The following is a 57,671-nucleotide window of genomic DNA, read 5'->3' on the forward strand; positions in this document are numbered from 1 at the left end:
GAGCAGCGACGGGCCGGACATCGATGACTCGGGGCCGGTCAGCGCTTCGTCGACATCCGAGAGCGGCAGCAACGCCGTGTCCTCGCCCATCCGAGCCACCAACGGGGCCAGGACCGCCCGGATCTCCTCATCGGTGGAGAAGGTGAACCCGGGTGCCCAACCGGGATAGACCAGGCTGTCCATGCCGGTCAGCGCGTCGGACAGTTCCCGTTGCGCGGCCAACACCTCGATCACCGCCGTACCGATACCGGCGCCCGACTCTGTGGCCGCCCCCAACGCCTCGTAGGCATCGCTCAGCCGGGTCGCGGCCCGCTCCAGCGCCGCGCGCAGCTGCTCGGCCAGGTCGGCGGGGAGCTCAATCTCCGAAGGTGGCGTGGGCAACGAGTCCGGGTCGGTGTTGGCCAATTGTTCGCGCGCGGCCTGCCAACCACCAAAACGGTCGTGAATCATTCCAGCCGACGGGATCCGGCGCGGCAGCAGAGACATGCGCCAGGCGTCGTACTCCCGGGGGGTGCCGGCCCCAGAACGTGCCATTTCGGCGAGCATTTCCAGCTCGGTGTAGCCGCGAGGTGTCGGCGGCAGGCCGGCCGCCCGCAGCGCCTCGTTCCAGCTCAGTCCCAGCGACCGGTAGAACCGGTAGGACACCGATCCCAGGTCACGCCACTGGTCTTCGGTCGGGGAGGTCCCCTGCCCGGCGGCCACCCGGCGCACGTCAGCCCGGAAGTCCGCCCAGGCGAAGGTCTGTCCGGCGCGACCGCTGGGGCGACGGTTACCGGGCTCCGCTCGCCCGGATGCACTGATCGGAATCTCTGAAGGCGGCGTTGGCAACGACGCACGGTCGGTGCTGGCCAAACGTTCCCGCGCGGCCTGCCAACCACCGAACCGGTCGTGAATCATCCCGGCCGACGGGATCCGGCGCGGCAGCAGAGACATGCGCCAGGCGTCGTACTCCGCAGTGGTGTCGGCCCCCGAGCGCGCCATCTCGGCGAGCATCTCCAGCTCGGTATAGCCGCGAGGTGTCGGCGGCAGGCCCGCCTCCCGCAGCGCCTCGTTCCAGCTCAGCCCCAGCGACCTGAAGAGGCGATACGACTCCGTCCCCAGCCGCTCCCATTCGGCCCTAGTCGGGGAGGCCCCCAGCTCGAAGGCCACCGCACGCAGATCGGCGAATATGCGCTGGCGGGCGAGAGGAACAACGGCGGCGTTGCCCAGGGCGTGCCCGGCAAGCGGGGCGGCGGGCGGCAACGCGAAGGTCACGAGGGCGACCAAGGCGAGGGCCGCGCCGCCGATGAATGCGCCACGGGCGAACCCGTGCGCTGGTCCGGGCCGGCCGAGGTTGCGCAGCCAGTTGCGGAGCCAGATCCCGACTCGCAGCCATACCGGCGGCGCGCGGGCCTGCGCCGGGGACCATCGCGTGTCGGGTCGCGCGACCGCGCGCGCTCGGCGGTCCTCCGGCCCGGCTGGTGGGTGATCGTCGCCGTTCGGCCCGTCCACCGCCGGGTCCGGGCCGCCACGGGCGTTGCCGGCCGGAGTGGCCGAGGCGCCGCCACCGCGGTTCGGACCGGAGCCGCCCGGTTCCAGGGGCAGGTTGGCCCGCAGGTACGAGTAGACCTCGCCGATCGGGACGGCGGCGCCGACAACGATGTTGTAGCCCACCAGCGAGACCCGCTGGCCGACGACGGAGAGAACGGGCCCGCCCGAGCTACCGGTGTCGACCCACGGATCATTCGTGGCGATGGTGGTGGTCGGCAGTGGTGTGATCGCACCGCCGTTTCTCGGGTCGTAGCTGGCACGCCGGGAAGACGTCCTGATATTGGCCTCGCCACCGCTGACCACCGGAATCCGCGAGTCGGGCAGCCCCCACATGGTCGGGATGTCCCGAGTCTGGTAGCCGACGTTGATGACTCGTTGGCCCGGGGAGAGCTGGGCGAACGGCACCGGCTCCAGGTTCAGTGGCGCCGCCTGCGTGGCGTCGATGACGATGACCGCGAGGTCGAATTCGCGCTCCGGATGCCGCAGCCAGATCGTCGCCTGGAAACGCTGCCCGCCGATCCGGACGACGATGTTGCCGGCGTTCTTGACCACGTGGTCGGCGGTCAGCAGGTAGACGAAGGTGTCGTCGATCGCCACGACCGTAGCGGCACCCCCGCCGGGGCCTTGGTCATCGACGGTCTCGACCCGAGCGACGCTGTCGAGCGCCGAAGCGGGCAGGATCTGCTCACCCTGCTCCGGCGCTTGCAGCGCGAAACCTCGATGCCCACCGGGGATCAACCGGAAGCCGTGCGGGTTGGTCGAGCGCCGAGCGGTGCGCTGGCGAAGCGGCGCGACCTGCTGGGCGTGCTCCTCGGTCCACTCCGGGTGGGCCATCCACACGAGCCCGTTGCCGAACAGCTCGCGTCGCTCGTCTTCGTCGTACGCGCCGGCGCGCAGCGCGGACAGCGTTCGCGTGTCGGCATGGAACCGGCGGTTGGCCGGCTGGATGGCCGGGCGCGACTGCTTGCCGGTAGCCGCGCGCATCAGGTCGTCGAAGCTGTCGTATGCGTCAAGACCTTCGACACCGGCTCGCCGGAAATCCTCCAGCGGGAGGCCGGCCAACTCCGCGAGCTCGGTGACCGTCAGCGTCTCGACCGGCGCCAAGCGATCGATGATCTCGTACTCGTGCGGACGCAGCGGGCCGGACGCCCCGGCCATCGGGAGCAGCGCCATCGTGTCGACGCCCGTCGTGTGACCGGTGGCGATCAACAGCAACGCGATCGCGCCGCCGACACCCGCGAACACCCGCCAGTTGGCCGGGAGCGGGCGGGCCATGTCGATCAGACCGTGCCGGGACGAGGCGTTCAGCGCGATCAGGCCGCCCACGAGGAAACCGCCGAGGTGAGCCTGCCACGAGATGCCCGGCAACATGCTGGCCGCGGCGTTCATCCCCACCCACACCAACGTGCCCCGGCTCACCGACCCGGTCTGCCGCCATTCGGCGGCCACCACGTAGCCGATGAGCGCGGCGATCGCGCCGGAGGCACCCACCGCCGCCGGCGCGTGCAGCGCCACCGCGGCCATGCCTCCGCCCAGCATCCCGACCACATACAGCCCGGTGAACCGGGCCTTGCCCAGCGCGGGCTCCAGGACCCGGCCGACCATCCACAGGGTGGCCATGTTCGCCGCCACGTGCCACAACGTGACGTGCAGGAACCCGCCGGTGATCATCTGCCACCAGTGGTCGGGGCTGAATCCTTGGGTGTGCAGGATCAGTGGCTCGGCCAGCGGGGACAGCCCCAGCGCGGTGGCGAGGAAGATCACGACGTTGGCGACGATCAGGCCCCAGGTGACCCATGGCCGTGCGGCGTTGTTCCGGGCGTCGCCCAGCCGGTCGGCGCGCTCGCGCAGCTCGGCGAGCTTGTTGTCCATGCTCCGCAGTGAGCTCTCGGTCTCGGTCCGGGTCTCCGAGGGCAGGGTTGCGAGGACACCGCGCAGCGCCGCCAGATCGGCCGCCGCTCTGGTGAGCGCCCCCCGTGCCGCCGCGAGCTCGTGACGGTCACCGGCCCGGCCGGCCCGGTTGAGGGCGAGCTCGGCCTGCTCGAGCAGCTCGAGTATCCGCGGCAGGAACTGGTCGGCGTGGGCGCCGGTGCGTGCCGGATGGTCGGCCGGGAGGCGGGCGGCGCGGGTCCTCGCCATCCGGAGCGACATGTTGTCGAGCTGTCCGTTGATGGCCAGCAGCGGGTGCGCGGGGTTCGCATCGGTGAAGTGGTGGCCCGCGGCCCTGTCCACCTGGTCCTTCCAACCGCTGAACAGGTCGTGGATCCCACGGTCCCAGGCGGCGAGCCGCTCCAGCTCCTTCATCTCGTCGTAGGTGGCCTGGTCCATCACGACGAAGCCGAGCCAACCTTCGGCCGGTGGGTTCGCCCAGGCGAGGATCCCGACACCGTCGATGCCCAGGTGATCTCGAGCCCACGCCTCGAGGCCCTCGACGATCAGGAAGGTGGCGGCGCCCCGGTTCTCACCGGGCCGACCCACCGCAAACTGGTCCTCCTCGTCCGGCGAGATCCGGACACGCAACCCACCCGCGTCCGGATCGGCAAGCGCGGCCGCCAGGGCCTCACGCAGCGTGCGCAGCTGGTCGAGCTGTTCCGGGGTCACGCTGTAGCCGCTCAGTGCGGCGCGACGGCCCAATCCCGGCGGGATCGAGGAGCTACCGAAACCTCGGCCCAGCGCGACAGCGGCCGGGATCCGGGCGGAGGTTGAGGTGAGCACGGCGCGCGCGGTCAGCGCGAGCACCACCACGGTCGCCGTGAGCACGGCCGCCACCGGCCCGAACACAAGCACCACCAGGACGCCGGCTATCGCCGAGGCCGGCAGGTTCAGCCACGCGGTGCCCAGCACGTCCCGAAGCCCCGGCGGTGCCAGCTCCGGCAGGTCGTGCCGAGGCCGTAGCGCCATGGCGAGCAACCCGCCGATGAACAGGCCAGCGGCCAGGACGGGCGCACCCACCGACAGCCCGGCCATCGGCAGCCCGCCGGCGACCGCGATGATCACCGTGCCGGCGAACATCACCACGGCGAGCCGGGTGCGAAGCACCGGCCCGGCGGGCGTGTTGGTGACGGTCCAGAACGCGGTCGTCACCACGGCGACGCCGATGACGAGGGCAACCGCACCGGGAACGCCGAGCAGGTGCAGTGCTGCCGTGATCACGGCGGCGAGAGCGACCGCGACCATCGGCGGACCTCGGGCGCCGTGGAGTGCCCTCGGCACCCCGTAGATCCAGAAGACGCTGCCGGCCACGATGATGACGGGCACGGCCAACGGCGCCCCGGCGACGCCGACCAGCAGGGCGCCGGCGCCCGAGGTGAGCGAGAGCGCCGCGACCCACGCCATGCCCGGGGGCAGCGTGCGGTAGGGCCCGCGCTCGGTGTCCGGTTGCGCTTCCTCGGCGCCCGGCGTGGCCTCGTCGGGGTTCTTCTCCTCGGACGGCTCCTTCTCTTCGGACGGCTCAGGGTCCGCGGCGGGCTTGAAGAACTTGCCGGGGTCCATGCCCTCCGGCCAGGTCAGCTTGTCCGACTCGGTGTCTGCCTGATCCCGCAGCCCTTGTGCCTCGGCGCGCAGGCGTGCGGCCTTCGCCCGGAGTGAGCGCGCCCGCTTCGAGTCGGGGTTGGCGGGAACGTGTATCAGGCGGACGGAAGGTGAGACAGGGTCGGCGGTGAAGCGCCCTGGCAGCTGCAGCCAGCCGCCTTGCTCCGCCGTGTCGGCCTGCTTGTCCGCCTCGTCGGCCTGCCTGTCCAGTTCGCCGGCCCGCTGGTGCAGGTTGATCAGCAGGATCAGCGCGTTTTCGAGCGGCACGGTGACCCGTGCGTCGGCGGGGAGCATTCCGACGAGGGCCGTCAGGGCGTCGAGCGTGACCTCGAGGTGGCGGCGCTCCGGCCCGGCCGGCAGGTCGTTGCGGGCGAGCCGGGCGAGCAGCCCGATTGCCTGGCCGGCGGTTGTCGCGGCCTGGTCGCCGACCAGCCACGGCTGGCCATCTGGGCCCCGAACGTCGGCCCCGGCCGCCAGCGGGGCGAGGGCGTCGGCGGCGCCCCGGTAGTCGCCCCGGTCGGCCATGGCGCGGGCCTCACCGATCCGCTCGGTGGAGAGCCCGGCGTCCGTCGCGGTCATGGTCGGGTTGGTGCCGCTGGACGGCGAGCTCCCGGGCGTCGCTGGCCTACCCGAGTCGCCCGACGCGCCGGCCGTGCTGCCCTCGCGGGTCTTCCAAGGCTTGTGGCCCCTGTCGAACAGGTCGTTGTGGTAGCCCAGAGCCCTGTCCTTCGCACCCATCTCGTCGTGCAGCGCCTGGGCGGCGCGCTCGAGGGCAGCGGCCGCTTCCGGATCGTTCGGGTTGCGCCGGGCCTCGAACAGCGCCTCGTAGTAGTCCTCGCGGGCTTTGTGCGCCTTCTTGGTGGCCTCGTCGTAGGCGTCCAGCGCATCCTTCTCCCGCCGGGTCTGGCGGTCGACCGGCTTGCTGCCGGCGGCCTGCTTGCGCCAGGTGTTCACCGGGCTGCCCGAGTGGGCGGCGACCGCGATCGACTCGGCGAACCGGATGCTGATGTTGATCAGGCGATGCTGCCTGCGGTTTGCTTTTCGAGCGTTCTTCTCGGCCTTCTCGAACAGCTCCTCTGCCCGCTTCTTCTGCTCGCCGGTGAGCTCGCCCGTCTTGCCCTTGCCTTCCTCCAGCAGCTTGTCCAGTTCCTTCTTCGGCGCGTGCTTGCGGAGCCACTCGTCCGTAACCGACAGCATCTGGTCGGCGGTGCCGCGTTCCTTGGCGTTGCGCGGTCCCCGGCCGAACAGCTGCGAGTCCTGGCTGCTGGTTTCGCCCTTGGCGCTCTGGCCGATGTGCGTGCCGCCGGCGTCGTTGACCCGACGCTGGGCGTCAGCGTGTTCGGCGTCGGTTTGGCCCAAGAAGTCCTTGTCGCCACCCCAGACGAAGTCGGTTGCCCGGCCACCGGCCGCGGTGACGATGGTGATCTCACCGGGCAGCTTGGCCCTGGCGACGGTGTCATCCTCGGTGTCTCGCCACTTCGGCAGCGCGTTGACCAGACGGATTCGGAAGCTGTCGCCGTCACCGGGCTCGACGTCGGCTTTCACCCCGTCCTTGGCGAGCGCTTCGGCGATCTTGCGGGCCAGTCGCTCCGCGTGCGGGATGCTGATCACCCCGATGACGGTGGACTGGCCCTTCTTCATGCGCTCCAAGGTGTCGGCCACGCGTGCGTCGTCGGCGCCACCCTTGCCCCCGAAGGTCCAGAAGATCCTGCGGGGCACGTCCACCTTCGGCATGTTCTTGACCCCGATCGGCACCACCCGCAGCCGGTAGAACTGCCAGAACAAAGCCTTGTCGGCTTCGGCGGTGCCGGTGAGCCCGAGGCGCACCCCGGTGTAGCCCTTGAGGAACTTCGCGCGGGTGATCGAGCTGATGATGCGCTGTGGTTCGTGGATCGGCAGGTCGTAGAGCGCCTCCATGATGCGGTGGGTGTCACCGTTGAACCGCAGGTGCGGGTTCGACCGGCCGGTGCCCTCGGACAGCAGCACGATCGCGTCATCCTTGATGAACTTGCGGTTCTCGGCGTAGCGCCTGCCCTTGTCGAGCACGTCCAGCACCCGGGCGCGCTGCTTGTCGGTCAACCCGCTCAACGCCCGCCGCCCGGAGCTGGTCAGGAACGGCCTTCCGGAGTCGGTGAAGTCGTAGTCGCCCCGCTCGAGCTTGTTGGCCCAGTTGACCGCTTCCTTGATGGCGTGGTTGCTGCGCGACTTGCGAACGTTGGCGATGCGTTCGGCGATCACGCTCGGGTGCAAGGCTTGCCAGTTCAGTACGTCGTCGGCCTCGTCGACCACGTAGTGGCGCCGCTCGCGGATGATCTTCTGGCCCTCCGGGAGCTTCTTGTCCCGCTGGTAGGTGTGCTCGAAGATCGACGGTTCACCGGCCGTGATGTGCTTGTCGAACTCGGCCTTCAGCTCGGCGTCGGTCATACCTTGCTTGGCGTGCCCGATCTGCATGCCGAGCAGCTCCAGCGTGGACTCGAAGTCCTTGACGAAGCCCTCGGCCTTCTTCGCGGTGTGGAACACCGAGTGCACACCGCGGTCTTCCAGCGCCAGCCAGTAGTCGACGGCGCCGGTGATCAAGGTCTTGCCGGCGCCCATGCGCAGCTCCAGCACCAGGCCGCGGACCTTGCGGACGATCCCGGGGCGTTCCTCGCGGAGCGCCAACTTCGCGATGGCGAGTGCCTCTGTCTGGTGTTCGTGGTACCCGTTGTCGTACTTGCCGGGGTTCGCGCGCTGTGCGGCCTTGAGGAACTGGCTGACGGCCTCGCTCTGGGCCTCACGCAACGGCTTCTGGCCGGAGCTCACCTGCGCCAGCAGCCGCTCGGAGCCCTCCAGCGGCTGGGCGCCGGCGTCTGTCTCGCTCGGGGAGCCCTTGGCGGCCTTGTCGCCTTCGGCGGGCCGGTTACCGACCCACTTGGGCAGCTGAGGAGCTTCCGTCCGGCGGAGCTCGAGGACGAGTGCGGTGATCTTGCCTCGGCCCGGGCGCATCGCCAGCTTGACGTCCGCCAGCAAGCTGGCGGCTTCCGCGTCCGACAGTGGCTTGGAGCCCCGGTTGTCGAAGACCTGGACCTTGCCGCCCTTGCCCTTGACGAGTACCGCCAGGTGGGAACGGTCGCTGCCGGGTTTCCAGCCCCAGAGGATCATCTTCTTGCCGGGGCGCACCCAGAACCTGGTCATGCGCTGGAGTGCCTTGTCGCCGTTCGTCGGCAGGAACTTGCCGCCGAACATGCGCTCCAGCAGGGGCTTGACCTTGCCCGAGTCGTGGTCGCCCGGCTTCGCGGTGATCTTGCTCGGGTCGACCTTGCCCGGGTCCCGCTTGACCTGCGCCACGGTCACCGGGACGCAGTTGTCCTTGCCGCACATCGGCTTGGACTCGTCGCCGCTGGTGTCGTGACGGGTGTGTGGGTCGCTGTTGTCGCCCGGGGGACCTCGGGGGTCCTTCGGGTCGTGGACCGGCCTGCCTTCGGCCTGGTGCTGAGGCGGGGTGTCGTCGTGTGGTGAGCCCTGCTCCGGGCTGTGTGGATCGGGTCCGGCGGCGGCGAGCGGGCCATCGCCGCCAGAGCCGGCGCCATCGCGCTCGGCCCGGGTCCGCGACCCGCCGGCTGGCAGCCCGTAGTCGTTGTCACCGGGCGGTGTGGGGTTGCGGCCCGGCTTCGGCGTGTGCCCGCCAGTCCGGTTCTGGCCGCCGTCGCTCTGGCTGGACGAAGGAGTCGGCGGGTTGTTCGTCACCGGCACGACCTGAAGGTCGGGATCGGCATCGGGGTCGTCGGTCCGGGTGTCGGTGTGCGGGTCGATGCCGTCGGCGGCGTCTCGGGTCCCGGCGCCGCCGGTGCCACCGCTGCCGTGAACCTGGCCGTCGGCGGGAACCGCGCCGCTCCCGGGCTGCTGGCCGCCGCCGTCGACCCGGCCGCCGCCGAGCATCGCGCCGTCGTCGCCGTGGACCTGGCCGGCTTCGCCCGGCGTTCCGGTGCCGGAGTGCCCATCCTCGGCGATCGCGCCACCCTCACGCCCCGAATCGACCCGAGCGCCGGGCCGGCCGTCGGCCCGTACCCTTCCGTGCTGGACCTCGCCGCCCGATGCAGCCGCCCCGGCCTGCTGGTCGCCGCCCTGGCCCAGGATCCCGGCCTCGCCCGCGCCGGCCACCCGGCCCTCACCGGTCGGGTTGAGCGCGACCACCTTGCCCTTGAGGTTCTCGGCGCCCTGACCGGCCACCCTCGCCACGCCCTTGGCGCCTCGGCCAATCAGGTTCCCCGCGCGCACCAACCCCGAGATGCCGTGGTCGAGCAGGCCGAGCATCAGGCCCTTGACGCCGCCACCACCGGCAGCGGCGTCGGCCGGCTCACCCGAGGGCCGAGAGCCGCCGGTTTCCGATTCGGCGTGCGGGCGTCCCTCGCCGGGGTTGCCCTCGTGCTCGGCGGGCCGAGCCGGTGCTTCGTCATGCTCAGCGGGCCGAGCCGGTGCCTCGTCGTGCTCGGCGGCCGGCCTTGCCGCCGGGCGCGTCCCCACCAGCGGCGGCGGCTCGCTGTCCGGGGCAGGCCGGGACTCACCACCGGAGCCTGCGTCACCGTGCGGCGGCCCGCCGGGCGGAGGCGACTCACCGGGCGCGCCCTCGTCACCGTGCGGCGAGCCGTCACCCTCGATGCGTGGTTCTCCCTCGGCCGGTGGCTCGGTGCGCGGCTCGCCGCCGGAGGAGCTCTCGATGGCCGGCCCGTTGCGCACCCGCGACCAGTAGCCCCTCGGCGAGTTGTCGCCGTGCCACCAGCCGCCGACCCCATCGCGCTTGATAGCGAAGCCGTGGGCAACACCCCTGCCCAAGAAGCCCAGCCCGACCACGCTACCGAGACCGGAGTCGATCCAGAAGTCCTGCCGCTGCGCGGGCGTGAGCTTGTCGTAGTTCTGGAACCCATGGATCGTGGAGTCCACCTGGTGGTACACGAATCCCGTGTTGCCGACCGCGCGCGCGGTGGCACCGCCGACCCGCAACCCGGCCGCGACGCGCGGCGCGGCCGTCGCGATCCGCATCCCGGTTGCGCCCTGGATTCCCCTCAGCGCGTTGATCTGGGTGGCGAAACCGCCGGCGAACCGTGCGGCGGTGCCGACGCCGACGAGGGCGGTCAAACCAACCGTGGTCCACAGCGAGCGGGCGGTCGGATCGGACAGGCTGATGCTCTTGTTGTGAGTTCCCCGGCGTACAAGCTCGTCGGACGCGGCGGCGCCCGCGGCGAGACCGCTGATGAGGAACGCGGAGGTGGCCCACCCCGCGCCGGGCACGGCGAGCAGCGCGACAGCACCGGCCCCGAGCGCGACCCGCCCGGTCCACTTCAGGACGGACTGCTCCACCGGCACCTTGTGTCCGTCGGTCCCGCGCAGCCGCGCCGAGGTTACCGAGCCCGGTTCGTATGCCTTGTCGTTCAGGTTGGTGGTCAGCACGACGTCCTGGTCGTCGGCCAGGTCGTTGTTCAGCTTGTAGTCGCCGAAGGCACCGCTGACCCCTTGCTTCCGGTCCCCTTCGTAGACCCCGCCTTGGGCATCGACCAGCCTGACGCGTCCGCTCTTGTCAGTCACCCGGAACAGCGTGGTGGGCGGCAGGAACTTGCCCTTGTGGTTCGGGTCGGGCATGAACACGTTGATCGCGGCGACCTCGCGGGTCCCGTACTTCTTGAGCGCCGCCTGCGCGCTCGCCAGGTGCTTCTGGTTGATCTTTCCTTTCTCTTCGGTGTTGAGCATCTCGAGGAGCTCTTTTTGCCGGGTGGGATCCTTCGTGAGGTCCGCGACGGCGGCGAGCTGGCCCTCCTTCTCGCGCGGACCCATCTGCGAGGCCCAGTGCGAGACCACGTCCTGGTCGATGCCTCGGTAGAGCTTGCCGGCCCAGCCGGGGTAGTTCTGGTACTGACCCGCGTTGGCCAGCGCGTTGAACACACCGAGGAAGTCCGTCTTCCCGGTGGACGGCAGCCCGAGCATCACCCGGCGTGAGGTGTCGACCGCGCAATCCTTGGTCAGGCACATCGGGTCATCGGCGTTCTTTGCCGCGTAGGCCCACAGCCGGGTGTCATACGAGCGGGAGCCGAAGTCGCGTGCGGCGGTCTCGTAGTTCAGCTCGGCCACCCCGGCCAACCCGCGCAGCGCCTTGGCGAACGCTGGGTCGGAGGCATCAATCTTGTCCGCGAGTTTGTTCGCGCGTTTGTTTATCGAGTTCCACGCCTCGAGGTCGCGCAGCATCTTCGGATCATTAGCATTGCTAACTATTCCGATGTCATAGGTCCGCAGCGCGAGGGTGTCTGGTTTCTTTCCAGGTAGCGGATGTACCCGAGCTTCCTTCTTGAGCCCCTTGTCGATCTTGTCGATCTCCTTGGAGTCGGCTCTGATATCGCGCCCGAGCTTGTTGATGTGGCGGGCCTCGGCCGGGGTGACGTTCTTGCTCTTGTTGAGCGAGGCGACTTGGTCGCCGAGGGCGAGGCTGCGCCGGCGCAGGTCTTCCTTGCGGCCGGTCAGGGTGAGGCGGGTGAGGTCGGTGGCGGCTGCCTGGGTCTGCTGGGCCGGGGTGAGCTTGACGTACTCCCGTGGGCACGCCTTGGCGCGACACCCCGCCTGGCGTCCCTCGTGCAACCCCTCGGCCTGCAGCCGCCGCTCCTCCTGCGGGGTGGACACGATGACCCGGTTGTACTTGTCGACCTGCTGACCCCGGGCGTTGACGCCCAGCCCCTTCTGCATGCCCTCGCTGAGGTTTCGTGGGGTCTTGCCGGGGAAGTAGCTCGGCAGGTTGCCTCCGCCGAGAGCCTTGACCCGGCGGTCAATGAACGGCTGGAGCTGGCCGTCCGCGGCGTCCATGTCGTCCAGGCCGTTGACGATCTCTCGGTTGAGCTGCATCCTCGGGAACCGCTTGTTGGCCGTGGCGATCAGCCGCTGCTCGCGCGGGCTGAGCGCCGAAGATGAGAGGGACCCGTTCCGCTCGGCCCGCTCAGCCTTGTCCAGTGCCGTCTTCAGACCCGGCAGTTTCCGGTTGGCCTTGGCGAGATCGTCGCGCAGATCCGACTCGGCGGCGACCGCCCTGGCTCCGGCGAACGCCTGCTCCACCTCGGTCAGCGGCCGCAGGCTCTTCTTGTACTGCTGTTTCTGCGGCTCGGTCAGCTGGGCGTAGCGCTTCGGGTCCAACGGAGGCAGGGGGGAACCCGGTTTCAGCCCGAGGTCCTTGGCCCACTTCTTGTCCACCGGGGTGCCCATGTTGGGCCGGGTGTAGCCGGGGTCGAACAGGACCATCCGGCTGGGATCGAGGTTCCCGCGCCCGAGGGTGCGCCGCCCCGGCTCGCCGTAGCACGAGGTCGGGCCGGCGCCCTTGCCACAGGACCAACCGTCGTTGGTGCCGTATGTGTCGGTGTCGGTGCGGTTCGGGTAGAGCAGGATCGCCGGCTTGCAGTCCGGCTTGTCGCATTGCAAGATCCTGCGGTTCTTGCCATCCGGGGCGAGGGTCTCGCCGTAGCACTTGCCGCCGCCGTAGCACTTGGAGAACCCGCCGTTACCCCTCGGGTCGCGGTAGCCCTGGATGTAGGCGCAGTCCTTGCCGGCGCAGTACTGCGGGTCGCCTTCCTTGGTGAAGCTGTGCATCTCGCCGTCGCCGTGCAGCTTGACCTGGAAGTAGCCGTACGGCGTCTTGCTCGTCCAGTTGCCGGCGAACTCGTCATGCATCTCGCAGGTCACCGGGCACTCCCGTTTGCGCGGATCCACCTGGGGGATCCGTTTGCCGGTGAGGTCGCGCGGGAAGCCCTCCGGCGGGGTGTAGACGGTGCACATGTTGTTGGCGTCGCACACCCTGCTCGGGAGCATCTTCTTGTTGTCGGGCAGGTACTCGGAGCACATGCCCCTGCAGTCGAAGAAGCCACCGTCGCCGTGCTTGTCCGGCGTCTCCACGATGAGCCGGTCGCTGGCTTGCGGCTTGCCGCCGCCTTGGTCACCGAGGCCGCGCAACCCGCCGAGGCCGCCGAAGCCGGCCAGGTTGTACGGGGAGAGTCGCTGCGGGTCCGTCGGCCCGTGGTCATTGGTGATCTTCTTGCCGTTGGCCAGCTGGACGTAGCCGTTCTGGCCGTAGATCTCGTAGCGGCCGCGCTGGCCGTTTCCGCCCTCGGTCCAGAAGATCGAGGTGTTGGGCGCCGGTTTGCCGTTCCATGTCGTGGGGTTGGGCGTCGAGGGCCCGTCGCCGAAGGCCTGCATCACCACACCGGTGGGGGCGCGGACCTGCCCCTTGCCGATCAGGGTGCCGAAACCGCGGCTGCCGGAGCTGTTGTGCCCGGTGTATTTCAGGTATCCGGTGGGGACGTTGATCTTGTCCGCGTGGCCCTTGTAGCCGAGGCTGCCGTGGCAGCCGGCGTTGCAGGTCACCCTTGGCGCGGTGCCCCGGCGGTCGGTGAAGTCCTGGCCGCCGCCGTTGCGGTAGTACATGGCCTTGGCTGTGCGGCCGTCGATGATGCGGCCGGCGCCGCCCACGGAGCCTCCGCCGCCGCCGTCGCGGTAGCGGCGCACCTCGGCGCTGCGCTGGCCGGCCACCTGGTTCGGCGCCTTGTTGCCGGTGTTCGGCCCGGTACCGACGAACGGCAGCTTCGGGTCCTTGGGGTTGTACCCGCCGCTCATTCCCTGGCCGCCGCGCACACACGGGTTGGCGGTGCACGCGCCGGTCTTGGTCTCCTTGGGGTTGCCCGGGACCGTTCTGGTGTAGCGCGGTTTGCCGTCGGGGCCCTGATCGATGACGATCTTCTCGGCCACCTTGCGGCTACCTTGCGCCTGCTCCCGCGCGGCCTGCGCGGCCCGCAGGGCGGCCATCCTCGCCTCGTACACCTGCCTGCCGGACGGGGCGGTGATCTGGACGTTGGCGGGGCCTCCCTCCTTCTGGAAGTGCTTGCAGTCCTCCTGGCACTTGGCGCCGCCGTCCTTCTGGTTCGCCCAGGCCTCCACGCCACAGCTGCCGTTGGAACCCCGGCAGGTGCCCTCACCGTGGGAGGTGATGCGCTTGCCTGGTTCTTCCCAGGTGGGCGCGAAGCTCTGGTCGTAGTTCGCCTCGGCGTGCGCCGCGAACGGCGCGGGGCACTTCTTCGACCCGATCGTGCAGGTGGCGGCGGCGTGCGCGGTCATGGGCCCGACGCTGGCCTGGGTGGCCGCCACGACGGGTTTGCCGGGCGTGTGGCTGGTGCGGTCGACCTTGCCGTGTGCCCAGTTGCCGCCGCCTCGAGCCTTGCTCCGGAGGTGGCAGGTGATGCCGACGCATTGGCCGTTGGTGTCGGCGAGTCCCATGGCGGTGGTGCCGCCGCTGCCGACCTGGCAGGAGCCGGTGCCGGTGCAGCGGCTGGTGGTGCGGGAGTGCGCCTGCGCCCCGCCGGCCGCCTTGGTGACGCTGGAGGCGCGGGTTGGGCAGCCGGCCTTCGAGCCGTTGGCGCACAGGACGTCGACGGATGTGGAGGCGTTGGCGAAGCGGTCCTTGGGGCCGGCGCCGCGCGGCGAACTGGCGATCGAGCTGCTCAGGGTGAGCTGGTTCTGGCAGGCGGTCCTGCCGTCGCAGCCGGTGGAACCGGTTGAGGTGCTGCGCGTGCGTTCGGCCTTCGGGCCGGCCTGCGCGACGACTCGGCCGGTGAGCTTGCCCTTGCACCCGGCGTCCGGGCAGGACAGCTGCGAGGTGACCTGGGCGGTGCCGGAGAAGCCGGGGATGGTCTTGGTCTTGCCGTCCTTGCCGTGCTTGCCCTTGGTCGACGCGGCCGGGGCCTGGCCGCCGTTGTCGCTGGTCGTCACGGTGACGTCGCTGCCGACCGTGCACCCGGACGGCCCTGATGTGCAGTAGCCCTTGGTGCGGGAGATGCCCACGATGCCCGAGGTGGCGCCGGTGGTCTTCGCCGTGCAGCCGGCGCCCGCGCACTGGGCGAAGGAGGCGGAGTTCGACCAGGTGGTCGGGAGGTCCTTGGCGCTGATCGGCTTGCCGGCCGCCGTGGCGGCTTGCTGGGCCTGCTTGGCGGTCTCGGCGGCCTTGTCGGCGGCCTTGCGTTGCTTGGCGGTCGCGCCCGGGGCGGCGGCGGTCTGCTTCGCGCGCTGCGCGGCCTGCTTGGCCTGCGCGGCCTGCTGCTTGGCTTCGGCGGTGGTGCTCTTGCGCTGTTCGGTGAGGATGTCGGCGACGACCTGGCCTGAGCCGGCGGTCGCGGTGGAGGTGGCCTGGCAGGCGGCACCCTTGGTGTTGCACGTGCTGGTCGTGGTCCCGGTGGCGGTTGGTGGGCCTCGGTTGCCTTCACCGCTGGCGTTGTGCCGGTCGCCGGCGAGCCCGGTGGCCGAGCTGCGCGGGCTGCCCTTGCACGGGCCGCTGCCGTCGCAGGTGAGGGTGGCCCATGCGGTGGTCCAGCTGGAGGCGCCCGGGACACCGGCACCGCCGGAGCTGGCGCCCGAGCCGGGGGCGGTGGCCGGTTGGTTCGGCCGCTGGCCGGGCTGGCCGCCGTTGCCCTGCCCACTCGGGGAGGCGGTCTGCCCGGTCTTGCCACCCCGGCCAGCGCCGCCGCTGCCGCCGATCTGCTGACCGGTGTTGGTGGCGTTGCTGGTGGGCTGGTCGGTGACCATCGGCCTGATGCTGTTGGCGTCCGGGTGGCTGGAGGCGGCTCCGTTGACCACCGCGATGCACCGGCCGCCGGTGGCGCCGGCGCACGAACCGGTGGCGATGTTGCCCCGGGGGGCATCGGATACCGACGGGTTGGTGGCCACTACCCGGGCGGTGATCTTCCCGCCGCAGGTGGTGTCGCATTCCAGCTTCCCGCCCACGATCGAGGCGGCCGAGGGTCCGGAGCCGAGGCGTTTGCCGTTGATGGCGTTCTGGTCGGCGTAGGTGGTGGCCGCGCCGGGGCTGCTGATCGCGGTGGACAGGGTCTGCACCTGGCACCTGGTGGTGCCCTTCTCGCAGCTGACCTCTCCCTCGGAGGTGCGCGCCTTGCCGTGGTTCACCGCGCCGTCCCAGGAGGCGGCGCGGGTGCGGGCGGTGCCCTCACAGTTCTTGCTGTGGCAGTCCACGCTGGCCGATGCCCGGGAGGTGGAGGTCGGCCCGGAGCTGGGCTGGCCCTTGAGCGGTTTGCCGTCCGGGCCGAGTTTGATGAATTGCGGCGCCGAGCTCGCGTCCGAGCTGGTCTGGCCAAGGCAGCCACCGTTGCGGACCACGCACTCGCCGGTGTCCGAGGAGCCGCGCCGGTGCTTCGAGACGCTGGTGTCCAGCGCCGAGGTTGCGGTGAACGCCTGCCCGCCGCAGGTGGGGGAGTCCTGGCAGCGGACCTGGGCATCGGCGTGCGACTCGCTGACCACGCCGGCCGGGATCTTCTTGCCGTCCGCCCGGGTCTGGGCCGCGCGGTAGGCGACCGCGGTGTCCGCCGCCGACCCGCAGGTGCCGTGCACACCGTGGACCGCGCATCGGGTGACGCCGTCGCTGTCCCGGAGGCCCTTGATGTCCCCGGCCGCCTCACCGGAGGTGGCGCCGCTCTCGCCGGCCTTGCAGTCCTTCGACTCACAGGCCAGGGTGCCGATCGTCTTGCTGGTCGCGCTCAGCCCTCGGGTCAGGGCGGCGAGCGGGCTGGTCTTCTTCGGCGCGCCGGTGCCGATGCCGGCACCGCTCGGGTCCAAGCCGGCGCGGATGTTGTCGACCACGCTCGAGCTGGAGTCGTTGGCGCAGTCACCCTGGGCGCCGCGGACGGTGCACTTGTGGTGGGCGTCGGTGGCGCGGGTCGCGGTCTTGCCCTTCTTGCCGGCGAGGGCGGCGGAGATCTTCGCGGCGGTGGCGGTGGTGCCCTTGCCCTTGCAGCCCTTGATCCCGTCGCAGTCCACGTCGCTGTAAGCCAGCGCCTGGCCGTCGGCATCCAGGCCGGAAGAAGCCGTGCAGGCCCCGCTCTTGATCCCGCAGCCGGCCTTGCCGGCCAGGTTGCGGCGGTCGGTGTGCCCCGGGGTCTCATCCTGGCCGGTGAGCATCTGCAGGATCTTGTCGCCGATCTTCGTAGCGCCCTTGCCGGAGCAGCCCTTCGCACCCTGAGCGCACCGCACCGAGACCTGCGCCGAGGGTCCGCCCGAGTTCGTCTCACCGCCGGGCTGCGGCCCGGTCTGCTCGTCGACGCCGACACCCACCGTGGTGATGAACTCACAACCCACCCGGCTGGCCGCGCAATGTCCCTTGCTGCCGGCCTGTCCGTCGCGCTTCGCCCGAGCCTCGGCCTGCTCCGGGGTCTCACCCGCCGGCGCTGGCCGAGATTCGCTGGCGCGCTTGCCGGTGGAGTAGCCGTTACATACCCCGTTGCGGGTGTTGCAGTCCGAGCCCGCCTGGCTCACGTAGGCGAACCCGGACAGCGCGCAGTCCTCCGTGCACTCCCCGTGGGTGTGCGACCAGCCCGCTCTCTTCCCGGCCGCGCGATCCTTCGCACCTGGCTGAGTCGGCCTCGCGCCGTCCTGGGTGCATCCCCGGCGGGCCTGGCAGAACGTCAGGGCGCTCTGGGTGTCGGCGGTCGAGGCCGTGTTGCACGGGCCGACACCGCACGTGGTCTGCGCGGTTGCCTTACCCGCCTTCACGTTGGTGCCGCAGCCCTTGGTCGGGTCGCAGAACGCCTTCGCCCCTCGGTTGCCCGCCTTCACCGCGCTCGAGCACCGGGACACCCCGACCAGACAGTAGGTCTGGTCTTGTTTCAGCTCGCCCGTCTTCGGGTCGATCGCGGCGGTCGAGCACTGGCCGAACACGCCGGTCGTCGCGCAAGCGGCGCCCGCGCCCTTGTGTCCCGGGTTCGCCTGCGCCGTGTCGTAGCCGGCGGCCTCGTACAGCTGGGCGGTCTGCGCGGCCAGCCGGTCCCGCCGCTGGTTGAACGCGCTCGCGCGCCCCTGGTACTCCGCCTTGGTGATCTTGCCCGCGTCCAGTGCCTTCTTCGACGCGGCCAGTTTGGTCTTCGCCGTACCCAGCTTCTGCTGTCCGGACACCACGTCGTTGATCAGCTGGCCGTCGTACGAACCCAGCTGGGCGGCGGACTCGTCGGCCTGCGTTTCCAGCTTCTTCTGCGCCGCGGCCTTCTTCTGGTAGTCGGCCTTCGTGATCTTCCCAGCCTCGAGCTGGTTCTTCGCCGTCTTCAGGCTCTTCTGGCCCTTCAACACCGCCAGTCGGTCATCCAGGGCGTCCTGGATGCCCTGCGAATCGGTGTTGGTCGTGCCGCCCAGCAGCCGCGGGGGGCCGCGGTTGGACAGTGACTGCGGCTGGCGGGTCTGCAGGTTGCCGTTGGCGAGGGCGCACTCGATCTCGGTCTCGCACCGGGTGCCGGCGAACTGGCCGTCGTTGTTCAACGCCCACCCGTTGTTCTGGCCACCACCGGCCGCGGCGCCCTGGCCACCAGCCTGACCCGCACCGCTCTGGCTGTTGCCGTAGTGGCCGCTGGCGGCGAGTGCTTCGAGGACGTCCTGGGCGGCGGCGGTGAGCAGTTGGCGGGCCTGGTCGCCGGCCTGCTGCCCGGCCACCCGACCGACTAGCCCGGACACCAGGTCGGTGACCCCGCCCAGGATCTGCGCGAAGTCATCCAGAGTGGCCGGCCGAGTGCCCTGACCGCTACCGCCGCCGTTGTTGGAGTTACCCCCGCCGGAGTTGCCGTTGCCGGTCGAGTTGCCGCCGGAGACACCGAGGGTCTTGAGCAGGTCGGAAACGAAGTCATTGGTCAGGTCGGTGATCTGCTCGGCCAACCCGCCTCGCTGGCCCTGGCTCTGCTGGTTGTGCTGGCCGGACTGGCCCTGGCCGCTCCCGGACGGGCGCGACAGGCCCAGCGAGTCGAACAGGTCGGACAGGAACTCCTCCACCGACCCGCCGATCGACCCGGCCCGTCCCTGGCTGTCTCGGACCTGGCCGGCGGTCTTGCCCACCGTGTTGTGGTCGGCCTGCGCCGATCGCCGACCCTCGCCCCGGACCTCGCTGTGGCCGTGCAGGCTGTCGGTCAGCTGGTCACGCAGCTCGTCGAGCGCCTGCTCGGTCCGCCGCCCGGCCTTTCCACCCGCGATCTTGGACACCACCCCGGACGCGGCCTCGACGAACCGCGACAGCACCCCGTCCAGACCATCCAGCTCGCCGGTGTTCTGGGTGTTCTCGGTGTTCGAGGTGCGGGCCTGGCGCCGGTCGCCGCTCCGGGTGTCCGAACCCCGGGCTCCGCCCCCATTACCGGCACCACCGCCACCGGCACCACCGCCGGTCAGCAGCCGCCCGAACACCCCGTCCAGCGCCTGCTCGGTCTGCTCCCCGGCGTCCTGGCCGCCGACCTGGGACACCAGCCCGGAAGCCAGGTCGGTGAAGTTGCCCAACGCCTGCTCCACACTCGGCGCCTGCCGCTGTTGCTGGCCCTGCTGCTGTTGGCCCTGCTGTTGTTGGCCGGCGGCCTTGGCCTCGGCCATGAACGCGTCGTAGTACAGGCCCTTCCAATAGTCCGCGTCATCCGAGAACGGCCCCGGATCAGCCGACCCGCCGCGCTGGCTGTTCTGGCCACCACCGTTGCGACCGGAGCCGCTGCCGCCCACGCCAAGCAGCTGCAACAGCTCGGAGACGAACCCGTTGGTGAGCTTGCTGATCCCGGCGGCGAGTTGCTGCTGGCCGCCGCCGTTCTGGGAGCCGTTGTTCTGGTTGGCCGGTGGACGCTGCTGCTGGCCGGAGCCACCCTTCTGGCCGCCGCCGTTGCCGAAGTTACCGCCGCCGAGCTGCTGGAACAGACCGGCGAGGGCCTGCTGGGTCTGCTTGCCGGCGTCCTTGCCCGCGACCTCGGACACGATCCCGGAGGCCAGGTTGACGAAGTTGCCCAGCGCCTCGTCCAGGTTCGGCCTCTGGCTGCCCTGGCTCGAACCCCCGCTGTTGTTGGCGCCCTTGCTGTTGCTGCCCTTGACGCCGAGCAGCTGTAGCAGGTCGGAGACGAAGTTGTTGGCCAGTTTGCTGATTCCGGCGGCGAGCTGCTGCTGCCCGGTGCTGTTCTGGCTGCTGGTGTTTTGGTTGGCGGGCGGGCGCTGCTGCCCGGATCCGCTCTGCCCGCCACCGGTACCGCCGGTGCCGTTGCCGCCGACACCCAGCAGCTTCAGCAGCTCGGACACGAAGTCGTTGGCCAGTTGGCCGATGGCCTGGCCCAGGTTGTTCTGCTGGCCGTTGCCGGTGCTGGGCTTTTGCGGGGTCTGGCTGGAACCACCACCGGTGTTGCTGGGGGAGCCCTTGCCGACGCCGAGCAGCTGCAGCAGGTCGGAGACGAAGTTGTTGGTGAGCTTGCCGATGTTCTGGGCGAGCTGCTGGCCGGCGCCGTTGTTCTGGCCGGACTGGCTGCCGCCGCTGTGGGAGCCGCCGTTGTTGCTCGGCGGGCTGTTGTGGCCGAGTGCGTGGGTGAGCTGGTCGGTCAGCTCGTCGAGGGCTTTGGTGACCTTCTTGGCGGCCTTCTTGCCGGCCACGTCGCGCACGATCCCGGTGACCATGTCGGTGAACCGGTCGAACGCCTCGTCCAGGTCCGGCTGCTGCTGGGGGCGCTGGGAACCTTGCCCGGCGCTACCGGAGTTCCCAGCGTCGCCGTTGCCGGCGCCTTTGCCGGCGCCGAGCAGCTCGAGCAGGTCGGACACGAACCCGTTGGTCAGTTTGCTGATCCCGGCGGCCAGCTGCTGCCCGGAGCCGGTGTTCTGGTTGGCCGGCGGGCGCTGCTGCCCGGAGCCGCTCTGGCCGGCACCGTTGCTGCCCGAGCCGCTGCCGATGCCGAGCAGCTTCAGCAGGTCGGAGACGAAGCTTTCGGTCAGCGTGGTGATGGCCTGGCCGAGGTTCTGCTGGGTCGGCCGCCGCGAACCCTGCGAGCCCTGCTGGCTTGTGCTGGTGCTCGGGCGGCGCGGGGTCTGGCCCGCGTTGGTGCCGCCGGTGTTGGTGCCGATCGCGTTGAGCAGGTCGGACACGAAGTCGTGGGCGAGCTCGCTGATCTGGTCACCCTGGTGGGAGGGCCGGTGCTGGGCGCCACCACCGCTGTGGGGGAGGCCGCCGATCAGGTCCCGGACGAACCCGAGGATTCCGCTGATGAAGTTGTCGGTCGTGCCGCCGGCCGGGGAGCGGTGGAGCTTGCTCGACCAGGAGGCCGGGTCGTTCTCGGAGGGACTGTCGTGCTGGGGGCGGGGGCGCTGCGCCGCTGGGGGGCCGCGTCCGCCGCCAACACCGGGGTGGTGGCCGGTCAGGCTCGGGTCCTGGTCGGTGCAGCCCAGCGCCAGACAGACGATGGGCCGCTCATCGGTCTCGGGTGCCAGGCCCGAGCCGGAGTGGGAAACATGCTTGGGGGCGCGCTCGGGCATGGCCAGCTGAAGATCGCTCGAACCACCGGCGGCGCCACTGTGCTTGTTGAGCTGGTTGCTGACCGCGAGCGCTTCGGACACCTGCCCGGTCAACTCGGTCAACGCCTCACGGGTGTGCGCACCGGCCTGCGTGCCGGCCACCCGGCCGACGATCCCGGACACCAGGTCGACCATCCCACCCATCACCTGCTCGACCTCGGCCGCCGGAGCCTTCACCACACCACCGCCGGAGCCGGCCTGGCGCTGGGTGGTCGACGCGCGGAACGGGTCCACATCAGCTAGGCGCTCATCCACCAACCGGTCGGACTGAGCCAGCCGGTCGGCGACGATCCGGTCGCTCACGGCGGTCCGGCCAGTCGCGGGGGTGGCGCTGCTGTCGGCCTTCGCGGCGGCGTCCGACACCCGGGCGGTGACCTCACGCGTCAACACCGCCGGGGTCGCGGCCGAGTCACCGTGAGCGGTGTGCTCGGCCTCGGCGGCGATCATCCGCTTCGGCTCGGTGGCGGCCTGGGCCTGGAAGGTAGCCGCACCCTTGCCCGGCTCCGATTCGGTGACGGGCTTGCCGTCCGCCGCCGGACCACTCCTGGCCGCACCGGCGATCTTGTCGAGCAGGTTGGAGACGAACTCGGTCACCGGGTCGACAACGGAGCGCACCGCCGACCGGGGTGCGGTGGCCGCTGTCTGCCGCGCATCCACCTGGCCACCGGATGCGGTCGCGTGGCCAGTACCGGCGCCACCGTGGCCACCGAAGAACGGCCAATCCACCCCGTCCGTGGCCACCGGTTGAGTGGCCACCGGCGCGTACTGGGCACGCAATTCGGCCAATGACCGCGACGGCTTGGCCACGGCCGCGGCCACGCGGCCATCCAACCCACTTGCCTGCTGGCCGCTGTTGTTCACCTTGGCCGGCTGGGCATTACCATCGCCGAAAGAAATCGACCAGTCCGAATACCCGGACTCGTCAGACTCGCCATCGGAATTCGGCTGCGAATAGGTAACCAATTCCACGGCGGGCGAGTCATTTCGCGGAACCGAAACCGAATCCGCTTCGACCGAGCCGCTCATCGAGACCAGCGCCGCGGCCATCCACAACATTGCCGCCCCGAGCAACACCCTCCCGAACGAGAGCGAGCCAGCCACTGACAGCAGTGCGCGCCCCAGCATCGACACGACGGCGCGCATGCGCCGCCTGTCAGCCGAAGACGCGATTACCATGGTGGATCTCACTCCAGTACGAGAAGGCCTCGTGGGCGGGAATTACTCGGAATGATCGGAACCAACCGCGGTCGTCATCACACGGAGGCACATCCTCGTCGCTCGGTACGTCACGAGCCGAACGAGTCGATCCGCAGTTTTCGATCGACGCAAACCACGCGGGTAGCGCATCCTCGGCAAGTTCCGAGTCGATCGAACCGCTGCCGGGAGGTTACGGCAGGCGCCAAGTTTATGTCCAGATCAGTTAAGGATTGCTTAATAACTCAACGGTCCATGAATTAGATCCACGATGGAGTGTTCGCGCAGCTGCCGTGGGCGTCGGCGGCGCTGGTGGTGCCGCGCCGAGGGGCGGCCTCGGCGGAGGTTCACCGAGCAGGTTGGGTCGCGCAAGGCACTCGGAAGCATCCCTTGGCATTTGACTTTGACGTGTGGCACATCTGTCTCCTGTGGCGAGAAGCGAAAATGACCAGCTCGCTCATGCACGACATTCGTGCCAGCTAATCCTCAGCACGGTCACAATCTCTCTGTCGCGACCGTCGTCATCAAGTGCCACCATCGCACTCGGTGGCCATCGCCAACTGGCCACGTGTAGCGGCCACCCGGCGGTGGCCACTCGCTCGCGGCCACCAGATGAATGGCCATGGCCAGTGGCTGCGGCGCGACGGGAATGACCGCGGTCAGCGGCCGGCCGGACACAAATGCCAGAGAATGTCCGGCGGACATCGCGCCACTTATTTACTAAGAAGAAGCTAAACCCTATCCGGCGCTGCGATGACGGTGGCGGTGGCGAGCTCGACCTCCCGCATGTTCGTCGAGATCGCGGCCGGGACTGGCGAACCGACCGATACGCCGACCTGGCCCGCGGACCTACCGTGAACCGCGTTGCAGTCGGAGGGGGAATACAGATGCTTCTCGTTGGCTCGTTGGTGACCGTGTTGGCGCTGGCCGCGGGTCCAGCCGTCACTGCGCAGGACATAGCCGGACCGGGCGGCCAGCCCGCGCGGTACCCGATCTGTGGGGAAGGACCGGGCTGTTACCCACACCCGCCGCCGGTGCCAGGTAAGCACCCGGCGCCGGCCCCGGCACCCATCCAGCATCCGGTGCCGGGCCCGGTCGCGGGCGCGATGTGCGGCGAGGACGGGTGCGTGGCTACGCCGTAGTGAGCGGGTTCCGGGACTGGCGATCTCGCCGATGTGTGAGCCGGTCGATGCGTGATCGGCTCGCCCGATGAAGCCCCGAATCCTTGTCACGCCCGCGCTCACCCTGGCCGTCCTCGGCGCGGTGTCCGCGTTCGGCACACCGATCGCGTCCGCCGACCCTTCGGGCTGTGTGGTGCAGCACAACACCGACGCAAGCCACGCGCGGCCGACCTCGGCCTGGAGCTACTGCGCTACCTACCGAGGGCAACACCAGGTATCGGCAATCTGCCGCGATGCCGGGGGCAGGAAGTCGACCCAGTCCGGCGCCTGGGTCGGCGCCGGCCAGAAGTCGATAGTCAGGTGCTACGAGGTTGGCAGGGCATGGAACAGCCTGAAGTAGTCACCGCGGCTGGCGTCGTTCGCCCAGTTCGCCGCCGGGCACTCCGGGGGTTCCGCTGAACAGCGCTCGTCCGACCCGGTTGGTGGTCGGCATCAGCGGGGCGACCGGGATCGCGTACGGGGTCAAGGTGCTCGAGTTGGCTCGAGCCGCCGGCGTACAGACCCACCTGGTGGTCACGCCCGCGGGCCAACAGACCCGCGCCTACGAGACCGACCTGACGGCCCGGGAGCTGGCCGCGCTCGCCGACGTGGTCTACCGCCCGGCGGACATCGGCGCGGCGATCGCCTCCGGGTCGTTCCGCCATGACGGGATGATCGTCGCGCCGTGTTCGATCCGGACGCTGTCGGCGATCGCTTACGGCAACGGCGACAACGTGCTCACCCGCGCGGCGGACGTCACGCTCAAGGAACGGCGCCGCCTGGTCCTGCTGGTCCGCGAGACACCACTCACCCTGGGCCACCTGCGGGCGATGGCCGGGGTGACCGAGTCCGGCGGGATCATCATGCCTCCGGTCCCCGCGCTCTACCTGCGCCCGAGCGGCATCGACGACCTGGTCACGCATACCGCGGCCCGCGCGCTGGATCTGGTCGGCATCGAGATCGACACCGTGCCCCGCTGGGGCGAGCAGATTGCGAGGCCTACGTGAAGCACCTTCGTTCGCTGCGGGAGTTCATCGCCGAGCTCGACGCCATCGGTGAGCTCCAACCGATCGACACCGAGGTCGACTGGAACCTCGAGATCGGCGCCATCATCCGCCGCTCGTACGACCTGACGGCGCCCGCACCGCTGTTCAACAACATCACCGGTTACACAGGCACAGGTTTCCGCGTGCTGGGCGCACCCGGCGGGCTGAGCGCGCCGCCGCACCGCCTGGCCCGGATAGCCCTGGCCCTGGGCCTTCCGGCCACCACGTCCGGCCAGGAGATCATGGAGGCGATCGTCGCCGCCCGGGGGCGGCAAGGAATTCCGCCGGTGACCGTCCCGGCCGCGGACGCGCCCTGCAAACAGAACATCATGCGCGGCGCGGACATCGACCTGTTCGGCTTCCCGACGCCCTTGATCCACGGCAACGACAGCGGCCGCTACATCCAGACCTACGGGATGAACATCGCCAAGACCCCCGACGGTTCGTGGACCAACTGGTCGATCAACCGCATGATGATCGCCGGCAGGGACACGCTCGCGTGCCTCATCCCCGGCCCGCAGCACCTGGGCATCATCCGTGCCAAGTGGACCGCGATCGGCAAGCCCATGCCGATCGCGCTCGCCCTCGGCGTGGAGCCGGCGCTGCCCTATGCGGGGGCGATGCCGCTGCCTGAGAACGCCGACGAGAGCCACTTCGTCGGCGCGCTGTTCGGTGAGGCGCTGCAAGTGGTACCGGCGGAGACCGTGGACCTGGTGGTTCCGGCCACCGCCGAGATCGTCATCGAGGGCCACATCGCGCTGGACGAGCAGGCGATGGAAGGGCCGATGAACGAGTACCCCGGTTACAACGCCTTCGACGCCTCGCCGAAGCCGGTGTTCGCGGTCAGCGCCATCACCTACCGCGACGGCGCCATCCTGCCCGTGGTGGCCGCCGGTCCGCCGGTAGAGGAGGACCACACGGGTACCGGCACCATGCACGCCGCCGAGATCCTCTACCAGCTGCGCGAGGCCGGGCTGCCGGTGGCGTCCACCTGGTTCTCCTACGAGTCCGCGCTGCACTGGCTGATCGTTTCGGTCCGCCACGACTGGTACGAGACGCTGAACATCCACTCCGGCGATCTGGCGCAACGGATCGGCGACATCGTGTTCACCGGCAAGGCGGGGTTCGGCGTGCCCAAGGTGCTGCTGGTCGAGGACGACATCGACATCACCGACGTCAACGAGGTCGTCTGGGCCTTCGCCACCCGCACCCACCCCGAACACGGCGAGGTGCACTTCCCCGCCAAGCCGACCGCCGCCCTGTCGGTGTACCTGGACGAGCGGGAACAGCACACCTACCGGGCCGGCAAGGTGATCTACAACTGCCTCCTGGCCGACCTGTTCCCACCGGACAAGCGACCGGTCAAGGGCACCTTCGAGAACGGCTGGCCGGCCGACATCCAGCGGCGAGTCCTGACCAACTGGCGGTCCTACGGGTACTCAGCTCAGGGCGCGGCGACCAGGCCGGATAGGTAGGCGAAGGCCACCAGCTGTGCCCGGTCGCGGGCGCCGAGCTTGGTCATGGCGCGGCTCACGTGGGTTTTCACCGTGGCGTTGCTGATGAACAGCGACCGGGCTATCTCGGCGTTGTTCATGCCGGCCGCGACCAACGCGGTGACCTCGCGTTCCCTGGCGGTCAGCGACTCGAGCGCGTGCGGGCTGATCCGGGGTGCTCCGGGCCGGCCGCCGAGCTGGGCGATGTCGAGTGCGGTGATCACCTGGTCCGGGCGGTTTCGTGTCACGTGCAGTGCGGCGCCGGCCTGGACGCTGATCGCGGCCATCGTGTGGCCGAAGATGTCGTGCAGTTCCCGGGCCAGGCGCACCCGGTCCTCGAGCAGCAGCCGCCGTTCCGCCTCCGCCGTCGCCTGGGCGTGGCGAGTCAGCCGGTCGACGATCGCCCACTGATGCTGGGGGTAGTAGAACATGGTGGCGCCGGCCGCGGCCGCCGCGATGCTCACCGCGACCGCGAACCTGATCGAAACCGTCCGGGGTGCCGGCTACCGCCCGACCGAACCGCGCGCAATCGCCAGCTGATCCCTGGCCGGCCTCCCAGCTGGTGCTCAACCTCCAGCCTCGGCGCCTTGCGCGACGCCGCGGTTGGCCGCCCGCCGGCCGCGAACCAACCCCCGCGTGGCCAAACGAGCGATCTCCAAGCAGGTCGCCAGCTGCACGAAGGACGCCACCGCGGCGGTCGCCATGTCCGGCGGCCGGACGAGACGTCGTGGCCACCCGGTGACCGCGGGATGGTCACCGGATGGATCGGGATGGCCACGGCCCCGGTGGCCGCGACCCGGTGGCGGCCATGGCCGCGGTCGCTCGGCGGCCGTCACCCGTCTCGGCGGCTTTCATCCACTGAATCCGCGACCCGACATGTCGTGTGGCTCGGCACATTTGCCGTCCTTCGGTGAATATCGCACCCATTGATCATCGATCCAATTGTCGAATTGTTTCCGAAACAACCAGCACTGACCAGTCTGGCGCCATAGGGGAGTGGAGACGTAGCGCCCCCGCGTCGGACGGATGATCACGATGTGCGGAGCCGTTGGGCTTGGCTCGCCCGACCGTCGGAATCCATTACAAGGTTTCCTTTAGGTTGGCCGCACGCGGTGGACACACTCTTAAGATTTCTGTACTCTGAAGTGGCACTCGCGATCGACTCGATGCCCCTGGGCGTTGCGAGGATGCGCTTCCGCGTGAGGTGACCGTGGTTAGCGTCGATCGCTTGTTGCTCGATGCCCCTGTCTGTTCGGGCGTCCCGGTGTATCGACTTGTGGTTCGGCAAGGATGTTCCTCCACGTGACGCCGACCGTGGTTGGTTCCGATCACCCCCAGTTGTTCCTGCTCAGGTGAGCCCTTCTTCGTGCTGGGAGCGTGTTCGGCGATGGTTACCGTGTCCTCGGCTGACACACGGCGCGTGCGCGCCGTCGTGTCGCTGCTGGGGCGCGCGGTGGCGTCGGCGGCTGGCTCGCTGACGTTCGGGAGGGTGTTGCTCGGCGCCGTGCTGCTCTGGCTGGGCGCCATGCTGATCTCCACCGAGGCGCCGAACGACTCGCTTTCCACCCACTCCGGCAAGGTCGAATTGGTGGCGTTCGCGGATTCCTCCGAATCGGACGACACCGACTCCGCCAATTGGACCGACCTATTCGGTGGAAATGGAAAGAAGTCGACGGAACAACATTTGAGTGACCGCGCGGCCACGGCCACGCCCGCGCGGTCGTTGGCCGAATTGCGTGACCGCTACCAGCGGCCAACGGACACCGAAGTGGCCACCTGGCCAATCCTGGAGATCCGCGATGGCCACGACCAAACTCTCAGCAATGGCCACGCCACTCTCACAAGTGGCCACGATCTGGTGGCCACCACCCGCACCATCACCGACTCGGTCCTGAACTGGGTAACCCACCTCCTCTCCCCCCGCGAGTCGGCACTCCCAGCACACCGAGTCGACGCTCTCGGCACACAGAGTCGGCAGTCCCAGCACACTGAGTCGGCGTTTTCAGCACATCCCGCCAACTCACACGTGCCCACGGCGACCACTCCGACGCCCGACACCACGGCACCGGCCCTGGCGACCGCGCTCGAACGCGTAGCCGCGGACGAACGCGTAGCCGCGGACGCCGGCCCCAACAGCACCGCCGGTTCCGGGGACGCCGCCGCCAACGCGACCGGTCACGCCTCCGCGCAACGCGGTCCGTCGGCCGAGCAGGTGGACCGGATGCTCGACGGAGTCGTGGACGCGTTCTCCGGGATCGTCACCGCCGTGGCCGGCAAGAGCGCGGGCGCCAGGGCGCACCAGGCGCTGACCGAGCTGGCTGACGAGGTGTCCACCGCCCTGGCCGCGAGCAACAGGCTCCGCACCGACGGCGACGGCGGCACCAGCACCCCGGCGAGCGCGAGTGACCGGCGGGCGACCAACGCGCGCCCGGACGAGCAGACCGGCGCCGGCTCCGCGCTGAGCCCCGAGCGTGGCTGGCCCCCGCCGGGCTCGGCACGGCCCAGCCAAGCCGGCACCGACGAGATCCCGGCAGCCGGCCGCGAGCCGCTCGGACAACCCGGCCGAGGCCCACCGACCCGCTGGAACGGCCAAAACCAGCAGCGCCCCACCCAAGCAGCGATCAGGGCCTCCGCCGGTGACCCCGGCGTGATCGGCCAGATCCTCGACGCGGTCTTCCAGTTCGCCCTCCGCGCGCTCGCCGGCAACCAAGGCGGCCCCGCGAAGCTGGACGAGCAGACCACCGACCTGGCTCACAAAATCGCCGGCATCGTCTCCAAGGCGGCCGGCAGGGACGCCGGCCAGCGCACCGAGCAGGCGTTCAACACCCTGTTCGACCACGTCACCCACCGCACGCCGGACGAGCAGACCGGCGGCTACGACGACTCCGCGGCCCACACCGACCGCGTCCTGCAGGGCCGCATCGACATCGCCAAGGGCGAGCAAGCACTGGCGGCCGAGAAGCAGAAGGTCGACGCCGGCAAGGGCAGCGCCGCCGCCTACGCCCAACACGTGAAGGCCCAGCAGGCCCTGGTCACCAAGGTCGACGCGGACGCCGCCACCCTCTCCCCGGAGCGCTCCGCACTGATCGACCGGGTGGTAGAGGGCAACGTCGAACAGCAGCGCCAGCAGGCCCAGTACGACGCCGAGCGCAAGCAGCTCGCCGCCGGCAAGGTGAGCCGCCAACAGTTCGAAGCCACCCAGAACCGCCTGATCGCCACCCGGGCTCGCGTCTACGCGGACACCAAGGAGCTGGCCCGCGCCACCGGCCACACCACCGACGTGCGGCTCGCCGACGGGGACGGGCCGACCGCCGGCTGCACCACCAGTGGCGCGTTCGGCGAGTGCGCGGCCACCGCCGGCCGCGACCAGAACCCCACCAGATGCATGGCGCTGTCCGGGCTCTCCTCCTGCGCGGCCACCGCGGCCACCGGCGTCAACCAGAACCAGCGCGCCTCCGCCGAGTGCGATCTGACCGGTTCGAAGCCCAACTGCGGCGTGGGCGCCGACGCCACCACGGACACCGGCCGGAAGGCCGCGACCACCGACTGCGACGTCCGAGGGGACTGCGTGCTGACGGCGCGGTCCGGTCCGGACGGGGCGGTTTCCCGGTGCGAGTCCGCGACCGGCTGCCACGGGGTCGCTTCCGCGCCCGCGCCCAAGGGCGCCGTCCAGGACCGGGTGGTCGCCGCCGCGTCCTGCCCGGGCGAGTGCGTGACGACGGTGACCTCCAGCCTGGCCGGCGTCGACGCCGACTGCCAGTCCACCCGGGGTGGCTGCGACGCGCACAACTCCGGCAAGCGGTCCGGGCAGCTGAGCCAGCGGGGCGACTCCCAGGGGCACTGCGCCGGCGGGGCCACCGGCTGCCACGTGACCGCTTTCCTGGCACTGAACGAGTCCGGCGACGGCGCCAACGCGTCCGGCGGGCTGGACTGCGGCGGGGTCAGGGGCTGCTACGGGAACGGCGTGGCCACCACCTCCGCGACCAGCCCCAACCGCACCACCAACGGCAGCGGCAACTGCAAGGTCCAGGTCGGCGGCTGCGGTACCACCGCCGAGTCGGCCACCCCTCTCGCCATAGATGGCCTCACACGCGACGGGCACAGCCACACCACCACCCAGGTCCGCTGCGCCGGGCTGGCCGACTGCCTCGGTGACGGCCGCGCGGACACCGCCGGCCGGGGCGCCGGCGACCCGGTCACCAACCCCACCACCGGCCGCACCGCCCCCGCGGCCTGGAAGAGCAGCAGCGCCACCGGCGGCTGCACCACCACCTCCGGCGACTGCGACGGCACCAGCGACACCCTCACCGCCGTCGACACCAACACCCCCGGCGGGATCCGCGCGCTGCACAGCGACAGCTCCGGCGACGGCTCGCTGGACTGCCCACAATCCGACGGTCACTGCTCCGGCACCGTCTACACCCGCGCCACCGCCGCCGACGCCAGCTACTCGGGCGGCCAGCCCCGCACCTCCACCGGCAGCGGCGGCTGCCAGGTCACCGGCGGCAGCTGCCGCGCCGAGGCCAACTCGCTGGCCACCTCCGGCACCGGCTTCCCCGGTCCCGGCCAGACCGAGGCACCCGGCCCGTCCTCCACCTCCACGTCAACCGCCTCGGTGACCTGCCCGACCGCGAGCTGCACGGGTTCGGCGTGGAGCGCCGCCAGCACCTCGGACGCCACCGGCACCCACAGCACCTCGCACACCGTTGGCTGCACCGGCGGCCCCTGCTACGCCGAGACCAACTCCACCGCCGGTACCTACGACCAGCCCCACTCGACCTGGACCCAGCGCCCGGAAGCCACGCCAACCGGGACAGAGGGCGGCAGCGGCAGCGGGACCGGCGGCGGTTGCGGCCCGAACGGCTGCCCCATCCGCACCGGCGCGACCACCATCCCGGCCACCGGCGCCCCCGTCGCCGGCACGTCGGTCGCCAGCACCCCCGTCGCCGACCGGTCCGCACCGGCCGCCACCTCGGCTGACTCGTCGCCCACTTCCGGCTCGCCTGGCGTGTTCGGATCGTCCGCTGGCTACCCGTCCCGCCTGATCGCCTCCCGCTGGGACGGCGGCGGCTGGGGCCTGCCCAACACCCCACCGGCGGGCGCCCCCGCCCCCGGCGGCGCGGCGTTCGGTGGGGCGCCGTCCGGTGGCTCGTCCGGCTCGTCCGGTGCGGCCGCCGTGCTCGGTGACGACACGTCCGGCGGCGCGTTCACCGAAGCTGCCACAGCGCCGGCGGGTGCCGGCATCCCGCGCAGCGGGCACGGCAGCGCGACCGCGCGCGGTCCTCCGCCGGCGGGCGCCACCTTCCACACGTCATTGCAAGCCCTCACCTCGCGACTCGCGACGTGGGGGCTTAGTCATGCCCGGACCCGGACCGACCCGTCCCACCCCCCTTAGCGCCCATCCGACCGAACCCAGAAACCAGAGGTGATCCCCCTAAACCAATAAGGAAGCGAAATGAAAGCTCTGATTGTCGAAAACGACCCGCAGATGGCCCAGAAGCTGATCGACGGACTCCGCCGCAACGGCGTCGAGGCCGTGCACGCGCCGGACGGCTGGCAGATCGTGAACGCCCTGGGCGACGTCGACGTCGTGGTGCTGAACATCCGCCACCGCGACCCGGAGAGCCTGTCGCTGTGCCGGGTGGTCCGCGCGATGAGCCAGGTGCCGATCGTGGTCGGCACCGCCGACCGGGAGCTGGCCGGCAGCGTCTCCGAGATCGACGACTGCCTGCTCATGCCGTACAAGATCAGCGACCTCGCGGAGCGCCTGCGGGCCGCCACCCAGCGGCAACGCGGGTCGGAGGAGAACCCGGTGATCCGGCAGGGCGACGTGGAGATCGACCTGGTCAGCCAGACCGCCACGGTCGCCGGCCGGCGGGTCGACCTGGCCCGCAAGGAGTTCCAGATCCTCGCGCTGGTCGCCGCCGAGCGGGGCGGGGTGTGCACCCGGGAACGGCTCATCGCGGAGATCTGGGGCACCCCGTGGCCCGGCGTGCAGGACACCCTGAACGTGCACGTGGCCACCCTGCGCGCCCGCCTCCGCCGGCCCGACCTGATCAAAACGGTGCGCGGAACGGGGTACCGGCTCAACTGCACGCAGGCCCCACCGGTGCCCTGTTCGGCCAGGTGAGACGGTGTGTTGCGTGCCAACCTTAAGCTTCATTTGGCCTTATGGCCCATACCAACGCGGCTGCATATCGTGGCTCTCGAAGCGATCGGAAAACCTCTTCGTGAGTTGCACCGTGGTTGGTTTCCGATCGTGGGACTGGAATCGACTCGGCGAACTGTGGCATGTGCCCGCGCCGAGGATGGGCCACCGCAAATGGTTCCGACCAGTCCATCCAGGTGGCCCGCCCCGGCGGCGGGGCGGGCCAGCAAAACCCTCGCAAATCCCCTCCCGAATCTGGAGTGAGTGACGATGTCTGCCCAGGCCACGCTCGACACCCGGCGCATCCGCGCCGCTGTGTCGCTGCTGGCGTGCGGGCTGAAGTCGCTCACGTTCGGGCGGGTGCTGCTCGGCGCGGCAATGATCTGGATGGCCGTCACGTTCATTTCCGGTCACGCCGAGAACGAGCGGAACGCAACCGTCGAACTGGTCGCCTATGACCAAGGGAATTTCGACGCGGGAGCCGACGAATCCGGTTGGTCGTTCTCTTTCGGCGGCGGCGAACACAAGCCGGCACCGGTGAACCAGTCCAGCGTTTTGGACAGCCGGATCTCCTCGGCGGCCAATGTCGGCCCGGCCCGTTCCCTGGCCGACTTGCGCGCCCGCTACGCCCCCTCGGCGAACCAGTCGGCGGAGGTGCCCGAGTGGCCCCCGTTCGACGGCCGGGCGCACGGCGGCCCCACGGCAAGCGCGGGTCAGTCGTCGGCATCGGTGACGCGTTCGATCGTCGAGCCTGTGACCGACTTCGTGGCCGACGTGGTGAGCCGGGCGACCCGGCTGGGTGCCCCCAGCGCGCCGTCAGGCGCCTCGGTGAAGCCGGCCGACTCGCACGGTGGCTCGCTGTCGGAGTTGCTCTCCGGTCTGTTCGAGAAGTTGGGCAAGGCACTCAGCTTCGGCTCGGCCAACAACACCGGCGGGCCGAAGCCGGGGGCGGAGCACCCGAAGCCGCCGACGCGTCCGGCGGCCACGACGCCCCCGGACACCGACCAGATCGACAATCCCATCGACCGTCCCTCCCGCCCGTCAGCCCCGGCGGCCGGCAGGAAGGCTCCGCCGATCGAGCTGCCGACCCGGCAGCGCGATTCGGTTGGTTCCGTGCTCGACTGGGTGTTCGATCTCGTCGGCAAGGTGCTCGGCGCCGCGACCCAGCAGCCGGGAACGGGTGCCGACCGGACGGATTCCTCCGACCTCGACCGGTTGCGGCCGTGGACCGACCAGCCCACCGCCCGCCCCGGGTCGAACCCCGGCGGTAGCCCGGTCAAGGCGCCGGCGGCCGAACAGGTCGACGAGCTGATGAACGGCGTGGTCGACCTGGCCTCCGGGATCGTGGGCACCGTGGCCGGCAAGCAGGCCGGCGCAGACACCCGCACCGCCCTGACCGAGCTGACCAGCCAGGTGTCCAAGGCCCTGGACGCCAGCAACAAGCTCAACAACCACACCGGCGCCGGCGGCAGCGACGTCAAGCCCGCCATACCGGGCCACACCACCAAGCACGACTCCCACGGCCTGGCCCCCGACAGCGACCGGCGGCCCATCACCTGCCTGGCACTCGGTTGCACCGACCGTGACCCGAGCCTCACCGGCCACCAGACCGGCGCCCCCGGCGCACGCGGTCCTCCGGCCGGTCAGCGCCTGAGCCCCCAGCAAGACAGCCTTAACGTGAACGCCCCGGCCTCCCGCCCCCAGGCCGGCACCCTTGAAAACTTCATCGGCGACCTCGTCCGGAGCCTGATCGGCAACCTGCCCCAGGGCAGCGCGAGCCAGACCCCGCGACGGCCGGCCATGTCGGACGACCTGACCGAGGTGTTCGACCGGTTCACCGACGCGATCACCGGGATCGTCCGCGACGTCGCCGGCAAGAATGCCACCAACAAGGTCAGCGAGGCCCTGGATGAGCTGGCCCTCAAGTTCACCCGGGAGCTGGGCCAGGGCCGGCGGCCGGCCGACACTGGTGGCAGCCAGACCCGGCCGCCGGCCACCCAGCAGCCCGGCACCGTCAAGCTCGCCCAGCCGACCCGGCAGCCCGAGTGGAGCCAAGCAGTCCGCCAGCTCGCCGACAAGTTCGCCTCCGACCTGGCGAAACTGCTGGGCGCCGGCGCGACGAGCCAGCGGAGCGGCGGGTCGGGGGAGCGGGGCGGCCCGTTCTCCGACGACATGGACTACTGGAAGAAGATCTACTACGACGCTTTCATGGCCGACGCCAAAGCCGCCAACCAGCAGCCCACCCAACAGCAGCAGCCCAGCGTGGAACAAGCGCTGAACAACTTCACCAACCTCGCCGCCAACCTGGTCTCCGGTGTCGCCGGCAAAGACACCGGACAGCAAACCCAAGAGGCACTCGGCGAACTCTTCAACCACCCGCGGTCGGGCGGTGGCGCCACGGCCGCCCAGGCGCAGGCCCCGGCGAGCAACCGCGATTCGCGGAACAGTGTCCGGTCGGGCGGCTTGGGGCAGATGATCGATGACCTGCTGGCCAACGTCTTCGGCAACCTCGGCCGTCACGGCGGTAAGGCCCGAGCGGGCGGAGCCAGCGACGCGCGGGGCGCCCGAGCAAATCCGATCGATGATTTCCGGTCCAACCTGCTCGACCTGGTAAACGGGCGCAAGAGCCAGACGGCCGGCCAACAAGCCAGCGACGCCCTTAAGCAGCGGATCGAGAAGCGAACCGACGACTTCGTGGACGGCCTCATGCACGACCTGGGAATCGGCGGCGGCGCTTCCGGAAACCAGTCCGGCGGCGGGCAGAGCCAGAGCCAGACCCAGGGCCAGCGCCCGGCCACGCTCGATGACTTCGCCCAGATCCTGGGCGGGGTCACCAACCTGGTTTCCGGCCTGGTCGGATCGGTTGCCGGACCGCAAGCCGGTGAGCAGGCCCGCCAGCTGCTGACCGCCGCCGCCCAGCAGGTGCTCGACGCCCTGCAAGCCAGCGGCCGCTACGGCCAAGGCGCCGGCGCGGGGCAAGGCGGCACCGGGCAGAACGGCGCCAACAGCAACTGGAGCCTGAACAACGAGGGCCAGTTCTCAGGCACGCGGTGTGAGGGCGACGTCGAATGCGCCCTCGCCAACGGCAACCTGCAAACCCGCCAGCCCGAGTCGCTGTCCAACCGCGGCCCGCCACCGCTGCTGGAGGACCCGAACAACGAAACCCAGCAGGCACTGAACGACCGTCTCGCCGTGATCAAGGGCCAGCGGAACCTGGCCACCGCGAAGTCCCAACTGGCCACGCACAAGATCACGCAGGCCGCGTACAACAAGCAGGCCGCCGCCCAGCAGGCGCTGCAGGCCAAGGCCGACCAATCCGCCGCCCGGCTCGACCCGTACGACGCCCAGCTGCTCAACGACGTGGTCACCGGCCAGCAACAGCTGGGCACCGCCAAGACCAAGCTGGACGCGGCGAAGAAGCAGCTCACCGCTGGCAAGATCACCCAGGCCGCCTACGACCAGCAGACCACGGCCTACGACACTCAGCGCGACACCGTCTACGCGCAGACCGCCGAGCTGCGCCAAGCCGCCGGCTACGACACCGCGGCGCAGGCGAACCCAGGCCGCGACGGCGCCGGCGCCGTGTGCTCCAACGACGGGGCGTTCGCGCAGTGCTCCACCGCCGCGATCGACGCCAAGACCGGCCAGCTGAAACAGGACCAGAGCCTCTGCCTGCTCGGCGTCTCCGGCTGCGCCGCCTCGTCGAAGGCCGGCGACCGAGCCGCGAACGCGTCCTGCGACCCGACCAAGGGCTGCGGTACCAGCGCGAAGGCCGGTAAGACCACCGCCCAAATCACCTGCGGCGTCGGTGCGTGCAACACCTCCGCCACGGCGGACAGCCAGGGCGCGGACACCTTCTGTCAGGCACGCAACGGATGCACAGAAAACGGAAAACGTCCGGATTCGGCATCCCAGAGCAGCGGGGCGTGCACCAAGGACTGCGCCCTGGCCGGCTTCGCCAACGCCGCCGAGGCCGGATCGGACTGCAACACCCGCAACGGCATCTGCGACAACAACTCCACCGGCCGTCGCGCCGTCGAAACCAGTCCGACCAAGCAGAACGGCGATGCCGCCGGCAAGGCCCACTGCCAGGCCGCCACGATCGGCTGCGACACGACCACCACCGTGCGGGCCGGCGTCGACCCCGAGGCGGCCGAGGCCAAGGCCCGGTGCGCCCAGGGCGCGACCGGCTGCAAGGGCAACGCCACCAGCACCGCGAACGGCAAGACCGACACCACCCAGACCACTCCGGTAATACCGGCGGTGGCCGCGGACCCGGCCACGGGGCAGGCCGCGGTCCCGGCCACCCCGGCTCGCACCAACATTGACAACCGCACCCACACCGGCACCGCTCGCTGCGAGGTCGCCGGCGGCACCTGCACCTCCGCTTCCGGGCTGAGCGAGGACGCGCTCGCGCACAGCTCGGTGGACTGCGACGAGGCCAAGGGCTGCACCGGCAAGGCCAACACCGCCACCGCCGCGACCATCACGGCGAGCGTCGACGGCAAGAAGGCCACCCGCAAGACCGACGCCCACCACGGCTGCACCGCCGGCGGCACCACCGGCAGCTGCGCCAACGACTCCAGCTCGACCGTCGACAACCCTGTTTCCGACACCATCCAGGCCGCGGGGCCGGATGCCGAGCTGGGCAAGGGCCTGACCGCCACCAGCAAGACCACCGCCGTGCTGGCCTGCAAGTCGACCGACTGCAAGGCCAACGAGTCCGGCGCCACCTCCGGCGACGCCGCCGGGGACGTCAAGGGCACCCGCGACAGCGACGGCGTCACCCGCTGCGAGGTCCACGGCACGGGAGGAACCTGCGGCTCGGCCGCCGAGACGACCGTCGCCTTCCGCGAGGCCAAGACGCGCGAAGACGGCACCGCCGTCCCGGCCGGTGTGGTCAGCGAGTCCCACGCCGACGCCCAGATCCGCTGCGACAACGCGCAGACCTGCGGTGGGAAGTCCCACGCCGAGACGTCCGCCCTGGACACCAGCGTCTCGGAGAACCGCCGGGGCAGCTCCGACACCGCCGAGTGCACCGTGCGGGGCGGCGGCTGCCTGGGCCAGACCAGCTCGGACGGTTCCTCCGCCCCCGACTACATGAAGCTCGACCCCAAGACCGGCAAGCCCCTCCCGGGCCAGCCCACCTCCGGCCCGACCTCCACCTCCCGCGCGTCGGCGAGCATCGACTGCCGGACCAGCAACTGCGGAGGTACCGCCCGCACCGCGGCGGCCGCCTGGGACGGCCCCAGCAAGCCCCGCACCTCCGAAGGCACCGTCACCTGCGAGGACGGCGGCACCACCTGCCAGGTGCAGACCCTGTCCAACGCCACCACCGGCCCCGGCGCCGCCCTCACCTACGCCGGCAACGACGCCACGGTGAACACCGCCCGGCTCGGCACCGGCCCCTCTGTCGCCTCCACCATCGGCGGCAAACTCACCGGCGAGGGCGGCAAGCTCACCGGCACCGTCCTAGCCACCAACCCGACCGTCTCGAAGGACGCCCGAGGCAACCGCGCCGAAGGCTCCTGCTCGGGCACCACCGGCGGCACCTGCACCGCGGTCATCAACGGCGCCGCCTCCACCGCCCCCGACGCCAACACCATCAAGCCGATGGTCCAGGACCAACCCACCCGGAACGCCATCACCACCAACACCCGGCTCGGCGACAGCGGTGGCCAGGGCAATGGGACCGGCAAGAACGGCAAGAACGGCAAGGGCGCCAAGGCTTCCCAGGGCGGCAACGGCGAGCCCGGCCAGCCGGGGCAGAACCCCGACCAGCCGGCCACCGCCCCCGGGTCCTCCGCCGCCACCGCCGGCACCAGCGTCCCCGGCGCCTCCAGCTGGAGCACCGCATGGGCAACCCTGAACTGCGACGGCAACACCGCTTGTAAGGGCTCCCCGCAAAGCTCGGCAACCGGACTCACCGGCACCGGCCACGCCAACGGCGGCAAGGGCACCCGAGGCCCCCCGACGAGTACCGGCACCACCACCGCGACCTGCGACACCACCACGAGTGCTTGCCAGGCAACCTCGGGCGCCACGGCCGGTTCGGGCCAGGTGGTTGCCGACATGTTGACCGCACAACAGAGCAAGCCCGCCTCGGCGGTCCCGGCCACATTGGCCCAGTCGTCCTCCGCCGCGTCGTGTGCCGGGGACGGTTGCAGGGCCAGCGCCTCCGGCGACACCAGTGTCACCGCCGGCGCCCGGACGGCCACCTCGCACAGCGCCGCCACCTGCACCGGCGGCTGCTCGGTCGGCAGCGATGCGGTCACCGACGCGGACCCCCGTCACAGCAACATCCCGGCGAGCCCGGCCAAGAACGCCAAGCCACTCGCCGGTGCCACCGCGGAGGGCTCAACCAGTGCACAGCTCGACTGCCCCCAGGGCTGTGCCGGCCAGCTCACCGGCGCCGCCGGCATCAGCGGCAAGAAGGCCGGCACCACGACCGTGACGTCCAACTGCCCGGTCGGCACCGCCTGCCAGGCCCAGGTCTCGGCCGCCGCATCGGCCGACTATTCCCCGAGCAACAAGGCGAGCAATGCTTCGGCGCAGGCCGGCGTCGAGTGCCGGAGCGACTCCGGCGCGTGCAAGGTCAGCGGTCGGTCCACCGCGCCGGGCAACTCGGCTACTACGACCTGTGGTGGCGCGCACTGCGCGGCACAGACGGCGGTCGCGGTCGCCGACGACATCCCCCAGGTCAGCGCGGGCTGCACCGGATCATCCGGGTGCCGGTCCCATGCCGAGGGCAAGGCCCGCTCGGGTGGCAACACGGCCGACTTCTCCGCTTCCTGCACCGCTGGCGCGAACCAGCACTGCGACACCGGGGGACAGGCCGGTGCCGACTCGGCCGGCGCGGTCGCCGGCGCGGCCTGCTCCGGAAGCCCGGGCGTGAAGTGCGACTACCGTGCCTCGGCATCGGCCTCGGCGGCAGCCGATGGTGCTTGGGGACGCGCGCACGCCTCCGGGTCGGGCAAGGGAAAGACCGGCATTGGGCACGTCATGGTCAGCGCCCAGGCCCAGGCGGCCCCGGGGAACGCGTCGGCCGCCGCCAGCTGTTCCGGTGCGTCGAACTGCGAGACCGGCTTCTCCGCGCACGCCGCCGCGTCCGGTGCCTGGCACGTCGACGGGGACGGCACCTACTCCGGGTACGCGTGGGCGACCTGCTCCGGTGGCGGAGCGCGTGGCGGCGGCTGCGGGGCCTCGGCGGGAGTCGGCGCGGACGGCCGGCCCAGCGCCGGTTGTTCGGGTGACGGCCACTGCGCCAACGACCTGGTGGTGACCGGTTATGTCCCGGATCGGCCGGTGCAACCCAGTGGCCCCGCATCCAGCACCGCCGCACCCGAGCAGCAGGTCAACCCGAAGCTGGAGCCGGGCGAGCGACGGGTCGACGGCAGCTGCTCGGGTAAGGGCCTTGGCCTGAGCTGCAATCTGGTGATCCACGACGGCAAGGGCCACACCTACCAGACCAGCTGCAAGGCGATGAACTGCGCGGGCATCACGCCGACGGTCAGGGCGCCGGACGGGTCTTTCTCCACCTGTAGCCTTCACGGCGGTCTGAGCTGCGACAACCGGCTGGTCGACCCGAAGAACCCCAAGCGGGCGGACACCGTTCACTCGAGCGGGCAGAACTCCACCGCCGCGACGGTGTCCCGCAAGCGCAACGGCAGCGGCACCGCCGGCTGCACCGGGGTGTGCAGCGGCCACTTCCGGGAGGGCGACGAGTTCCACACCCCCGGCCCGCACGAAACGACGTCGAATGCCCTGAAGAACCTGGGAGTCAAGCCCCCCAAGGCGGGCACACCGAGCGTGCCGGACACCTCGGTGATCATCGCGCACCCACGCGACGACGCCGGGCACGCGGCGAGCTTCAGCTGCAACATCGCCTGCGCCGGGACCACCAGGGAGGGTCAGCGCTGGATCGCCAACAAGCCGGCGACCATGTTCAAACCGGTCCCCAGCTCGGACCCGGACTCGTCGTTGCCGACCATGAACGTCTTCGGGTCGAAGGCCACCTTCATCACCATGGACTCGGCTGGCCGGGCCGCCAGCATGACCTGCTTCGCTATCCATTGCCAGGGCGGCGCCCGCAACGGCGACCAATTCGCCATTGGCCGCCAGGATGGGCTTCCGGACACGCTGCCGCAGGGCAGGTTCGTCGGCCGGGACGCGCGGGACAACCCCGCGATGATCACCTGCCAGTCCGCGTGCCAGTACTTCCCGGCCGAGGGGGGTGGGTTCAGCGTTGCCGGGAACAGCGGCGAGGGCCCCGCGCCGGATGCCCAGATGTCCAGCGCCGGTTCCTCGGGCCAGCTGCCGAGGGGCCGCTGCACGGGTGGGTGTTCCTGGTCCGGCCCCGACGGCCAGAACTTCGAACAGCGCGCCGGCGAGGGCACGGCCTCGTTTGTCGGCAATGACGCGCACGGTCACGGCGGGAACATCGTCTGCAACGGGACCTGCTACCTGCCGTCCACCAACGGGGCGCCTGCGGCCGAGTACACGGACGGCGTCGGTGGACAGGTGAGCCCGACCGCCGACCGCCCCGGGTACACCTGGTGCGCGGCGGAGGGCAACTGCCAGACCGACCCCGGCACCCAGCGGCTGCCCAACGGTGCCCAGCCCAAGTCGGAGAACTGCCAGGGGGCGAAGGGGTCGGCCTGTCAGATCACTCAGTACGCCGGTGACGCCCACGGCAACGGCGGCGGGGTGGTGTGCCGGACCGGCAGCGGGGGCGGCACCTGCGCGGGCTTCGACGGCCAGGGCAAGCCCACCGGATGCACCGGCCAGAACTGCCGTGACGCGATGATCTACGGGAACGCGGACGGCAGCGACCAGGCCCGTAGCTGCCAGCCCGGCGCAGGCAACGGCGGCGGCTGTACCGGCGCGAACGCCGGCGGATTCCGCTGGAAGGGCGACCCGGGCGCGCCCTGGATGATCGTCACCGATCCGGGTTATCTGCGACCGTCCACCGGCAGCCCCACCGACCGGGCGATGGCGACCCAGCTCGGCCTCGGGCCGAACGACCCGCTGCCGCCCCTCACCGCCGCCGCGCTGGCCGGGTTGTCCGACCAGGAAAAGAAGGCCTATCAGCGCATCCTGCCGGCCATCTCACAGGGCCAACGGGATGCCGCGAGCCTGCTCTACCTGGCCGCGCAGCGCGACGACCGCAAGTTCAGCACGCAGTACTCGGGCCTGAAGCCACAGGTCGACGCAGTCATCAACGCGATCAGCGCGGCACGGGCCGACGGTCGGGTGAGCCCGGCGGAGAACAGGTCGCTGCGAGCCCGGATCTCCGCGCTGGACGCAAAGGCACCGGGCCTGCTCGACAAGTGGTCCGCCGCCCGCCAGGTCCTCGACGGGATCGATCAGGCCACCTGGGTGCCGCCCAGCATCGGTGACCTACAGGCCAAGCTGGCCGCCGATCCCAAGTTGGTTGACGCCCTGTTGAAGTACCAACCAGGCCGAGGGCAAGGGACCAACATCCGATTGCCGGCCAACCAAGTCGCCCAGGCGCGCCAGCAGGCGGCGTTGGACGTGGTGCGCGGCCGGCTGAGGGACTACAGCATCGCGAACAACGCGGAGCTGAGCCTGCAACCCCGGATCGCCGCGCTGAACAGGCGGTATGCCGCCTACCAGAAGCTGGCCGCCCAGGCCGGCCCCGCGGATGCCGGCCGGCTGAACGCGGAGTACCGGGGGATCGCGGCGGAGAGCCGGGCGATCGATACCGCGCTCCGTCCCTTGCAACAGCGCGCGCAATCCGCTCAGAACCAGCTGCGTCCGCTCGACCTCGCATTCGCCGACGCCTCCCGCGATGGGCCCTTCGCAGGCCGGGCACATGCCGCCGACGCCGACTTGACGAAGATCGACGCGTTGGGTGCCCAGCTACGCGCTTCGAAGGACCCCAACCAGGTGCGCCTGGCCTCGACGCTGCAGCCGCTGCGTGGGCTCGCGGCACTGAACTACAACGCGATCACCCGGGACCCGGAAGTGCGCGCCCAAGGAAACCGGCTGGGTGACCTGCGGTTGCCTTCCACCGGCATGCCGGACGTGACGTTCGCCCAGGCCGCCGCGATCCAGCTCCCGATGTTCCCCGGCGGCGTGGTCGGGTACGGCCGGGTCGTCTGGGGCAGGCTCACCTCGGACCAGAAGGCCACCGTCGCCGCCTACTACACGCCCGACACCTGGCAACGCGACTACCTCGGCAGCATGGCGGACATCGAGCAGGCCATCACCGACATTCCCACCACCGGGAACCAGGCCGACATGGCGCGTCGCCACGAGATGTTCCGCAGCCAGTTGCGGGACATGCTGTACGACGACCCCCGGCTCGCCGCCGAGTTCGCCAAGTCCGAGGCCTACCTCTCCCCGGCCGATGCCGCGACGATGCGGAACGAGATCGACAATGCCGTGCCGGGAGTCTGGCAACAGGGCGGCCACTGGGTGGGTTCGGTGCTCAAGACCTCCGCCATGCTCCTGCTGGAGTCGCCGAACTCGATCAACCAGCAAGAGCTGGAGAACTGGGGCGTGACCGCCAATGACCTGGCTGCGATCGGGCTGACCCCAGCGGATGTCGGCGCGACGGGAATTCCGACGGACAAGAAGGACTCTCTCCCGGAGAACGCCCCACTGCGGGCCTTCGGGCCGTGGTCGGCGAAGTTCATCGCCAACACCGGAGCGGGCATCGGCATGCTCACCGGCTCGGCGACACAGGAGTGGGTGGACTGGTATGCCAACCCGGGTGAGATCTTCTCGGCGCCGTTGCCGGGGGAGAGCGGCGCGGAGGCCTACGCCCGCCGACGCCCGTTCACGGGGCTGTTCGCCGTCTCCGGCCAGAACCTGTGGAACCGCTGGAAGCCGGTGGTCACCCAGGGCGACTGGTCGAAGGTCCTGCACGGTTCCTGGCGGGACGGTCTCTACTCCGGTTACGCCGACCATCCCGTGGAGACCCTGCTCGACGACTTGACCGTGCCCTCCGTGGTGTTGGGCGGGGCCGGCGCCGTCTTCCGGATCGGCGCCGCCTCCGCGGCCGGCGCGGCGATCGCGGAAGGCGAGCGCGCGGCGATGGCGGTAGGGGCCGCACGAGCGGCCAGCCTGGCGCGGGCCGGCCGACTCAATGCCTGGGCCAGCGGTCTGAACGCGACCGCCCGGGTGCTGGAGTTCCCGTTCCAGCTGACCATGGCCCCGTACCGGATGTGGGGAGGTGTCGGCCGGCTGTTGCTCCGACAGGGAGCGGAACTGACCGGCGACCTGGCCAAAGTGGCCCGCTGGGGTGGTGCGCGGGTCGGGGGCAAGGCGGCGAATGCCTTCACCCGGACCGCCTCGGTGCTGGATCGGGGCGCCCAGGTCGGCCAGACGATCGCCTCGCACGGTGTCGGCGGCCTGATCAGCAAGCTGCACGCCTACCAGGTCCTCGGGCTTAGCAAGGACGCCAGCTTCCGGGAAACCTGGGAGGCGTACCAGAGGCTGGCGGACCGTCCGGAGATAAGCAACCTGCGGCGGTTCTCCCTGGCCCAGAAGTTCCTCACGGTGGTTTCTGACAGCCTTTCCCGCCGCACCGGTCTGGCCATGGACGGGCTGCCGATTGCGTCCCTGAAGGACGTCGCCCGGCGGCTCGGCATTTCCGAGTCGGAGCTGCGGGCGGGGCTGGCCGACGATCCGCACTACTCGTGCTCCGAGGTGTGTGGCAACTGGTTCGTGGAAGAGACCGGCGACGGGTTCCTCGGCGGGCTCGGGCCGGAGGACAACTGCGTGGTGTGCGTGTACGCGCACCTCACCGAGACCGGCAGGACCGCCGGACCGGCCACGCCGGAGGAGCAGAACTCCCTCGCCGTGCGGCAGTACCTGGAGGCGACCCTTGGCGGGGTGTTCCAGAAGATGTCGGGCGAGCAGCTCCACGAGCGGTTGCGGAACGCGCCCGCCGGGACCCGCGTGGTGGTGTGGACCTGGGCGAAGGATGCCGAGGGTAACCCGGTCGGCCACTCGCACATGCTGTATGCGGAGAAGGACGCCAACGGACAGGTCCGCTACCACGACAACGACGGCTCGGTCAGCACCACCCCGCCTGCCGATGTGCGCGCCGCACTCGTCCACGAACCCGGAAGGACCTCCCACAGCGGTCCCGCCGACGTCCTTCCGGAAGGGGAGCACCCGCCCCTGGTGGGCAACCGACCAGCGGCGGGTGACGATCCCGCTCGCCCCACCAGTGGCGACCGGCTCCGGTGGATCGAGCTGGCCAACGGCAAGCGCGGTGCGGTGAACCCCACCGGGACCCGGGACAGCGCTCCCCAGCCCGGTCCCGATCCCGGTCGGCCCACCGGTGAGAGCGCCGGCGCCGGAGGCAACGGCGCCTCCGGCCACGGCGGCGCACCCGGCGGCAGACGGACCCCGGCCGACCCGGCGAGCGACACCAGGACGAACACCGGTGTGGACACCAGCGGACATCGCCCCCCGCCGGAATCGGATGCCAAGAACCAGTCCGGCATCCCGCCGCCCACCCGGCTGCCCAAGCAATCTGAGATCGACGCGGCCGCTGACGCCGCGGCCGGCCGTGAACGAGAGCTGGACGAGCTGCGCGAGCAGATCTACCGGAAGCTGCACGAGTACGGCGACGAACGAGGGTCGGTCGACCTGGACCGGCTGGTGGAACGGCTCGGCACAACCGAGGAGAAGCTCCTCGCCACGGTCGCCCGGTACCCGATCCTGCGCCACTATCGAGAGGCTGACGGTGCGGAGCGGGTCTCCCTGTCGGAGACCGACCCGGTCTACGAGCACCAGACGGAGCTGCTCGCCGGGCTGGCCACCGAGATTTGGCTTGCCGACCGCTACGCGACCGCGCAGGGCCACCAGGTGCCGGAGCTGACCCACGCCCTCGGTGAGCTGGAAAGGCTCGGCGTCGTGGTACGCGACCCGATCGGTAGCCCGCACCCCATCGACTCCACGCTGCACGTCGACGTGGTGGCGGCTGAGCCGGCCGCCGGGCTGGTCGAGCCGGTGGTCATCGATACGCATCTCCCCGCGGTGTATGTGGGTGGGCAGATCGTCAAGTGGGGGCAGGTGATCGTAGCCAAGCCGGACCCGAGTGCCCCGGTGATCGAGGCGATCCCGCGACCGCACCGAGGAACCAGCCCGCTTGACCCGGTGGACCGCATCGAGCTTCGGATCGACGCCGACCTCGGCGCCGCAATGGAGGCCCTGCGGGAACGTCACGCGGACCTGTCGCTCGAAGCGTCGGAGAAATGGCAGCGCCACGTCCGGATCCGCCTCACCCGCGCGCTGCGCTCGCTCGATGCTTTCGAGCGCGGTCTGACCGAGACCGTCACGGTCACCGTTCACGGGACGCGGGTGCGGGTCACCGTGCCCAAGAAACCGGCGCCGCCCCCCGAGCCGACCTTTACCTCCCCGCGACCGGGCAACGAGCACCCGCCCTCCACGCCGCGGTCGAAACGCCCTGGGATCATGAGGTCGAAGGCCGTCGCGCTGATCGCCGGAGTGGTGCTCGCCCTCAACCACCTCGGCCTGGCCGGGTTTGGCGAGGTGCCCACCAAACCGGTCCGGCAGGCGGTCGAGCACATCGGTGGGCACAAGGTCGGGCACGGGGCGAGGCCGGACCCGGTGATCGGCCCGGCCGGCGACGCGCGGCACACCCACGCCGAGCCCGGTCGCCCCGAGCCGCCGCCACCGCACAAGCCACACCAGCCGGTCGACGTCCACGACATCCGGCTGATCTGGGAGTTCGCCCGAAACAAGGACGGGGACATGCCGCGGACCCGTCTCCCGGCCGTTCCGACGCAGATCTGGGTCGAGCACACCAAGAAACGGCTGGCGAACTCGCGGACTCAGCGGGAGACCCAGGCCCACGCCCAACTCGCCGAGGCACAGGGTCAGGTCGAGCAGCTGGAACAGCGGGTCACCGAGCTGCGGCGGAGGCTGGCCGCCCTGCGGGCCTCGGTGGACGGCGGCGCCCAGCGCCGCGTGCACCTCCCGACCCGGCGGCAGGGTCCCGGCCGGAACCCAGGTGTCAGCTGGCGCCGCCAGGCCGAGGCGGACCAGCGGCGGTACGAGCGGCTGGTCGGCCCGGTGCGTGAGCAGTTGGAGAAGGTGCTGCGGGAACTCGCTAAGGCCGCCGAGCTGCTCGAGTTGCGCGCGGCCCTGGTGCGCGAGATCACCGAGGCGAGAGGCAGGGCGCCCAGCACCGGGCGCACCGCATCCGGCACGTCGCCGCCGACCGGCACCGATCACGGCTCCACCTCGTCCTCGTTGCGTGGCTGGTGGCAGCGGGCACGGGACTGGATGGCCACCCCAACTGGCCGGCGCGTGCTGCGGGTGGGAGCGATGGCGGTCCTGCTGTCCATCGCCGGACTGGTGGCGCATCTCGACGGTCACCTCGCGGTGCAGCTGGGCATGGCCGCGGTCGGCGGGGCATTCGGCGGCGGCCCGGGCGGACGCGAGCTCGGCCCGGTGACTTACGAGCGGTCGCTGAACCTGACGGATCTGATGTCCGAGCAGGAGTGGGCCGAGTACGTGGCGGACAACGCCGAGATCGATCCCGAGACCGGGGATCTCATCGAGCCCGAACTCGGGTCCGACGGACGCAACGTTTCGATGGTCCGCGACGCGGACGGCCACGCGTTGGTCGTGTACAGCGGCGAATCGTCCGAGCAACAGACCAGAGCGGTCGACGGGGCGAACGTGTACCGGGCCGCCGGTGTGCCCACGGTGCGGACCTGGCTGGCCCGGACCGCGGTGCCGATCACCGATGCCGACGGCCGGGTCGTGGTCGAGGCCGGTCAATGGGTCCGGGTCAGCGCGTACCTCGAGGGCAGTCGAGAACTCACCGAAGACGAGTACGCCACCGGCCCGCTCCACGAGCAGGTGCAGAGCCGGTTCGGGATCGTGTTCGCGCTGGACGACCTGGACGGCATCGAGTTCGACAACCTGCGGGTGAGCGCCGGTGGCGACGTGGTCCAGGTGGATCTGGACAAGGTTATGGGAGGGGCCTTCGCCGACCCGGCGTCGAGTTTCCGGAGCCTGCGCGACATTCGCGGGGCCTTCGGCGAACTTACCGACGAGGGCGTCGCGTCGCAGTTCCGGGCCGTACTCGAGCTGCGGGACCGGTTGCTCGCGGCCGTCTCGAGCACCGAGGCGCGGAACAGACTGGCCGAGCGCCTCGAATGGATGGCCGAGTGGGTCGCCGACCATGAGGACGGACCTAGCCAGCCGCAAATCGACGAGGACTTGGGGAACGGTACGGAGCCGATCTGGGACGAAGCCTGGGCGGACCCCGGCGACGGCTGGCTGGCTGACATCGCCCTCGATCCCTCTGATCCGCCGCTGGGTGCGCACAACAACTGCGGGTGTGAGGCCGAGGCTCGCGCCGATGCCGACCAGCCGGGCGAGGTCAATCCGTCCGACGTGCGGCCAGCAAACCGGAACGACCAGGACACGGCGAAGCTGCAGGAGCGGCTGGAGGAGAAGTACAACGGGCGGACCAGGCTGATCACAGCCGAGGAACTCGACCGGGAGATGGCGGATGCTCCGGTGGGCACCGGGCTGTTCGTGTGGATCCGGGATGAAGGCTTCGGCGGCCACCTCATCTACGCCGTCAAGACCGCCGACGGCATGCGGTACTACGACGGCGACTGGGTCGGCACCGAAGCCCCCCGGGGAACCAGGGCCGTCACAGTGCGCGATTCCGGCCGCGCGGTGGGGCCGAACCTGGTGGACGTCGTCGGTGAGTACACCGGCCATCGCCTAGCGCGGCAGGCGGTCAAGGCCGGGTATTCGCTCAGGGGAGTGCGGCCCCGGCTGGCCAGGATCGCGGCGGTCGTTTCCGGGCTGTTGGGTGCCGCCGGGCTGTTGTTCGCCGGGGGCTTCTGGCTGGGTGCGGGCGCTCATTTTCCGGTGGTGCCGGTGCTCGGGGCCGCGGTCGCGGGTGTGGCCGCGGTCGTGCGGTGGTGGGGCCGGGTGGCCAGGTGGCTGCGGCCGGTGTGGCGGGTGCGCTGGGCGCTGTCGTCGTTCGGCGCGGGCCTGCTGCTGGTGCACGCCGGCGGGCCGGTTGCGGCGTTGCTGAGCGGGTTGGCGATGGCGATCGTGCCGGCCGTCGGCCGGTTCCCCACGCGGCTGTTCGGGCTGAGCGTCGCCGCCACGGCGGTCGGCTTCCTCGACCCGGTCACGCTGGTCACGGTCGCGCTGGTCCTGGGCGGTCGGCATGCCGCCGGTTGGTTGATCAGGGCGCTGCGGGGCGCGCGGACCACCCGAGGACCGACCGAGGCGGAAGGGCCGTTGGCGATCGGGCGGGACGGCCGGCCGGCCGAACCTGGCCTGTTCCAGCGCTGGCTGGTGCGCCAGGTGATCCGGCTGGCGCGGGCGCTCGGGTTGGCCAGGGAGGTCACCTCCAGCGGGCCGTGGTCGAACGCCCCGGAGGGCATCACGCTGGTGGAGCTGCCCGGGCTGCGGTTCGTGCTGCGGCCGTTCGGGACCTGGGTGCTGCACTGGGTCACCGGGCGGCTGATCGTCACCGATCCGGTGGTGGCGCGCCGCTACGCCTCGGTGACCCCGGACGACCGGCGGCTGGTCCGGGATCGGGAGGAGGCCCGCGCGCACGGCAGGGGCGTCGCCGGCCTCGAGGTGCCGGAGCGGGCGGTGCTGGCCCAGCTTGCCGGGATCCGGCCGCTGCGCGGCGCCGGGGTGATCCGGGCGCCGACCCGGCGCGGCCAGCGGCACCCGGCGCGGGCGGCGGGTGACGAGCACGGCTTCAGCTGGTCGCCGGTGACCGGCCGAGCCCCTCGGGGCGGCTACATGGTCGCCGTCGCCGGGTACACCGCGATGTTCCCGGAGTGGGTGTTCGACGACCCGGCCACGCTGCGCCGGATCATCGACGGCTACCTGGCCGCGCACGGGGACCTGTTCCGCGACCGGGACGTGTACCTGGGTGCCTGGCTGCACGACGGTTGGCTGTGGCTGGAGCCGTCGCGCAACATCGCCGGCCTCGACGCGGCGATCGCGGTGGCCAAGGCGGCCGGCGAGCTGGCCATCTTCGACGTGGCCAACGGGGTCGAGATCAGCCTGGTCGAGCCGGATGCCGCGCCGACCGGGACGGCCCGGCGCGGGATCGGGCGGCTGGCGGCGTGGTTGGCCGGCGTCGGTCGCGGTGGCTGGTTGGCGCTGATGGGCCTGGGCACCGCGGCGGTGCTCGCGGCCGGGCTGCTCGGCGGGGTCGGGGCCGCGGTGTTCACCGCGACCGTCGGGGCGCTCGCGCAGTTGGTGCGCGGGATGGTCGGGTCGTTCCGGCAGACGCGTTGGGCGGCCGGGTTGACCGAGGCCACGGTGGCCGGGCTGTTCGCCCTGGTCGCGCTGACCCGGCTGGTGAGCGTGAACACCAACATGGGCGCGGTCACGGGCGCGGTGTTCTTCGTCGTGGCGAGTGCGGTGTTCACGGCGGTTGCGCACGCGACGACCGCCGTGCACTACGAGATCCCCGAGGCGACGACCGCCTGGACCCGCCAGCCGGTGCCGGACCGGACCCGGGCGCGGTGGTGGTTGATCGGGTTGACCGGCCTGGTCACCACGGTGATCGGCATCGGGTTCAGCCTGCTGGACCTGAGCCTGGGCAACCCGGTGGGTAGCACGCTGAGCGTGGTCATCTCGATGGCCACGATGGCGTCGATGGGGCTCGGCGTGACCTACCAGACCTGGCACATGTTCCGCGAGGACGTCCGCCGACGGGAGAAGAGCCAGGCGCACGAAACCGTCGGCCTGCTGCTGCACGACCTGGCGCTCGCCGCATACGGGTTGAACGCCCTGTTCCTGCTCGCACCGGGCTTGTTCGGGCTGGTGGGTGCCGCGCTGGCCGTCGCGGGGATTGCCTGGGCACTCCGGCCGCGCCCACCCCCGACAGAGGGGAGCACCGCCCGCCGGGCTTTCGGCTTCACCGCGCTGATCTCGCTGGTCGGAGTGGTTGCCGGCCTGCTCGCGCACCGGCTCGGTGGCTATCCGGCGGCCGGGGCGGCGGTGGTCGCCGCCGAAGCCGCGACGCTGGGCGTGAGCTGGTTGCTCCACCGGATGGCCGGCCGCGAGCGGTCGGGGCCCGGCCGGTGGGTGGTACGGGTCCTGGTGGTGGCGGTCGGTGCCGCGGTGGCGCTGTTGCTCCTGCCCGCAACGCCGGCGTTCGCGGCCGTCCTCGGGCTGGCCGGGCCGACCACCGGTGCGCTCGTGCCGGTGTTGACGACGTTGGGTGCGGTGGTGCTCGCCGGGGCGGGCCTGGCCGCGATGCGGGCCGGTGGGGTCGGGTCGCGGTTGGCGGCCGGGGCGGCCGGGGCGGCCGGGGCCGCGCTGGCCGCGGTCATCGGTGTCACGCTCGCGTTCGGGGTCGGTACGGCGCCGGCCACCGCGTCGGCCAAGCAGGTCGTCGCCGTGCGGGAGGCCGGCGCGGCCGAGCTGCCGGCCGACAGTCGGGTTCGGGCCGGGCCTACCGCCGGCCCGGGGGTGGAGCTCAGGGCCGCGCGGACGGATCGGGCGATCACGGTGGCGCGCGGCCTCGGCTATCGGGACGGCGAGTTCGCCGAGTTCAACCGGCTGAACGGAAACCGGTTCAGCGGCCCGAACGAACGCATCGGCGGCCAGCGGGTGCGGGCGCCGAAGGACTGGACCGGGGTCTGGATCGCGCAGCCGGGCGACTCGTACTGGCGGATCCTGGTGGACCGGTTCGATGACCTGCCTCGCTACCGGAAGACGATCTCCGGGCTGCGCGACCCGGATCAGCTGGAGAAGGGCGCGGGTGTCCGGGCGGAGCCTCCGCCGCCCGCGCCGGCGCCCGCCCCGCCGCCCGCACCGCCGCCGGGGAGCAAGCCGGGCAACCCGCCGGAGAAGCCCACGCCCGGTAGGCCCGGGCCGTCGACCCCACACGTGCCGTGGGGGGGTTGGCTGGGCCTCGGCGGTATCGCGTTGGGCCTGGTCGCGGCGTTCCTGGGCTGGCGGCACCGGCTGGCGGTCGGCGGGTTCCTGACCGACGCCGCGAGGTCGGCGTCGACGTTGGTTCGCCGGAGCTGGTCGCGGTTCGTGCGGTCGGTGTCCTCGCTCGCGCGAAAGGTGTGGTCGTGGCTCAGGGAGCACCCGTGGGCCGTGGTGGTGTGGCTCGGCGGGTTGGCCTCCGGGGTCGCCGCGGCGGCCGGGTTGGCGGGGTTGGTGTCGGCCGGGTTGTCGGGTTCCGTGGCGATGCTGACCCGAGGCGGCATCGGCGCGTTGCGCGCGTCGAAATGGGGCCGGTGGCTGGAGGCCGGCGCGACGGGGAAGCTCGTCCGGCGGCTGCTGATCGGCGTCATCGCGGTCCTCATCGGCACCCGGTTGACCAGCGTTTTCACCAACGCGCTCGACGTACTGCCGATCTCCAACGGCTGGCTGGTGGTGGCGATGGGTGCCCTGTTCACCCTCGCGCACCTGGTGCTCACCGCCCGGTTCAACCTGACCATGCTGGCCGACCTGCTCACCGGCAGCTCGAAGCCCCTGCGGCAGGGCCTGGCGTCGCCGTGGGCCTGGCTGGCGGTGTTCGGCCCGGTCGCGATGGTCGCCGGGATGCTCGTGCTGCTCTACTACCTGGCGGTCGTGCCGGCCGTGGACGGCGCACTGGTCACCATCCTGGCCGCCGCCACGGGCGCGTCGATGGTGTTCGGCGTCGGTTACCAGACCTGGCACCTGTTCCGAGAAGGGCTCCTGGAGCAGGAGAGCAACGCCCGCTACGCCAAGCTCGGGCTGCTGCTCGACGACGGCGCCCTGTTCATCTACGGCCTGACCTACCTGTGGGCCAAGGCCAACACCCTCGTCGCCGGCGTGGTCACCGCGGCGGCGGTGGCGACATTGGCCGTCCTGGTCTGGGTGATCCAAAAGCGCGGGCCACCGCCCGACGCGAAGGACCCGCGGCCGAGCGACAAGATCGCGGTCACCGTCTACGCCGTAAACCTCGCCATCAGCGCCGCGGCGGGCCTGGCCGCGCTCGCACTCGGCTGGGGCTACCTCCTGGCCGTGGTGATCGTGGTCGGCACCCAGCTCGCCGTGCTCGGCGCCGCCCGGGCGATCGACTGGTTCCGCACGACCAACCGGCCGTGGGCCGGGATCGTCACGTTCGGCACGGTCGCCGCCCTCGTCAGCGCGGTGGCCGGCGGGGTGGTGGCCCTTGTTTCGGCCGGGGTGGTGGGGCCGGTGGCGATGCTGACCCGAGGCGGCATCGGCGCGTTGCGCGCGTCGAAATGGGGCCGGTGGCTGGAGGCCGGCGCGACGGGGAAGCTCGTCCGGCGGCTGCTGATCGGCGTCATCGCGGTCCTCATCGGCACCCGGTTGACCAGCGTTTTCACCAACGCGCTCGACGTACTGCCGATCTCCAACGGCTGGCTGGTGGTGGCGATGGGTGCCCTGTTCACCCTCGCGCACCTGGCGCTCACCGCCCGGTTCAACCTGACCATGCTGGCCGACCTGCTCACCGGCGACCCGAAGGCCCTGCAGAGAAGGTGGCTCGGGCTGAGTGTGGTCGGTCTGGCTTCCATGGTCGGCGGGTTGGCCATCCTGGTCTACTACCTGGCGGTCACCCCCGCCGTGGACGGCGCACTGGTCACCATCCTGGCCGCCGCCACGGGCGCGTCGATGACGTTCGGCGTCGGCTACCAGCTCTGGCACGCGATCCGCGATCGCGCCCGCTACGAGAAGCTTGGGCTGCTGCTCGACGACGGCGCCCTGTTCATCTACGGCCTGACCTACCTGTGTGCCAAGGCCGGCACTCTCGTCGCCGGCGTGGTCACCGCGGCGGCCGTGACCGCGCTGGCCGTCCTGGTCTGGATCATCCAGAGGCACGGCCCACCACCGGGCGCGAAGGCCACGCATCCCAGCGACAAGATCGCGGTCACCGTCTTCGCCGCAAACCTCGTCGTCAGTGCCATCGCCGGCCTGGCCGCGCTCGCGCTCGGCTGGGGCTACGCCGCGGCCGTCATCGCCGTGGTCGCCACACAGCTCGCCGTGCTCGGCGCCGCCCGGGCGGTCGACTGGCTGCGCGACCGGCCGGCCGCGCGGCGGTTGGTGTTCCGGATATTGCTGATCACCGGCCTGGTGGTGGCGCTGTTGATCCTGATCAGTTTCCCGGCCGGCGCGGCGACCATTTCCATGACCACTCCGACCACCACCACCGGCGGCGGCACCGCGGTGTTTGCCCTCGCGGCAGCGGCGATCGTGGTTGTCCGACCGGGCAAGACCGAACCGGAGGCGGTGGGCGGCCAGGCTCCGCACGGGTCGTCGCTGGTCGAGGACGCTCTGGGGCCGATCCTCCAGTCGGAAGCGGACCCGCTCGGCGCCGACGAGCGCCACGCGCTCGCCCACCTGCTGGCCGGGCTGGGCGAGCGGGTGCGGCTGCTGGGGGAGTCGGCCGACGGTCCACCGGCCGTCGACCTGGCCAACCTGCCGGACAGCCGGGCGGACCCGCGTGCCATCCTGCGGGCCTGGACGGTGCTGGTCGTGCTGATGTTGCGCGACGAGCCGTTGCCCTGGCCCGTGCGGCTGCCGGCGGTGCAGTGGTCGGTGCCGCGGGAGACGATCCCGGACCCGAAGCTGGCACCGCTGGGCGTCACCGCCGGCTTCCGGACCGTCGGCGGTGGTTACGAGCTGCTGATCAACCACCCGTGCGACGCCGCCGGTGCGGTCCACGAGGCCGTCGAGGCGTTGCTGCACGCGTTCTTCGGGTTCGATCGCACGCAGGCGCATGCGCTGGCTACGGTTGCCGAGCGGGCGGCCGATCCGACCGCCGACGCCGAGTCCTGGCTGCCCGTGCGGGCGTTGGCGGAGATCCGGATTCTTGCGGTGGCGAACCCGGGCGCTCTCTACCGGTTGGCCACCCACCCGGACTACCTGTTCGGGGTGAAGATCGACGAAGCCTTCGCGGGCCGGGAGCTCGCGGCGTGGCGGGAGCTGCTCCGCACCTACACGGAGCAGTGGCAACGGGCCGCCCTGACCGAGCTGTTCCGGGGCGACAACAACTTCGGGTTCACCGAGCGGAACATCGAGCGTGCGGTCGGACAGGCGCTGCGCGAGCTCGATCGGAAGGCGGGCAGCTGGCAGCTCAGCCTTCCGCGCACCCTGGACCGGTCACTGCGGTACCTGGAGATCCTGGTCGGCGCCTCGGTCCGCCAGGGCATCCAGCTCGAGGAGGAGGAACTGCGCGCCCTGGTGGTCCGCTGGATGGTGTGGCGGCAACACGTCCTCGCCAACCCCCTGGCACCCAGGCGCGCGATCGGCCAGCGGTTCGCCGCCAAGTTGCCGGCCGGACTGCTCCGCGACGAGGAGCTGGTCCGGGAGCTGCGCTGGGACTTGCCGCTCGGCTCGATCGGTGCTCCCACCGAGACGCCGATGAGCGCCCGGGGCCGACGCGAACTGGCCGACCAGGTGGCCCACCCGGCGTGGCAGCCCGGTGAGCCGGGGGCTGCCGAAGCCGGCGACCCGGCCAACCCGCCGGGCCGGCACGACGATCCCGAGGTAGTGCTGGGTGCGGCGCTGGGCCTGGTGGCAGGCCTGTTGCGGGGCGAGCCCCTGCCCCGGCCGCTGCTGCGCAAGGTGCGTTGGTACCAGCTCTCCCGGCCGGCGCACGACCCGGTGCTGGCCCCGTTCGGCATGCACGACCACGTCCGCGACGAGAACGGGGTGCTTCACCTGTTTGTCGACGGCCCGGCCAGCGCGGTGGGTGCGGCGGTCGAGGCGGTGCTGTATGCGCACCTCGGGTTTACCCCGGCCGAGGCGCGGGTGATCGCCGTTCTGGCCATGCGAGCCACGGCACCGAACGCCACCGCCGGCCTGATGTCCCAGTCGCTTTTCGATCTGCGGACGGAGAACCCCGCCGCGTTGTACCAGTTGGCGCGCCACCCCGAGCGAACCCTGGGTGTGGATCACCTCGCCGAGGTGCTCGCCGGGCTGCCGCCGGCATGGCGAGACCGGGTGGAGGCCTACCTGGCCGAGCTGCGCGAGGCGGCACTCAGGCATCCGTTCTTCGAGCTGACCGGGCCGGTCGTGTCGGCCGCCGCCCAGCGTGCGTTCGCCGAGATCCGCACGCTGGCGAAGCAGGCCTCGGCGGAGCGCCCCCGCGCCTACAAGGAGATCATCACGTCCAGGCCGGAGTACCTCTGGAAGATCGGCGAGTTCGCCGTGGTGCTGGCCAGGGCGGCCGTCCGGCGGCAGGTCGAGCTGGCCGAGGACGACCTGGTGACCACGGCCGTCCGCTGGTACGTCTGGTACGCGTCGAGCCGGGACCGGCCGGCACTCGGGGCGTTGCTGGGCCAGGCCTTCCTGTTCGGCCTGGATCCCGAACTGCTCGCCGACCTCGAGCTGCGCAGGGAACTGGAGCGACACGGCTGGCCGGCCGGGCTGGGCAACCGGATCGGCTTCATCGCCGCCGTGCCGTTGCGCGAACACCTCGGGGGACTACTGCGCGAGGCGCTGCCGCTGCTCGCCGACGCTGTCCGGGTGCCGGAGGACGCGGAGCGCGGCGAGCTGGAGCAGCTCAATGTGCGCGGCCTTCCCCTGGGCCTGAGGGTGCTGCCGGAGGAGGCGCTGGCGCGGTTCGCCGCGACCGAGCTCGGCGAGGTCCTCGCCGGCGCGCTGGACGCGCTGGTCATGTTCAGTCTGCCGAGCCCGGACGGCACCGGGTTCCTGGTGCTGTCCGAGCGGTGGCTGCACCGGTTGGCGCTGCTGAGCACGAGGCGCGCCACCCCTGCCGCCATTCGGTTGACCTGGCTGACGCGGGGACTCGAGCACCTGCGCCTGGACGTGCTCGGCGGGCCACCGCCGCTGCCCGGTTCCACAGCCGCCGAAGTGGTGGCCGACCGCGCGGCCGAGGTGAATGCCGAGCTGTCCGGCGAGCTGGGGGAGACGCTGCCGCGGGCCTGGCGGGCGGGCACGACCGGACAGATCGGGATGCTCACCGAGAACCCGTTGTCCGCGCCGGTCGGCCGGCTGGTGCGCGAGGCACTTCCGCTGATCGCCCATCGGAATCGGCCGCTGACCGGGGGCGAGCGCGCGATCCTGACCAACCGGTTCGGGTTGGCCGAGGATGAGCTGTGCTGGGTCCGGGTGCGGCGCAACAACGCCCTCGGGTTGCGTGGCAACCATTACCTCGACCTGATCCAGACGCTCGACCAGGTGGTGCCCGAGGTGCTCGTGTTCACCCTGCCCGAGGACGGCGGGGTGGTGGTGATCCGCGAGGGGCTGCTGGGGCGGCTGGTCCGGGCGCCGGCTCGGGGGCGGCCGCTGCGCCCGGACCTGCTCGCCCAGGTGTTGCGCAGAATGCGGCGCGAGCCGCGTGGGAGCACGGTCGCCGAGGGTTCGCAACTGCTCGCGGAGCTGCGTGCGGCCGTCGTTGCGCCGAGCGACCAGGTCAGGTGGCTAGTGCTGCGTCAGGCAACGCTGGGTAGGTAATCAGGTCTGCGGATCTTGGAGCCGACCGCGAAGTGTTGCTTGGGCATGGCACGTTTGTTGGCCCAGCGGATGTAGCCAGCGATCGCGGCTTCCTGGGCGGTGTGGGAGGGATAGTCGCTGCCGTCGAGGGTGAAGTAGCGCAGCGCGGTGAATTCGGACTCGATCCAGTTCAGCCACGAGGCGTGGGTCGGGGTGAACACCAGCGCGACGTCGTGGTCGGCGCACCAGTCGGCGACCTTGCCCTTGCGGTGCGGGGAGAAGTTGTCGCACACCACGAACAGCCGGCCGATGGGAAACCGAGTGCGGATCTGGCGCAGGAAGCCAAAGAACTCCTGCCATCGCTTCCGGTCGCGGAACCGGTAGAACAGTTGGCCGGAGGCCAGGTCGAGCGCGGCGAGCATGTGCCGTACGCCCTGGGTCCGGGTGTAGGTCGCCCGCGGCCGGGCCGGCGCCCTCGTGGGAACCAGCCGTGCCCGGGCCGGGGCTGCAGGTTCAGCGGCCCGAACTCATCGACACAGATCACCCGCCCGCGGTCGGGGACATGCCCGGCGGCGGCCTGGTCGTAGAGCTTCAGAATGCGGGCCTTCTTCACCCGGAAGTCCGGGTCGCGGCTGCCCTTCCAGGTCTTGGTCGCCTGCCAGCTGATCCCGGCCTCGCGCAGGATCACCCGGACTGTCTCGGTGCTGATCATGACCCGGTGCTGCTCGGCGAGGTGCTCAACCAGTTTCGTCAGACTCCACGTGCTGAACGGACGCCCAAGCTGCCGCGGCGCGGTCTTGGCCACCCGACA

At 71.0% G+C, this 57,671-nt stretch carries 9 protein-coding genes and 1 pseudogene (1 of these 10 running past the window's edge); 6 read left to right on the forward strand and 4 right to left on the reverse strand.

What is annotated here, in order from left to right; genetic code table 11:
- Nucleotides 1-22,221: rhomboid family intramembrane serine protease (locus tag ABEB12_RS20220; RefSeq protein WP_345702979.1), on the reverse strand; the 22,221-nt coding region annotated here is incomplete at its 3' end.
- A 1,584-nt stretch (nt 22,222-23,805) separates the two neighbouring features.
- On the opposite strand from ABEB12_RS20220, the gene ABEB12_RS20225 reads away from it, so the two are divergent.
- From ABEB12_RS20225 to ABEB12_RS20235, 3 genes are all read left to right on the forward strand, one after another.
- Complete coding sequence (locus tag ABEB12_RS20225) at nt 23,806-24,117, forward strand: hypothetical protein (protein WP_185063366.1); 312 nt, start codon at nt 23,806-23,808, stop codon at nt 24,115-24,117.
- Nucleotides 24,118-24,199: 82 nt separating this feature from the next.
- Nucleotides 24,200-24,763, forward strand: a complete 564-nt coding sequence (locus tag ABEB12_RS20230) for a UbiX family flavin prenyltransferase (protein WP_345702980.1) — start codon at nt 24,200-24,202, stop codon at nt 24,761-24,763.
- Nucleotides 24,760-26,277, forward strand: coding sequence for a UbiD family decarboxylase (locus ABEB12_RS20235; RefSeq protein WP_185063365.1), 1,518 nt, complete (start codon nt 24,760-24,762; stop codon nt 26,275-26,277). The genes ABEB12_RS20230 and ABEB12_RS20235 overlap by 4 nt, the downstream gene beginning before the upstream one ends.
- Here ABEB12_RS20235 and ABEB12_RS42145 read toward each other — a convergent pair.
- Entirely contained in the window at nt 26,247-26,726 is a 480-nt protein-coding gene (locus tag ABEB12_RS42145) for a response regulator transcription factor (protein WP_185063385.1), read from the reverse strand. The two genes, ABEB12_RS20235 and ABEB12_RS42145, sit on opposite strands and share 31 nt — an antisense overlap.
- Before the next feature lie 989 nt (nt 26,727-27,715).
- Here ABEB12_RS42145 and ABEB12_RS20250 point away from each other — a divergent pair.
- From ABEB12_RS20250 to ABEB12_RS20260, 3 genes are all read left to right on the forward strand, one after another.
- Nucleotides 27,716-31,690, forward strand: coding sequence for a hypothetical protein (locus ABEB12_RS20250; protein WP_185063364.1), 3,975 nt, complete (start codon nt 27,716-27,718; stop codon nt 31,688-31,690).
- A gap of 60 nt (nt 31,691-31,750) precedes the next feature.
- Complete coding sequence (locus ABEB12_RS20255; protein ID WP_185063363.1) at nt 31,751-32,425, forward strand: winged helix-turn-helix domain-containing protein; 675 nt, start codon at nt 31,751-31,753, stop codon at nt 32,423-32,425.
- 288 nt (nt 32,426-32,713) lie between these two features.
- Nucleotides 32,714-56,881, forward strand: a complete 24,168-nt coding sequence (locus ABEB12_RS20260) for a hypothetical protein (RefSeq protein WP_185063362.1) — start codon at nt 32,714-32,716, stop codon at nt 56,879-56,881.
- Here the strand turns inward: ABEB12_RS20260 and ABEB12_RS20265 are convergent.
- Both ABEB12_RS20265 and ABEB12_RS20270 read right to left on the reverse strand, forming a co-directional pair.
- On the reverse strand, nt 56,860-57,282 hold the full coding sequence (locus ABEB12_RS20265) for a transposase (protein ID WP_345702981.1): 423 nt from the start codon (nt 57,280-57,282) through the stop codon (nt 56,860-56,862). The genes ABEB12_RS20260 and ABEB12_RS20265 overlap by 22 nt on opposite strands.
- A 95-nt stretch (nt 57,283-57,377) precedes the next feature.
- Nucleotides 57,378-57,671 (reverse strand): annotated as a pseudogene (locus ABEB12_RS20270) (helix-turn-helix domain-containing protein) (its annotated part continues 291 nt past the right edge of the window); the annotation flags it as partial.

The organism is Actinospineispora eucalypti (genome assembly GCF_039543365.1).
GTDB classification, from domain to species: Bacteria; Actinomycetota; Actinomycetes; order Mycobacteriales; family Pseudonocardiaceae; genus Pseudonocardia; species Pseudonocardia eucalypti.

Excerpts from the sequence above, each read along its gene's own strand:
- ABEB12_RS20265 (WP_345702981.1), bottom strand. The coding sequence starts at position 57,282 with ATGCTCGCCGCGCTCGACCTGGCCTCCGGCCAACTGTTCTACCGGTTC.
- ABEB12_RS20225 (WP_185063366.1), top strand. The coding sequence starts at position 23,806 with ATGAAGCCCCGAATCCTTGTCACGCCCGCGCTCACCCTGGCCGTCCTC.
- ABEB12_RS42145 (WP_185063385.1), bottom strand. The coding sequence starts at position 26,726 with ATGTTCTACTACCCCCAGCATCAGTGGGCGATCGTCGACCGGCTGACT.
- ABEB12_RS20255 (WP_185063363.1), top strand. The coding sequence starts at position 31,751 with ATGAAAGCTCTGATTGTCGAAAACGACCCGCAGATGGCCCAGAAGCTG.
- ABEB12_RS20260 (WP_185063362.1), top strand. The coding sequence starts at position 32,714 with ATGTCTGCCCAGGCCACGCTCGACACCCGGCGCATCCGCGCCGCTGTG.